Here is a 53,284-nt window from a genome sequence, read left to right as displayed (position 1 = left end):
GTTTCATCAGCCAAATCAATACTACGAACTTGTCCTTCTGTTCCATCAACTCTTTGGAATTCCCTTATATCATTCATTGCAAGAATTCTACCTATTACATCAACTTCTCGTCCTTCATCCAAATCAACATCAAGAACATCTTTGATTTTGGTAATTTCCAAATTATCAATTTCGGATAATTTTTCCTTTAATTCTTCATCCATTTCCGGGTTTAATACTATTGCTGCATTCCATCCTGTGTTATATCTATAACTATCTCCAGAATAGTCATCAAATTCTATATTTCCACCTTCAATTTTTATGAAGTCACCCTTGTTCATTGCAATTTCTGTTTCTTTATTCCATAAAGTTACTCGTATAGAACCTGTATCATCCGTTACTTCTATACTTCTTACTTTTCCTTCGGAACCATCATTTTTTTGGAATACTATTGTATCATAAATCTTTGTTAGAACACCCATAATTGTAACATTTTCTTTTTCTGTTGCATTGCCGATTTTAAAGATTTCCTGTTTAAATTCAGGTAAATCATAGTCATCCTTAACTATTCTTCCATTCCAGCTATTGGATAATGAGAATACCCCATTTCTTTCTTGTGCCCTTGCTTTGATAATTTTTATGGTGTCATTTTCCTTAAGTTCCAATGTTTCAACCAAATCAGTGTCATTGTTCCATAATGTAAATTCCATGTCACCAGTTGCATCCATCACATTTATTGTGATAATTTTCAAGGTTCTGTCTTCTTTTTGAATTTCACGTAATGTTGCAACTTTTGTTATCCTAACTATTACGTTGTATTCTCCTTCTTCTACAATATCTTCAAGGTTGGTGATTGTTTCCTCATATTTAGGTAGATCTTCACCTAACTCTTCAGGCATTACCTGTATTGAAGAATTGTTTCTCATCTGAACTTCCAGATCTCCAGTATAACCTTTTCTTACTTCCAAATTGTTTATTTTGACTATGTCTCCTTCTTTAATACGGGACATGTATTTCATATTATCTGTCCACATTACAACCCTTATTTTTCCTGTACTATCTTCTACAGTAAGGTTTGCAACTTTTCCTTCACGACCTTTTTTAGTGGTAAATGTTTTGATATTAGAGATAGATAATAATCTTCCTTGAATACTAATATTTCCATTACCTTCTACAAGTGATGAAATGTCTTGTACCTGGTTTGTATGTGTTTGTTGAACATTTTTTCTATCAGAATATTTTTCAACTGCCATGTTAACTATTTGTTCTGTTGTTATGAATGGTGAATCACTATTTTCTAAAGTAATTTCTTCAATATCATTTAAAAAGTCTTTGTATTCTACTTTATCTTTTACTTCTTGATATCTATCTTTATAATATTCTTCATTTTCTGAAGTCATATCTTCTCGTCTCCTACGTGGGTTTTTATTATTATTACTAATAATCGTGAATTTTGATTATGTTTTTATTATTTATTAAAAAATATTTATTCTATATATATTTCTTACTTTATGTTTAGATTTTTGTAAGGCATATATAAAGGTTTTTAGGTTAATGTATGATAAGTACTCATTTATGAATAATTATAACAATAATTAATATATTATTAGGACTATGTTCATTAAATTATATTATAAATAAACAAGTACATACAATAATATAAAAATTATTAATAAAAGTTATGTATTAAATAATATATATTTTTGTAATACTTAAATGTTTGTATTCCATCTTATATTATATGAAATTGTAGTTAATTTGTATATAATTTATAGTTAAATTATAATAGTTCTGCAATAAATATTGAAAAAAACCTTTATATACTTAATATCATAGAAGATATTAAGGAATGGATTATTACCATACTTAAAATAATAACAATTCTAAATAGAAAATACCAATTAAGACAATTGACAATGAGTAAACATATTTATTAGCCTCCATGTTATCGATTTTTCAATTTTTAGTCTTAATTACAAAAATAGATTTATAGAAAAAAAATATTAAAAACTAAAAATAATGATATTGTCCCTACAATATAAATCCATTCCTTTTTTTAGTTTTTATTTTATTTATAAAACTATTTAACATAATTAAAACTTTATTATCCTTATTTTTATTTTTAAAGTGATTTTTACTATAATATTCATTAAATAATTTAATCCAATTTAACAAAACATTTATATAACAATGTTAACTATATTATAATTGTGAAAATAAAAAAATAACGGCTGTTATATAATATTAAATAAAACTTAAAATTACGAAAAAAATTAAGGAGGCATTTATAAAAAAGGAAAAAAAAAACATTAATCATTAAATAATTTTAATCCTGATTTTAGATCCCTAAAAGACTAAAATAAAGATAAATAAACTCCAATAAAAACATGAAAATTTAACATAATATTAACCTCCCAATATCCTAATAACCACCCTGAAATGGTACTACTCATACCATTATCTCTTTCTGAAAATTTTTTTACTAATAATAATTTTTAACATAAGATTATTTACACACGATAATTATTTCAACAAAACAACCTCCACATACAATAAAAATAATAATCAAGATAACCAAACATATATATAAAGTGAAATTATCTTTCAAAAAGATTGAAAAAATATCATATATCTATTCTATAAAGAATTCAAAACATCACTTTAAATAAAATATTTACCGATTAGGGAGGTAACAATAAACATGTCAATGACAATAGCTGAAAAAATATTAGCAAAAGCTTCAGGAAAAGATAAAGTAGAAGCTGGAGAAATAGTAATGGCAGACATAGACATAGCTATGGTACACGATTTAACAGGTCCATTAACACTCCAGGCATTAGAACAAATTAATACTGACAAAGTATGGGATCCAGAAAAAATAGTTATCCCATTTGACCACCAAGTACCGGCAGACACATTAGATGCTGCAAAAAACCATCAAATGTTAAGAGAATTTGTTAAAGAACAAGGAATAACTAATTTTTATGATGTATACGAAGGAGTATGTCATCAAGTAGTACCTGAAAAAGGTCATGCATTACCTGGAACAGTCATAGTAGGAAGTGACTCACACACATGTACCAATGGTGCATTAGGAGCATTCGCAACAGGTATTGGATCAACAGATATGGCAATGGTATTTGCAACAGGTCAATTATGGTTTAAAGTACCGGAAACCAACAGATTCAACATTACAGGTAAATTACAGGAAAACGTAACCAGTAAAGATGTAATCTTAAACATAATCGGTCAGGTAGGTCAAGACGGTTCAACATACAAATCTTGTGAATACGCAGGTGAAACCATTCAGGAAATGGAAATGTCAGACCGTATGGTATTAAGTAACATGGCAATAGAAATGGGTGGAAAAACTGGTATTGTAGAACCTGATAAAGTTACTGACGAATACCTTAAAAACAGAACAAACAAATCATACACCAAATTCACTACTGACTTAGATGCACCTAGCTTAAACACAATTGACATCGATGTCAGTGATCTTGAACCACAGGTAGCATGTCCAAATTACGTGGACAATGTAAAACCTGCCAGTGAAGTAGAAGATGTTGAAATCGACCAAGTATTCATAGGTTCATGTACCAATGGAAGACTTAAAGATTTAGAACAAGCAGCACGTGTACTCAAAGGTAACAAAATCAAAGACGGAGTAAGAACATTAGTTATTCCTGCTTCAAGAACCATTTACCAACAAGCATTAAAAGAAGGTTTAATGGACATCTTTGTAGAAGCTGGTGCTCTCGTATGTAACCCATGCTGTGGACCATGTCTTGGAGGACACATCGGATTAATTGGTGACGGTGAAGTAAGTCTTTCAACATCAAACCGTAACTTCAAAGGAAGACAAGGAAGTCCGGAAGGAAAAGTATACCTAAGCTCACCAATAGTTGCAGCTGAAAGTGCATTAACAGGACACATAACAGCACCTGAAAAAAAATAAAAGTTAGGAGGTAAAAAATATGGAAAAAATAATCGAAGGAAGAGCTCTAAAATTAGGAGACGACATAGATACAGACAGTATACTTCCAGGAAGATACCTAACATTAAGTAAACCAGAAGATTTAGGTAAACACGTAATGGAAGGATATGATTTACACTACAAGGACAAAATCCAGGAAGGAGATGTAATAGTTGCAGGTTCAAACTTCGGATGCGGATCCAGCCGTGAACATGCACCAATAGCTCTTAAAGCTGCTGGAATAAAAGCAGTAGTTGCAAAATCATTCGCAAGAATCTTCTATCGTAACGCAACAAACATTGGATTACCATTAGTGGAAGCTCCTAACGGACCGGATGACATTGAAGAGGAAGATATTCTCAAAATAGATCTTGAAAAAGGAACCCTTACAAATACCACACAAGATAAAGATTATGACTTCACAAAATTACCTGAATTCATGTTTGAAATTGTAGAAAACGGTGGATTAATAGAATACTTAAACAAAACAAGATTTTAGAGGCAAAAATATGTATAATATAGCAGTAATCCCTGGAGACGGAATTGGAGAAGAAGTAGTTAAAGCAACAACAACTGTTTTAGATAAATTAGATGTTGAATTTAATTACACCCATGCAATAGCAGGAGACAAATGTAAAGAAGAAACAGGTGTTCCATTACCTGAAGAAACCATACAAATCGCAAAAGAATCTGATGCAGTGTTATTCGGAGCTGCAGGTGAAACAGCAGCAGATGTTATTGTAAGACTCAGACACGAACTAAACACATTTGTTAACTTACGACCTGTAAAATCATTACAACCAGAAAAATATGGAAACATAGACTTCATGATTGTACGTGAAAACACAGAAGATTTATATATTGGAGACGAAGAAGAAACTCCTGAAGGAGCAATAGCAAGAAAAAAAATTACCAAAGCAGCATCCGATAAGATTTCAGAATATGCATTCCAATATGCAAAAGATACTGGTCGTAAAAAAGTTACTGCAGTTCATAAAGCTAACGTACTTAAGATTTCAGATGGACTTTTCAAAAAATGCTTCTATGAAGTAGCAGAAAAATATCCTGAAATTGAATCCAATGATTTCTATGTTGATGCTACAGCAATGTATCTTATCACAAACCCGTTAGACTTTGAAGTAATTGTAACATCAAACCTTTACGGAGACATCTTATCAGATGAAGGAGCAGGTTTAGTGGGTGGTCTCGGAATGATACCATCAGCAAACATTGGTGATGAAAATGGATTATTTGAACCGGTACATGGTTCTGCACCAGACATTGCAGGACAAGGAATAGCTAATCCAGTAGCAACAATTTTATCAGCATGCATGATGTTAGACTATCTTGGAGAATCCGATTCCGCAAGAAAAATAGAAAACATAATTGTAGAAGTAATTCAAGAAGGAAAAGTTGTGACCCCAGACCTTGGAGGAACAGCTTCAACACAAGAAATGGCAGAATATATTGCAAGCAAAATATAATTAATTATATAAGTAAAACAATAAAATAACAATAATTATAATACATACGGAGAAATTAAAATGGAAGCAGCAAAAGCAGCAGCAATCTTTATTATATTCATTATGGTAGTAAGTTCAGTATCAGCATTTGTATTATACTTAGTATAACTGCCTAAATATTATAAAATTAGGAGAATAGATATTATGATAAAAATAGGAGCAGTAGTAGCAGAATTTAATTTTGATATTACTAGTATGATGTTAGAATTAGCAAAAGAACATGCAAAATTTTTAGATGCAGAAATCACCGAAATCATCGCAGTACCTGGCGTATACGATATGCCTATAGCAATTAAAAAATTATTGGATGATGGAAATGTTGATGCAGTAATCACATTAGGAGCTGTAATTGAAGGTGACACAGAACATGATGAAATTGTTGTACAACATGCAGCAAGAAAAATCACGGATTTATCCTTGGAATACAACAAACCAGTCACTTTAGGAATATCAGGTCCTGGTATGACCAGACTTGAAGCTCATCAACGTGTAGAATACGGAAAACGTGCAGTGGAAGCTGCTGTAAAACTTGTTAAAAGATTAGCATAACTAATATAACCTCCTTTCTATATTCTTTTATAACTAAAAAAAATTATAGGAAACATAAAATGGAAATTTTAACACCGGACGAATTAAAAGAAAAATACACAGATCCATGGATAACCCCATACCATGAAATTCTTACAGTAACCGACACTGATGAAGAAAAGATTGAATTAATAGAATATCATCCATGCCCAATAGGTTCCGATTGGATGATAACACAATATAAACAGACCAGTCCTTTAATAACAGATGCAAAACGTGACGGAAACAAACATACGTACTATGTTAATAAAGGAAAAACAGAACTAAATCTTAAACCTAGTTATCAGGCTGCAGGAATTCAAGAAGCAAGTATTGAAGAAGATGAAATCAGAATAGTACATGCAGGTCTTGCAGGTGCTGGAGTTGGAGCTGCATTTTGTCGTGGAAAGGCAGATGGAGTTATAAGAATTGAATTATTGGATAAAGGTGGAGGATCCAAAGTTGGACGTGCAGCAATTATAACCCCTAAACTTAAAAAAGTTATAATTGGATTGGATGACACGGACATTCCAACAGAAGGGGCAACCTGGACATTAGCAAACAACATTGCAAATGAAATACAGGAAGAAAAAGGATACCACTACCTGGAACATATTACATGTCAGTTATACCCTAACAATCCAAATAAAACAAAAAACTGTGTATCTATTATATTAGTATTTGCAGTTAAAGAGGAAGAAAAAGAAGATTTAATATCAAGCGTTAAATCTAAACTTAAAGAAAAAACTCTTTCGGAAAACACGGCATTTGTTGTATATGAAAAATTAGAAATACCTGAAGCCGTACAACAATATGGTTTGGAAGCCAAAAAATCAATGAAATATCTTGATGAAGCAAAACGTATTGCTGAAGAAAATAACATTCGTGTAGAATATGTTACAGGCGAAGGTGGATTAATAGGAGCACTAGCCGCTATTGGTTTATACAACAAGCCCGAAGAATATGCTAAAGTTTATTATGAAGAATAATATTTCTTTAGTAACTTTTTTTAATAATAGAATCATTAAAAGGATGATTTTATTATAAAACTTTAATTAATCTTATTTTAATAAATTATTTGTTTTTCATTAATAATTATCCGATTATACCTAATTCAAGGTATAAATAAAAAAACAGATATTTTCATAACTTTAAAATCAATAAAAAAAGAGTAATAATGAAACTCCCTTTTACTGATTTAAATTCTTTTGCCATCCGACAATTGCACATTGTCCCATGGATACGCTTCCATCTCCGGCACAAGTTTGTTCATGCTGTACAAAGGTATATCCTTCCAATGTTACCAAATTTTTTACTACACTGGAAATGAATTCATTATAAAATACCCCTCCAGTTACTCCTATTACATCAGTATTATATGAATTTGCAACAGATATTGCCAATTCAGCTAATTTTTCAGCCAATGCTCTTTGAGATGCAACCGCAATTTCTTCCCTTAAAACTCCCGCTTCTATTAAGTCAAGAACATCCAATACCAGATCACTGGTATCAATTATAATCCTACCGTCAGTTTTTTTAGAAGGCAGTATCATGTCCAGCATGTCAAATCCTTCTCTGGCAGCGGATTCCAGTTTCATTGAACATTCCCCTTCATATCCTCGATTTTTACTAATTCCCAACAGCACACTTATACTATCAAGTACTCTTCCCATACTACTTGTATAAGCTGTATTGAAGTTATTTTCAAGTTGTTTTAAAGTCATGTCAACTTCTTTTTCACCATATTTGAAATAGGATGAATACTTGTTTTTCATTAAACTTCTAAGTTCTTCAGTATCCATTGCATCATAGAGTATACCCATTGCCATTCTTATAGGATATTTTGTACTTAAATCTCCACCAGGCATTGGTTGTAATTCAAGTCCTCCATGGTTAACATACTGGCCTGTGTTATTCAAGTATAATACTTCTCCTCCCCATATGTTTCCATCTTCACCATATCCAACACCATCTGCTGCTATTACAACCATTTCATCCAGATTATGTTCTGCCATTAAACTTGCAGCATGTGCATGGTGATGTTGAACCTGTATCAATTCGGCATCGTGTTCGACGCTTAACTCTTTTGCTAATTTTGTAGTATTGAATTCCGGATGCATATCAGCCGCTATATAATCCAATGAATCACATCTTGTTAGCTTAAGCAGATGTTTAATTGCATCTTCCATAAATTCCAGTGTCTGAAACTTGGATGTGTTTCCGATGTGCTGTGATGGATAACATTTTCCTTCCTTAAGAACTGAAAATGTAACGTCCAATTCAGGTCCTACAGCCAGGATATTGTCTTTGGTGTTTATTTTGGAAAAATCAAATGGTTTTGGAACATAACCACGGGACCTTCTGATAAAACCAGGCAATCCATTCCTATATCTGATTACACTGTCATCACACCTATTAAGTATTGTTCTATCATGCAACAGGTAATAATCGGCAATTCCATCCAACTTTGTGACTATTTCTTCATTATCTATTAACATAGGATTGCCGGGCATATTGGCCGATGTCATAACATATGCGGGTTCAATAGTATATTTGAACAATAGATGATGTAATCCAGTATATGGTAACATTACCCCCTGATTATGTAAACCAGGTGAAAGATTATCGGACAGACAATAGTCCTCTGATTTGTTCAATACAACAATTGGTCTTGCAACGGATTCCATTGTCTTTCTTTCATCCTCACTAAAATCAACAAATAAATTTGCTGTTTCAACATCAGGTGTCATGCATGCAAAGGGCTGTGTTTTTCTTCCCAGTCTTTCACGTAATTTATCTATTGCATCATCAGTTGATGTTTTACATACAAGGTGTGTTCCACCGATACCCTTTATTGCAAGAATATTCCCTTCATCTATCAGTCTGCTAGCATCCCTTATGGGATCCCTGGAAGGAATTTCTCCACCGTCATACAGGTATACTCTAGGTCCACAGTCTGGACAACATGTGGCTTCTGCATGATATCTTCTGTTTAATGGGTCATTGTATTCATTTTCACAGTAAGAACATAATGGAAAATCATCCATGGTGGTGTTTTTTCTATCATAGGGCACTTCATCGATTAAGGTAAATCTTGGTCCACAGTTGGTACATGCTGTAAATGGATAATAGTAATGCTGATCTTCGGTATTTAATATTTCATCCAGACATTCATCACAAATACTCATATCAGGAGGTATTACTGCCGAACCGGATATTTTATTACTGCTGTCTATTATAGTAAAATCAGAGTATCTGTTTTCATCTGTTACCTCTGACTGAATTTCTACTTTAATATTATTGATTTCTGAACGGACCGGTTTATGTTCCTGTAATTCATCAACAAAGAGGTTTATGTCATCCAAACTTCCCTGTAAAACTATTTCAACAATATTCCCCATATTCCGTACATAACCATTCAATTGCATTACCTTTGCTAAACGGTATACTGTTGGCCTAAAACCTACTCCCTGTACTATTCCATCCACTAATAAGTATGCATTATATTCTTTCATGTTTTTCCCATTATCATTTAATATGATAGTTTATATCTTTTAAAATATTAAAATAGATAGGTTTAAATAGAATTACATACTATGAAAAAATAGAATAAATTTTATTCTTTTAAAAGAAGGAATTGTATGAGAGATATTTTAAAAAAATTAATTGAGGGCGAAATTTCTATTGATGAAGCGGAAAATCAAATTAAGCTTAGCCACGTTCAGGAACTTGGTGAAAATGTTAAATTTGATAGTTCCAGGGAAAATAGAATAGGAATTCCCGAAGCTGTTTATGCACGAGGAAAAACTGATGATGACCTGCTAAACATTATCAATAATATTGATTCTGTCAATAATTTAATGATAACAAAACTTAATGAAGATAGATTTAATGACATCAAACAATACATTAACAATGATGTACTCAAAAATTCAAACTATTCCAAAATAGCATCCATATTAACTATCAATAATAGAGAAATAAAAAAATCCAAAGGAAAAGTGGGAATTATAACTGCAGGAACAGCTGATGTCCCCATAGCAGAAGAATCCAGAATAACATTAGAACAGGCAGGTTATAATGTTGTAAAAACATATGATGTGGGTGTAGCGGGAATTCACAGACTGATAGATAAAATATCATATTTGTTAGATGAAAAAGTGGATGTAATTATCACCCTTGCAGGTATGGAAGGAGCACTGCCATCAGTCGTTGCAGGTATTGTTGACATGCCTGTAATAGCAGTGCCTACTTCAACCGGTTATGGAGTGGGAGAAAAAGGTTTCATAGCACTTTTTTCAATGCTTCAATCATGTGCACCGGGTATTGCAACAATGAACATTGATAACGGTTACGGTGCAGGAGTATATGCTATAACCATACTCAAACAAATAGAAAAACGAGTAAATGAAGGATTTTAAGGGGAGGTGAAAATATGATCATGGAAATAATATTCTTAATAGTACTGATTGCTATCGGAGTACTTGCTTTCAGATTCATTTTAGATATAAGCAGTACACTAGTTAAAATTGCCGTACACTTTTTATTCGGATGGATTTTACTTACAATAGCAAACATTTTACCTGGAATAAATGTCCCAATAAACATTATTACACTTGCAATCTCAGGATTTGGAGGAGTGATGGGTACAATATTATTAGCAATATTCTACCTTATATTCTAATCCCCTACAACTTTTTTAAAATATCTTTTATTCTATAATTAAATCCCTTTTCTTCAAGAACCTTATCTGCAGTCTGTCCTAAAATAAATGAAGACAAGTAAGCTGCCTCAAATAAAGTATTTTTTGTAGCTAAGGCCACGGCTATTCCGGCAAGCAAGTCACCCGTACCACCAATAGTCATTCCCTGATTACCTGTTCTGTTTAACTTATAATCATCACGGGAAGTGATTACATCAATAACTCCTTTTAGTAAAATCTGACAGTTATACTCCTCTGACAGCTTCCTCAACAATTCTATTTTATCTTCAAGTTTATCCGGAACCTCTTCATCAAAGAGCTGTTTAAATTCGTATGCATGAGGAGTCACCAGAACATTTTCCGTTAACATGTCCGGAGATATTAATTTTAATGCATCGGCATCAATTACCAATGGTTTTTTGGTTGTGGAAATTATTTCATTAAACAGGTCAGATGTTTCTTCCATCAATCCGGAACCGGAACCTATCAAAATTGCATCCACCCTTTTTTCCAGATCCAAAAATGCATCATATGCATCCATAGACAACACTTTACCCGGAACGCTTCTAACAATGAATTCAGGATTATACTCTTTAATAATATCTGCCGAAGATTCAGGAGCTATAATAAACACAAGATCTATTCCCTGTGACAATGCAGCTTCTGCAGCAAATATAACCGCCCCTATATAATCCGGATTTGATCCGATTATTAAAACAGAACCGTTATCTCCCTTATGGGAACATTTATCCGGAAGTCCTATTTTTAACAGATCTCCCTGCCCCACATATTCCTCAGATACTCTTGGTATTCCTATATCCAATACGGTAATTTTTCCGACATAACTCTGTTGTGCCTTTTCCAATCCCGTTTTCATCTTATGCAAAGTCAGGGTTTCATGGGCAACTACGCTTTTATCCATTACCGCACCGTTTTCCGGATTCATACCTGAAGGCACGTCCACTGATATAACTATTGCCGGCGAATAATTTATCGTATCTATGGCACTTGATATTGGTTCTCTGAGTTTACCATTTACTCCCGTTCCAAGTATTGCATCGACAATTATATCCGAATTATCCGGAGCCACCTGGGATGAATCCGTTATTACTGACAATCGAAGATTTTTATCTGTCTGATCAATAACACTGATTGATTCAAAGTTTAAACGGGAATCCCCGTTTTTAATATTTTCAGGTTTTGACAGTAGGAATAAACGTACTTTATAGCCGTGATTTAGTAAATGTCTTGCTATTACAAATCCATCACCACCATTTCCACCAGTTCCTGAGTATATTGACACTTTTTTCTTTTCAGGGTAGTTGCTGACAATATAATCCGAAATTTTTGAACCCGCATTTTCCATCAGTACAATGGTTGGAATGTGATTGTATTCCGTGTTTTTGTCTGTTGCCCTCATTTCAATTGGTGTAAGTACGTCTTTCATGTTTTCACCCTTATTCTATTAAATTTATCTTATATTTTCCCAAGTTTCCACCATAATTTCCTGCAGATATCCTGATTACTCCAGGAATTGTTTTGATTGCTTTGATAGCCTCCTGTGTAGCTTTTTTGACGGCGCTTTCAGTTAATCCATCAAAAACAATTTCATATACACCTTCAGCATCTTCAGGTAATTTGGAGTCTACGACATCCTTTAATGTTGGACAATATTCCTCATTTGTGGTAGCGTGCATAAATTTGTATTTTTTTGATCCCACTTTTGAACCGGATGCAACTATTCCTCCCGGAAATGGCATGATAACTCCTTCCACTTCACGGATAGCATTGACTGCTGCTTCTGCTGCAACCAGTGCAGATGCTTGTGTTTTAGCCATTATAAACAGGTTTCCTCCAGCTACTGCATCCACAATTCCAAAGTTTTCTTCAATAAGAAAATCTCCACTCATTACCGGAATTTTATACATATCCCTATCATATAATTCCACTTTTTCCTGATAACCGTCTGCAAAAAATGCCAGTTTGAATCCTAAATTATCCTGAACCTCACTATCCGGCAGTAAATTAAATACTGATGTGGTTGCTGCCGTTAGTACACACTGCCCTATTCTTTCCAGGAGCTGTTGTTTAACCTTCTCCGTTTTATTCTGACATATTATTATGGAATATCCCGGCCTTCCGTCAGGTGTCTTTTCCGGCGGAACGTAAGAGTTTATACCGGCTTCTGCAGGACAGCCTATGAAAGATGTTGCAAATCCCGTTGCTTCTGTTGCTGCTATAAGCGCTAACTTTTTTGTTGCTGCGGTAATTAATAAATATGCAGCTTTTGTGCTGAATGCTTCCGCATAAGTATCTTCAATAATTGGTGAATTCATAATCAATAATCTCCCATTAACTAAAAAAAATAACGATTTTAAATCTTCGTTTTAACTATAATAATTATCTATAGTCAAATAGTGATTTAAATTTAACTTAAATAAGTTTTAAATCTTAATTTCTTAAAAATAAAAAAAAATAGTTGAAGAGCATCAACCACTATCAATATAGTCCAATACTCCGGCTCCAAAGAACGGCAGCAATATTAATCCTATGATAATTACCATCCATAATGATATCATACGTTCTATCAGTGTAGCTGCTGTACTGATTGATGTAGTTATTCCTGCAAGTGAATATAATAGAATCATTCCTCCGTCAATGGAACCCAGTCCTCCAGGAAGTATAGGTATTATTCCAATTAAAGTTGAAACCAGGAATACCGCTGCTATCATACCGAGAGATACTTGGACCCCAAATGCCAGGAAAACAACATATACCCTTGTCAGTTCCAAAAACCATACAAGGAATGAAATTACGGTAGCTATTACCAATAATTTATGATCATCCATAAGGTACAATAAACTACTTTGGAAACCTACCAAAGAAGTTGTTGCAGTGTCTTCATACTTATCCAGATTTCTTGAAGTAAGTTTTCTTAATTGTCTAAAGACCCATTGAATAGTATTAATACCGAATGATTCATTTATACAGACAAATACTATGAATACCAATGCAACTATAAATATAACCAGTGAAATCATCAGTAATGAAAACAGTGCCGTGCTCAAATGCATATATAGCATCAGATAGGATATTGCAAATATTGCCAGTACAATAAACGGAAATGTATCACATAACTTGTCTGCCATAACTGTTGCAAATGTTTTTTTAAAATCCGCCGATGAACTTTTACTTAATAAATAAGCTCTTACCGGTTCTCCTCCACTACGACCGCTAGGTGTCAAATCGTTTATGGCCAGACCTACAATTGTCATGGCAAATAAGGACAATTTATTATGGGGAATATCCAATGAATCACAGATAATACTCCACCTAATATTCCATAACCAAATAATGACAAACTGAATAATTATTGCCAGAATTACATAGTAAATATTGGCTGTTTTTAATGCTTCAAATATCTGACCGGGACCTACAAACATGATCATAGCCAGCAAAACAATAATACCAACCGCCAGTAATACTACAACTTTTTTATAATCCATGTTCTTCACAAACCAAATTTTATTAGATAATTAATATACAATGTGTTAATATTTGATTTTATTATTTTATATTTATTTTTAAAAATTATATATATTAAATTACATAATATCAGTATTAGAAGTTTTAGGATAAAATTACCATGTTTAATAAGAGCGATAATAAGTTGATTGATGATATTGTAACAAATCTGGAGGACGGCAGCATACCTGAAGATGAAGTTGAAAAAAAGCCGTCCGATGTAATTATTGTTGGTGGAGGAAGAGTTGGCGTTCATCTTATTGAAAAACTTAACTGTCCCCGTTACAATATTACTCTTATTGACGACAATAGTGAAAATCTGGAGGCTCTTGAGGAAAAATATGATGATATCAGATTCATCATAGGTAATGCTACAGAAAAAAAGACTCTTGAAAAAGCGGGCATTGACACGGCAGACATTATTGTTGCAGCAACCAGTGTTGACGAAATTAACCTGTTAATAGGAATTACTGCCCAAAAATATAATTTAAAAAAGATTATTGCCCGAACAACCGATCCATCCCATATTAAAATGTTCCGTAAACTGGGAGTATCCGAAGTGGTTAGTCCCGAACTTGCAGCATGTAGTGACATTGAAAAGATGATTATTCCACAGAACATTTCCGAAATAACCGTTACCGGCAAGGGAGATTTTGAACTTATTGACATCAGCGTAAAAGCCAACAGGGTTGTCGGAAAATGCGTGTGTGATATCAGTCCGAATAAAAACTTCATCATAGTTCTCTGTCATAAGAAAAATGAAACGTATATTGCACAGAACAACATTATTTTAGAAAAGGATGATATTGTTAGCGTATTGGTAAGAACAAAATATATCAAGAAGACAAGAAAGTTTTTCACCAAAAACAACCTGCTTCCTATTTAAAAAAAGGGTTTGGGAGTTTATAATCTGGATGCTATCATTACGGCCAATGCTATCTGTTCAGGAACCTGTGAAATTGCATATGGTCCGTGACCTGAGAATAGCTGTACCGCATCCAATTCTGATATTTTAAGAATGGATTCCCTCATCTGTTCAGTATTTCCGGTGGGTAAATCAGTTCTTCCAAAGTTACCTCCGGAAAATACCGTGTCCCCACTTATTAAACTTTTTCCGTTAAACAAACAGATTCCTCCGCGTGTATGTCCCGGCGTATGTACCACTTCATAACCTTCGACCGTATCCCCCTCATTGAGTTCCTTAATGTCCAGGTCGGGTACTTCCATTCCGAATGATGCTGCTACCGTTGCATCGGCATCCTTTTCCTTTACTGTCTGTAAATCCAGAGGATGCATATATATTTCATAGCCGTATTCATCCTGTAACTGTTTATCGGCGCCCATATGATCAAAATGACAGTGAGTGTTAACTATTTTTTTAATGTCTGTCATCTCCAATCCTGCGGCCTTAATTTCATCTTTCAGGTAATCAATATTTTCTCCGCTTCCAGGGTCTATTAAGGTTTCTCCAATAATGTAAGAATTTGAATCCCTGCCTTTTCCCATTATAATTATAATATCATCTACTTTATCCATATTATCACCTTTCCAGTTTGTATTCTAATCTGTAATATCCGGGTACATTTCCCATAAATCTTTTAAAGATTTTGTTCTGTTTTTTAAATCCCAGTTTATTGAAAAAATTTAAAAGATAATCCTTTCCATATTCAACATCCAAAACAACGCTGTCTGCATTGTACTGGCGTGCCTTCTGTATGGATTTTTTTATCAGCCTTGTGCCATGACCCTTATTTCTATATTCTTCTAAAACATACAACTCATTTATAATATAATCATCCTTCATCAGATTAAATTTAAATCTGTTAAATAATCTATTCGCAAGCATTAACGGTATTGAAAAATCTTCAGTATCCTTAAGTGCCATAAATGTTGAATTGTGAGGTATCTGATCCGGTTTATAGGAAATTACAAATCCCTCTATCTTCCGGGGATCTTCATCATAGATTACCGTAATAAAAAATCCATGATATTCGTTAACATATTCGCTGTTAATTAATTTTATAATGGCATCCGTTGCCTTGTTTTTATCATCGAATAACGCGTCAAATACTTTTTTATTATTGGAGTAAATTCCTTCGGCAATTACATCCATATTGTCGTTTTTATATAATTTTCTAAAAGAGGTCATTTAATCACGTTTAGAAGTAATTAAATAATATTTTATTTTTAAAGATATAAAATTTTTAATATTTTGTTTTACAAATTTAATCCTATGCAGACAAAGACAATTCTTCTAAACGATATTGATTATATTACCCGTAATGACAAACCTGTAATCAGACTATTTGGAACCGATCCTGAAAGCAACCAGAACATCATAGCATATGACAATTCATTTGTTCCTTACATGTATGTTCTTGCCTATGATCTTGATGAATGTTTGAACCAGCTTCGCGAATTGGGTTTGGATAATCTTGAACTTGAAAATAAAATTGACATAGGCGTTGAAAAGGAATTTATTAAAATAATTCTCAAACATCCCCAGGAAGTTCCAAAAATCAGGGACAGCATCCGTGACCTGAGTGAAGTAAAGGAAATCAGGGAATACGATATTCCATTCTATAGAAGATACCTTATTGACAAGCAGATTACGCCCAGAAATATCATTAAATTGAATGGTCACATAATTGAAAGGGACATCTATGGCGACATAAATATTGATGAAAACGTTCTCCTGTTTAAGATGGAAGAAGAACCAGTCGATACGGGCAAGACAATCACCAGAAACAAAATATTAAGCTTTGACATTGAGGTGTACAATGCGGAGGGTATGCCCGATGCAGAAAGTGATCCGATTATAATGATGAGCCTAAGCGGAAATTATGGGTTTAACAGGGTTCTGTCTACTAAAAAATCAGAAAAGGAATTTGTTGAAACTTTAGATTCGGAAGAAGAAATGTTAAAGCGCTTTGTTGAAATCATTAAAGAGGAAAATCCTGATTTGCTTGTGGGCTACAATTCCGATAACTTTGACCTGCCATACATTAAAAAACGGGCCGACGTTCTTAAGGTCAAATTAAATCTGGGAATAGACAACTCCTCAATAAAGTTTATGAAAAGAGGATTTAACAATGCGGGAATCATAAAGGGAAGAGTTCACGTTGATTTATACCTGCTTATCAGACAGTATATGCGTCTGGAACGTTATACCCTGGAGAGAGTTTATGAGGAAATGTTTGATGAAGAAAAGATAGACGTTCCCGGAGATAAAATATACCAGTACTGGGATTCGGATGATGAAAGGCTGGAGGAACTCTTTGATTATTCCATGGACGATGCTGTGAGCACGACCAAAATCGGTGACAAGATTACTCCCCTGACCATTGCCCAAAGCAGACTTGTAGGCCAGCCCCTATTTGATATTGCCCGTATGACAACGGGACAGATGATTGAATGGTATCTTATGCTGAAGGCCTATGAAAAAAACAACATAGTTCCAAACAAGCCGTCGGCAAACGAATACAATGAAAGGAGAATGTCCAAGAAAAATGAGGGAGGATACGTCAAGGAACCTGAAAAGGGATTGTTTGAACATATTGCATACCTTGACTTCAAAAGCCTGTATCCTACTATAATCATCGCCCAGAACATATCCCCGGATACCTTTACAACGGGTGAAGGACTTGACGAGGACGATTATTACGTCTGTCCGGAAAACGGTTACAAATTCCTTAAGCAACCCAAGGGATTTATTCCATCCATTATTGGAAACATTCTGGATGAACGTCAGAAAATCAAAAAATTAATGAAGGAAGAAAAAGTTCCCGAACAGAAAAAAGCGTATGACTTTGAACAGCAGGGACTTAAAAGATTGGCAAATTCCATGTACGGTGTATACGGATATTCAAGGTTCAGATGGTATAAAAAAGAATGTGGAGCTGCAATTACCGCATGGGGAAGGGAATATATTCAAAATGCCATGAAAAAATCTGAAAAATATGGTTTTAAACCTATTTATGCCGATACCGATGGTTTCTATGCAACATATATCGGTGAGCTGAAATAAACTAAAATAATAATATAGAATATCAACATATAATTATATAATCAAGACAAACAGGAAAAATAAATATGAAACTTACTCCTTTACAGATGGTGGTTATACTTGTTATCTTAGCAGGAATAGCTTACGGAACCTATTGGGCTACGGTAGATCAAATGCCCGACATAACGGGTGTTGTCGTGGGAAACACAACAAGTAGTTCCAATATAACAAACAACAGCATCGGTACTGTTTATGTACAAGACGAAACAAACACTACAAACACTTCAGTGATAATTACAAAAAACACCAAGATTTACAGGGAAAGCAGTGACAACAAGCAGCTGGAAAGTAACATGCGTGACTTGAAGAAGGGCAGTAAAATTGAAGTCCATACGATTGGAGATGCTACAAACACCATTCCTCCGCAGATTGTCGCAGAAAGGATTCTTATTAAAAAAACAAAATAACCCCCCAAAATTATTATTATTTTTAAAAAAAAGTTAAAAAAAGTTTTTAAATGGATTTGAAATTTGGATCTTCAGGATATCTGAATTGTTTGGAAACTATTCCGTTTTTAATTGTTATTCCCTCTTTTTCCAATATGAACTGCTTATAATATCCCTCGGCATTTCCGGCATATCCTCCAACAGTCCAATCCGAACGTACAGTTCTGTGACATGGAATAACCAGGGGAAAGAGATTATTTGATAAAACGTTTGCAACGGGTCTGGCACTTTTAGGTTTACCTATCATTTCTGCCAATTTTTTATATGATGTTACCTTACCGAAGGGTACTTCGCTTTGTTTGATAAGAACCTTTTTTTGAAAATCTGTTAAATCAGAAAAATCGAATTTGCTGATATCAAAACTGACTTCTTTTCCAAGAATCACGTTCTTTATATCGGACATCAGCTGAAATATTTCCTTATCGGGATGTTTTTCTTCAACCACGCCATGAAATGCTATTTTACCATAATTTTGTTTCTTTGTAACTATGTCCGGCAATACAACCTGTTTTAATATTTTTGTATTATCGTCCCATATAATACCTATTTCCCCTATTAAAGAGTAGAAACTTAGAAATTTAAGTGAACCTAAATTTAAAACCCCCTATTTTATCATTAAATAAATAAAAGATATTAAATAATATATTTGAAGTAAAATATAAAAGTTCCTTAACAAATAATACAAAAAATAAAAAAAGTATTAAAAAACATTGATAAAAAAAGTGAAAAATTCCTATTAATAAAATGGGGTCACTGGGATTTGAACCCAGATCCTAGGATTTCTCTTGTCTCAGCACTCCAATTGATCATCATCGTTATGCCTCAGTGTGCGCACTTTCTTCAAAGACAACTGGAGTCCCAGATGATGCCTGGTTACACTATAACCCCAATCATGTAAAAAATGCTAAGACCAACCTTAGGATATAATACTATATATTAAAACAGGTTATATATAAATTTTTTTATAAAAAAAACAGATGAAAAAATCATCTAAATTTTTTCATCCTCATCAAGAGCAACCCTCATGGTATCGGAATCCTGAGGCATGTATCTTAAGAAATCATCTGCAGCCCTTCTTACATCGGAAGAACCTATGATGTAACGACCTGCAATAATAATATCGGCACCGTTACCTAATGCAGTGTTAACTTTTTCAGGAGTAACTCCACCGGCAACAGCAATTAAACCTCTTTCTCCTAACTTGGACTTAATGTCCATAATGTTACCCCATTCTGATTGCTGTTCATTATCATTGTCACTCATGGTTTCAGAGTCAATGTTTCTGTGTAACAATACAATATTAGGTTTTAATTTAAGTTGTTCAAGTTTAGCAGGAATATCCTTAACATTCATCATGTCAAGAATGGAATAAACACCCTGTTTTGTACATTCATGAATAGCTTTCTCAATAGATTCATTAGTACCTAAACCGGAAATAGCAACGGCATCAGCAGTTTCATCTGCTGCCATTTTAACTTCTACCCTTCCAACATCTAATGTTTTTAAATCAGCGATAATAAAAGCACCAGGTCTTTCCTCCCTGATTTTACTAATAATTTCTACACCAAATTTTTTCACAAGAGGAGTACCTGCTTCAATCAATATTCTTTCACGTTTAGGTAAATCTCTTATAATACTACGCATCTTATCTTCATTATCAAGATCCAATGCAACCTGTAAATAAGGTGGGTTCCATAATTTCATAGCCTTGAATCCCATAATTGGGTGTGTTCCCCTGTCTTTTTCAGCTAAAACTTTGTCAACTGAAGGATACTTATCAAATGCACGTTTAATTGCAAGTTTTGTAGCCCCATAATTATACTGATAAATTTTACGGAAATCCTCAGCAGAAGGATCAATAAAGACATTAACCATTAAAACAATGTCTTCAACCATATCTCTAGGTATAATTTCTTCTTCAACCGCATCAGCAACAGCTCTAGCAACAGCAGTTTGAGCAGGACCGAAAATTTTACTGGCATCTCCCAAATTCTGAACAGTTACTTTAGGTATAATAAGTGTTGCAGGTTTTGTAGGTAAGTTAGGTCTAACAACAGACAACAAAGGAGTGTGTCCAACAGACATATTACCCATATTAGTTGCAAATGCTGTTCCTACAGGACCATTCTTATCCCCAATAATTAAATCAATATGAGCGAGTTCTGGCCCATTACCAATTAAAGCTTCTCCTATTTCATACATAAGTTAATCTCCATTATATTTTTAAAAATGACCCATTGTAGATCATTAGATATTGGATTTATAAATATTAATATTATAATATAATATATGTAATTTTTAAATAATATAATTGACTATTGAAAAGGAAGACTAAAAAAAATATAATAACAAAAACTACAAAGATAATAATAATTCATAATATAAGAGGGCAAAAAATGATAATAGACACCCACATCCACAGCCAATATTCAAAGGACTCAATAACTCCTTTAAAAGATATAATAAAATACAGCCAAAAAATCGGACTAAACGCAATAGCAATAACAGACCATGACGAAATAGAAGGAACATGGGCAATAAGAAAAATGGAACATGAAGGGCTGATACTCATACCCGGCGAAGAAGTAAGCAGCACACAGGGACACATCGTAGCACTGGGAATAACAGACTACATAAAACCGCTCCAGACACCGGCAGAAACAATAGACCAGATACACGACAATGCAGGAATAGCCATCGCAGCACACCCCTACTGCTACTACAGAAGCGGACTGGGAGACATAGTAAGACAGCTGGACGTGGATGCAATGGAAACAAAAAATTCACGATTCATACTCGGAATATCAAACTACCTTGCAAAACAGGTATCGGAAAAAAACAGAATCCCGGAAATAGGAGCAAGTGACGCACACTTCGTAAAAGGAATAGGACGCTGCTACACCGAAGTGCCGGACTGCGACAACGTGGACGACATACTAAAAAACATAAAAAAAGGAAACACAAAAGCCCACGGAGAACGCACCCCAATGAACCTGATAATAAAGGAAGTCATAAGAAAAAAAGGAAGAAAAACAAAAGCAAAAACAGACTAAACATATAAAGTCAGTTCATACTCATGACCGCCAACTATTTTTCTAGCAGAAAAGGCGTTAACATAACCCCCCGACTTCCCATTAACCAAAACATTACCCGAAGTCAAATCCCTGAGCACAAAGGACTCCCCAGACAAGACATCACGGACAACATCACGGGCCGCCGAATCATCACCAAGAGCGGATAAAAGATTTTCACCATGAAAATCAATAGAACTCAGCAATAAAAGCCTCTCCAGAGCAGGATTAGACTCCATAGAAGAATCATCCTCCCCTTCAAGAACAAAAACCACGCCAAGCAATACAACAAAAAGAATTAAAAAAGCCAGAATGGCATCATACAACAAAAACTGTCCACCACTATTCATACCTATTCCTAATCCACCTCACAATCTCATCCTTTTTAGAAATAATTTCACGTGTAACCCTGTCAATTTCAGCGGCACCCTCATCAAAATCAACCGAATCCAACGAATCAACAACCTTCTTAACCGGAGTGTAAGCTGCCTCCCTAAACTTGGGAACCAGAACGTTAACCTCGCCATCGGCAGACTCAATGGTAGTCACGCCGCTATCATTAACAACACCGATAACATCAACCCTAATATTGGACTCCGTCAGCGAATCAACAATGACATCCACAAGATTAGCGGGAGCAATAACCATCAAAGAATCAATGGAAACACCCAATGGATCAATGTCCAGCTTTTTAAACATATCATAAACCCTCGGATTAATAAGATCAACAATCCTCTTTTCATACAAATGAATACCCAAACCCGTAGTCTTATTAATCTCATTGGCATCCCCATTGATTCCGCCATTGGTAATATCGGTCATTGCATGAATGCCATCAATAGAATTTAAAATACGGGACGCCTTAATAAACTGAACATTCAATGTCTCGTCAATAACCTCCGGAAAATTATTATAAATTGCAGTAGTAGTAACCGTACCGCCACCGGAACCCTCAGTCATCAGAATAACATCCCCCGCAACAGCCTCGCTTCTGGCAGTTGGAACAACGGATGAAGTACCGACGGCACCAACTGCACCCACCAGCCTATCACCCAAAACCATGTCACCGCCGACACGAAGAGTACTGCCCGAAACCAGAGGAACACCCGTCAACTCACTGACGGCACAGATACCTGCAGTAAAATCCAGAATCTTGGCAACATCACCATCATCGGCCAAATGAATATCACTAATAAGACTAACAGGTGTGGCACCCATCACACAAACATCACGAAGAGTAGCCCTGGCAGTATGAAAACCGGCCAGAAAAGGATAATCACCCAGACGGGAATGAATACCGTCAATGGCAGTGGTGACATAACGTGAATCCTCATCAATCTCAACAACACCACCATCATCCTGGGCAGTAGGATTAACAACAGAATTAACATCCGAATTCCTGATTATTTCAGCAATCTTACTGTGAACAAAAAAGTCACCCTTCCCCCTGGAACCAACACCAAACTCGCCCATATGAATGTTGGATTTGGGATAAGATAAAAACCTGCTCTCATCAAGAGAAGAAACAACACTAACCTCATCAAATACGGCCCTGGAAAGTTTAACAGAATCAGAAACACTGATATCCTTATAAAATCTGATAATGGAACTAAGCTTCTCAACAATTTCATCCTCGGACTCAGACTCACCAATACACTTTTTCACATAACTTTCAATATCCATAACAACCACCAGTAATACAAATAATTAAAAAAGTATGAATAAATATATATCATACACAATTAATAAAAATATCCCCAAAAAAAACAATCAGATCAAATCAACAAAATTACTTAAAATACCAAGACCGACCTTACCGCTCTTCTCAGGATGAAACTGAAGCGCAAACAAATTATCCCTACCCACAGCAACCGGAACATCCATCCCATAATCACAATAAGCAGTCACAAAATCCCTACAGACAGGATCCACATAATAAGAATGAACAAAATACATGTACTTATTATCAGCACCCTCAAGAATACTGACATTATTCAGGGAAGTATCATTAACCCTAATCTGATTCCATCCCATATGAGGAATCTTAAAAGAACTATCCAAATCAAAACGCTTACAGGAACCCTCAAAAAAGCCCAAACCATTAACGCCCGGAGTCTCCTCACTGGACTCAAACAACAACTGCAAACCCAGACAAATACCGAGCAAAGGCTTACCGCAATCAACATGACCTGCAATAACATCAACAAAACCGGACAAATTACTCATGGCAACCCCAAAAGCACCGACACCAGGAATAACAAGAGCATCAGCATCAGCCAAAACAGCAGTATCCGAAGACACAACTACATCCTCACCAATACGCTTAAACGCATTATAAATACTGCGTAAATTACCACTACCATAATCAACAATAACAATATCACTAATAATAACACAACCTAAAAAAAATAGAAAAAAAAAGAATTATCTGTTACCAGACGGAGTTTGAGAATCATAATAATCCTTAATACGGACAGTATCATCTAAATCAGGAGTAGAAACCTCATGTAAAACAGTATTCTCAATAGCAACAATAGTATGAGGAGTATTAGGCTCAATCCTGACAGTATCCTTAGCACCAAAATATTCCTTGGAATCCTCAAATTCTATGTAACCCTTACCGCTGACAATATACATAGTCTCATCCTTATTAGGATGATAATGGAAACTGGTCTGATAACCCTCCTTAATAAACAACTCCTTAGTCAAATACTTCTCAGTATAAATAAGAACCTTCTCATAACCCCAAGGCTTATCTTCCCTATTCTCATACTCTTCCTGAACCTGCTGCAACTCCTTACTAGTATCAACAGCCATCCAGAAAAGACCATTTTCCTTATAATAACCTAACTTCTTATCCTTAGCAAGTTCAGGGAAAATAGTTTTCTCAATATCGCCCGTCTTATAATTACCAAAATCGAGCTTACCCTTAGAAAAGTAAATACCACCATTAATATAATAGTCAAGCAAAGGTTTTTCCTTAAAGGAAACTATCTTGTCACCACTAAGCTCAACAATACCATAAGGAGACATCATCTGAGTAACGAAAATAGAAAAATCAAACGGAGACTTTTCACCATCCTCAACCATCTTCTTAATACTCAAATCAGCGACAACATCACCATTACGGATAACACACTGAACACCATCATCCATAGCTTCCATACCTAAACGAATAGCATTAAGAGTACCAAGAGGCTGTTCTTCACGAACATACTCAATTTCAACGCCCATATAACAATTACCATAGCGTTCTTCAATCTTTTCTCCTAAAAATCCAGTTAAAAGAATTACTTTTGAAATACCTGCACTTTTAAAGTCAAATAACTGCTTATCCAAAATAGTATAATCTTCCTTAAGTTCAACTAATGGTTTAGGAACAGTTTCAGTAACAGGTCTAAGTCTCTTACCAAAACCACCACATAAAATCATACCTACTGTTTCATTCATTCGAATCACGTTAATCCTTTTTATATATATAAAATAACAATTTCAACTTAATTAAATCTATAAACTTTATAATAAATAAAGATTCTTAAAAAATAAAAATTATAAAGTTGTAACCTTACAACCATCCTTTTCAACAATAATAGTATGTTCAGTTTGAGCAACCATACCATCCGTCTTCTCCTTCAAAGCATTATACGGATAAATAGAACGGGAAGTAATTAAAGGACGCATAGCCCTATTTAAAGAATGTTCATCATAACCTTCCAACAAATGTCTCTGAGCAAAAGGGAAATAAGTAAAATCCTCACGAATTCTCTTCAACAACTTAGTAGCATCAGGCTGCCTCAAAGGACGAGTCCTCAAATAGGAATAAATATAATGACTAGGAATATCATTCACCATACCAACACCATTAGTAGCAAACGGTTCAATAGCAACATGGTCCCCCTCCTTAAGTACAACAGAACTTTTCTCAGGATAATTAGGAATAGACAAACCAGCATGCAAATTATATTGCTCCAAACTATGACCACTTAAATTAACAATAGGATTATAACCCTTACTATTCATAGTCTCCTGAACAACACGGCCAATCTCCTCTAAACTAACGCCATCCTTAATAATACTTATAACATTTTCCAAAGCACTGCTTGAAGCATCAATAATAGCACGTCTTTCCTCTATTTCATCTTCAGAAACAATAGGATTACCATCATCAAGACGTCCAGGCATTTTCAAAGGATTACCATCATCATCAACAAGATCAGCATTATCCCCTTCAATAATCACAGTAACAGCAGTATCTGATACATAACCATCAACTTCCGCACCCAAATCAATTTTAACAATATCCCCTTCACAAAATACTGTATCATCACCAGGTGGAGAAGTATAATGAGCTGCAATTTGATTTATTGAAACATTACACGGAAAAGAGAGGCCTGCACCAGTACTCTTAATCTCTGATTCAATCCAATCAATCAAATCAATAACTTTCATACCTGCAGTAGCTTTTTTAGCTGCTTGTTTACGAACTTTAGCTGCTATTTTCCCAGCTTTCTCATATTTTTCCAACATATTATATCACTAATTAATTATATTAATTTAACAAACTTATATAATTAAACAAATTATAATAGATAACTTTATATATAAGTTATGACTTAAATAATTATAGCTCTACAACAGAGTTAATTATTTTTACATATAGCGGGGTGGGGTAGTCTGGTGATCCCGCGGGGCTCATAACCCCGAGAGCCCTAGTTCAAATCTAGGCCCCGCTATTAATTTATTTAATCATTATTAATTTTGGTAAGCTAAAGCACAGTTTACGGTATATTTTTTACTGAGGAAATTCCACACACCATATTGAAGCATGATGCTCTTCATTGGCATACACCGAGAGGTGTGACCCTGTCATAGAAACGATACGATAGGCTATAACAAAGCGATAATAGATGATACAATTAGGTTGATTAGCTTGACTTTAGTAATCGATGAAACGAACAATCCATGTGGTGCAAAAGTAAACATGTCTTAGACAAAGGTGACTTGCATAGATAAATACTGTGATAAAACATGAAGTGGATTACTCTTAGCATACCATATTAAAAATATAATTTTTTTGAATATTCTCATAATATCTATTTTTATTATTACTTAAATTACAATCCCTAAAAATCATTTTCTAAGTTGATTTTATGACTATATTATATTAATCTCTTTTTGAGTAAAATAATCAATAAAATGATGAAAATAAAATTATTTATATATTACTTTATATAAACAAAATCATTCATTTATGAATATTTTTGTAATAAAAATTGAAAGGGAGGTAAAAATGAGATTTAATAAAAAACATGCTTTCATTTTAATTGCTTTGTTTTTAATCGGTACTTCAATTACATGTACTTTTGCTACAGATATTAATTCTAATGGTACAGATATTGGTATTCCTAGTTCAGAACAAAGTATTAGTGATACTTCAAATTTTAATATTAATATAGATACTATTGAAGATACTTCTGTTATGGAAGATGTAAGTATTTCTGGTGCTTTAACTGATGAAAATAGTGTTCCCATTAGAAATTCCGAAGTAAATATTGTTGCAGAGGGAATAGCATATGGTGACAATGAAAGTACAAATTATATTAATACCAATGTAAAAACAAACCATGAAGGTCGTTACAGTTTTAATTATAAACCCAACACAGGTGGTTCATTAAATATTACTGTTAGTTATCATAATGATTCTGCATCAACTTCAACATATATCATACCAAAATCTACTAATGTTAATATGAATTGTTCAAAAACTATAACTGTTGGAGAAAGTTTTAACCTTACAGGTAGATTAACTGATTGTGAAGGCAATATCCTCAGATATACCAGCGTAGGCGTTTTATTAAGAGGAACCGCTTATGGTGATAAGAATTATGAAAATTTCAGTAAGACATACTGTCGTACTGATAATGATGGTTTCTATTCTTATATGTTAACTCCAGAATTTGCGGGCAGATATGATATTTGTGTTTATTATCCGGGTTATCATTATTATAGGTTTAATCGTACTGATAAGTCTGTTTTAGTTTATCCTCATAAAACTATAGTAAATGTTGATGATAATAATCTCGACATATATTATGGAGAAAATATTAGCTTTACCGGTACTCTTACCGATGGTAATGGTAATCCATTAAGATATACGGGAGTTGGAGTTTTAACTGATAATAAAACTTACATTAGAACTGATGTTAATGGGCATTTCAATTATACTTATGTTCCTTCTGAAGTAGGAATTAAAGATTTGTTATTCTATTATCCGGGTTATCATAATTATGCTTACTCTGATTCATCTTATATTTCTGTTAATGTTCATTCTAAAGATCCAGTTGTAACTATCGATCCAATTTTTAGTTGTCATGAAGGCGCTAATGTTACTGTTAGTGGTTCTTTCATATCAGATACTGGTAAACCTTTAGGTAGCAGGAATGTTGAGATAGTTATGGAATATTATGATGAGAATGAGGATGGTTTAAGATATAATAAAACTATTGAAACCAGCACTGATTCTGATGGATTATTTTCAACTGATGATAACGAGATTTTCCATAATTTAGCTGTCGGAGCATATACTATTAATGTTATTTGTTATGAAAATGATTTTAATAATCCCTGCCAGGAAAGCACATTCTTTTATGTCAATCCAACTGAGGATGATATTATTATAACTGACATTTTCCAACAGGACAGTTTTTATAAAAAAGATGGTTTGATTACCCTTAAAGGATATGTTTCTGTTAGTGATGAAAGTAGAAAGTATATTAATTCAAAGGATTATTCACTCAAATTAGTTGTGATTCCTGAAGTAAAAAAGTTTCCTGATGAGAAAATTACCTTTTCACCTTTATCATATACTCCGCCAGAAGAGTTCACTTTTGTTATAGCTCATGAAGATCTTTATACATTTAAAACTAACAACGTTCATTTACTTCACTTATCTTACGAATTATCTAATGGTATGACTATCAACAGCAGTGAGATTAAGTTAAAAACCATTACTACTGATAATAATACTGTTATTGATGAGTACTCATTATTTGAACATGAATTAATTTTAGATGTGTATAATGTAAATGAAGATGAATATGGTTATGCTAACTCTGTAGATATTTCTGGTTCAATTTTATCCAGTTATGATTTAACTGATAAATTTGTTAAATTAGACATTTATAATGAAAAACCAGATAAATCAACAAATACTCCTATAAAAACTATTTATCCACAGTTAGCTGAGGATGGTAGTTTTGTTTATAACTTCGATAAAGTAGAACTTCTTAAATATTCTAAAAAGAATGTTGAACAAGAAAGTCTTTACATAGTTGGGGAGTATAAGCAGAATAATCTAAAGTATGATGACAACTTAGTAATTAACTATGGAATAGTTGACAATAATATTAAAATACTTAGTAGTCAGTCTTATTGACCAGAGTAATTAATGTAAAAAAAATTTATTTAGAAGTATTAGTTTACTTCCTTGTTTTTTATTTTTAATAATTGTTTAAAATATTAATTAAAAAAAGTTATAATGAAAAACTATTTTTTAATACTTTTAAGTTCTTCATCAATTCTATTTACACGTTCTTCTAAATCAGAAACCCGTGTATCATTTGTTTCTTTGTATGAATTCAATTCTAGTTCAAGATTTTCATATTTTTCTAATACGCTGTCCAAATCTTTGTGAGTAGCAAGATCCCAATCTTCAATTACCTGTTCACTTTGTTCATCAATAAATTGGGTTATTTTTTTAGACATTATGTCCGTTTTGGAGACATGTTCCTCTTCATCATCCTGAACTCTGTCTTTGAATTTGTCACTAAAGTTGTTTACTCTTCCTGTTATGTTAGTTATATATTCTTCTTGGCTTACTCGACTAGAAAAACCTGAAGCATGTTCATGAATATTTTGATAAACTGGATTATTTGTAGATTCTAAATAGTAGTATAATAAGATCAATATAGCTACAACTAATATAATTATTGCTAAAGTGGTAGCAGGTTCCATTTAATCAACTCCTATTTATTCAATATATCATTGAGTTCTTTTTCTTTTTTATCTAGTTCATTAGATAATTTTAATAATTTTACCAATTCGTTTTTTGCTTCTAATTGTTCAACTCTTTCATTGACTTGAGTACTTAACAAACCTACTTTTGCTGTGATTTCAGATGTGTTTGTTCTAATTTCTTTTAGTTTGTTTTGATCTTCTTCTGATAAGTCTGCTAAGTTTTCTTTTCTTTGTTTACTTTCTAAATCTTTTTCTACTAATTCAATTTTTTTAAGTTCTGCTTGTTTTTCTAGTAGTATTATGTCATTTTTAGATACTGTGCTTTTACGCCATTCAATTGCTATTGTTATTACTGCTATTAAAAATATTACTGCTAGTATTAGTAAGAATATTTGATCTCCAGTAAAAATCATGTCCATGATTATCATCTCTATAAATTTCTTATAAAAGTACTATGTTTATTATAAATAATATCTTTTATTATTTTATTGCTTTAATTATAATTTTAAGTATTGTTTTGAAAATATTATTTATTTACAATTAATTAAATAGGAATAAAAACACAATATTATATAATAATTAATCTTACACAATATAGAAAGGGGGCATAATCATAAGTCAAACTAAAGTAATGATTTTATTGGGTAGTGCATCTGATTATAAAGTTGCACAAAAAGCTGTAAATGTCTTTGAAGAAATGAATATTAACTATGATTTACGTGTTGCTTCAGCTCATAGAACTTCTGAACGTTTAAAGGAAATTATTAAGAATGAAACTGAAGGTGTTGAAGTAATTATCACTATTGCTGGATTAGCTGCACATTTACCAGGTGTAACTGCTTCACTTACTACTAAACCTGTTATAGCAGTTCCTGTTGATGTTAAATTAGGTGGTATTGATTCTTTGTTATCTTCTACCGAAATGCAATTAGGAACTCCTGTTGCCACTATGGGTATTGATAGGGGAGATAATGCTGCTTGGTTAGCTTGTCAGATTATTGCATGTAATGATGAGAATTTGAAGAATGTTCTTAAAGAGAAACGTTTTGCTTATAATGCTAAGATTCAAAAATCTGAAGAGGAACTTATTGAGAAAATTGCTGGAAAGAATTATAGAAGAACTGAACGTTCTGTTGTAGAAGCTGAGGAGGTTAATTCTTCTTTAAAATTGAATCCGGATACTAAGGTTTTGATTATTTCTGGTAATTATTCCAACATGGAGGTTGTCAGGAGAATTATTCAAACTTTGGATACTTTAAAAATTAAAAGTGAGTATAAAGTTATTTCTGCTACCAGAAGTCCTGAGAAATTAGAAAGTTTTATCAAGGATATTGATGATGATGTTGACATGTATGTTGCAGTTTCCAGTTTATCCACTATTTTAACTGGTGTTATTGTTTCTCATACGACTAAGCCGGTGATTGGTGTTCCTTGTACTACCAGATTGTTCGGTATTGATTCTCTTCTTAGTATGATTGAGATGCCGCCGGGTGTACCGACTGCTACCATGGGATTGGACGCTGGTGAAAATGCTGCTTTGTTTGTTGGTAGAATTTTTGCTATTTATGATGAGAATATTAGAAATGAACTTGTTAAATTTATGAAGACATTGCATAGAAATGTTTATTATGATTAAAGGTGAATATTATGTCCCGTTTAATTGAGGAAATTGATGATGATATTATTGAAATCACTGAGGAAGTATCTACTGAATATGAAATTACTTCAATTTTAAAAAAGCATCCTCATGATACTTTGATTTTTACTAATGTTAAAGATTCTGAAATGAATATTATTTCAGGTATCTGCAATACCCGAGACAAAATTGCTAAGTCAATAGGTACCAGTGTGGATAAGATTACTGAAAATATTATTAATGCTACCAACAATCCTACCAGCATTGAAAATATTAAAAATTTTGATGAAGTCTATCCTAATAATGAATATGCTGATTTAAGTAAACTCCCTATTTTAAAGCATTATCCAAAGGATAAGGGCAAATACATTACAGCAGGTATTGTTATTGCTAAAGATCCGGATACCGGTTTAACTAATGCTTCCATTCATAGAATGTTAGTTCATTCTGATGATGAATTAGGTATTAGGATTGTTCCTAGACATTTATATACTTATTATAAGAGGGCTGAAGAGTTGAATCAGGAACTGGAGGTTGCAATTGCTATCGGTTTAAGTCCTTCCACTTTACTTGCAAGTACCACAAGCATATCCATAAGTGAAAATGAATTGGAGGTTGCTAATACTTTCAAAGATGGTGATTTGACTTTAGTTAAATGTGAAACTGTGGATATTGAAGCTCCCGAATGTGAAATATTACTTGAAGGTAAGATTTTACCTAATAAAAGAAAAAGTGAAGGTCCGTTTGTTGATTTGACTGATACTTATGATAAGATTAGGGATGAACCGGTTATTTCCTTAACCAGAATGCATTATAAGGATAATCCGTATTATCATGCTATCCTTCCTGCAGGTAATGAGCATAAACTGTTACAGGGTTTACCTCAGGAACCTCGTATTTATAACAGCGTAAAAAATACTTTGCCTACTGTCCAAAATGTTGTCTTGACGGAAGGAGGTTGTTGTTGGTTACATGCTGTAGTATCTATTAAAAAACAAACCGAAGGTGATGCCAAGAATGTTATGATGGCTGCTTTATCTGCGCATCCTTCTTTGAAACATTGTGTCATTGTTGATGAGGATATTAATATTTTTGATCCTGTTGATGTTGAGTATGCTGTTGCTACTCGTGTAAAAGGTGATGATGATATTTTCATTATTCCTAAAGCCAGAGGTTCTTCTTTAGATCCTGTTGCTGAAATTGATGGTACTACCACCAAGGTTGGTGTGGATGCTACAAAATCTTTCCATAATATTGATGATTATGAAAGGGTAAGTTTTACTCTTGATGATTAAAAATAGTTAAAAAAATCTAGTGTATTTGCAAATTTTTACACTTGCAATATACGTCTAGATTTTATTATAAATTATTTTTCTTGAAAAAAATTTATGAAAAAACATCTCTATAAAGATAGAGCGTAATGGACTAATATTTCTATTTTCTATGTTAATATCCAGGGCTATTAACAAAGCTAGCCCCCATGTCCCATAGGTTATGGAGAACTCTCCCCCTGACCCGCGAGATCTTGAACTTCTTTTGCAAGATTCTATGCCTTTCGACAAAGCTATCCCCCAGGTTCCCCAGGTTCATTTGTTTTAATAATAAATGTTATAAATACGATTTTTAATTAATTTTTTAACAATGCTTTTCGTAATATATTTTTTGCTGCATTAACATCCCTATCATGTATTTCTCCACATTTTGGGCATTCCCATGTTCTAACATCAATAGTGATATCATCGTATTTATATCCACATTTACTACAGAGTTTCGTTGAAGGAAATCTCGTATTTACTTGAATAAATATTTTACCATAGAGTTCACATTTGTATTTTATCATATACACTAGTTTATGCCAGTTTGCTTGGAATATGTTTTTACTGTAACGCTTGTCCTTTAGCATATCCTGGATATCTAAACTTTCCATTGCGATTACATCATTTTCCTTGACAATTTTTGTACTGAGTTTATGGAAATAATCATTTATTATGTTTTTTCTATGAAACTGTTCTGAATTTTGTTTTGAAATTATGTCTTCATATTTTCGACTACCTTTAGATTTTGATGATAACTTTCGATTAAATTTGCTAAGCTTTTTATTAGAATATAAAATGTTTGGAGGGTCATATTTTTGTCCATTTGACAAGACTACTAAATTTTTTAACCCTAGATCTATACCGATTTTTTTACCCGTTTTTGGAAAGGGTTTTATGTTGTCAGACCTGATAGTGATTAAGATGAACCATTTCTTATTCTGATATAAAACTTTATATGATATTACTCTGTTGTATTCAATAGTTTTTCCATAGTGTAACTTGAATTTTCCATATTTATCTAAATGTAAAATATTTCCTATTAACTCTATGTTTTTTGTATTATTCAGTAGAAATGAATGAACTCTTATCTTTTCATCTTTAGCTTTTAATTTGTAGGGATCTTTACTAAGTCTTATTGCACGAATTACGTTATTCAATACATCATCTATAGTTGAATCATTAAGCTTAGATATTGAACTATAATTGTTTTTTGCCTGTCCAATAACCATTTTAAAATAATTAATTAAATTGTAGGGTATATTATTATTTTTGTAATCGACTTTGTATTGATTTAATAGTTCGTTGTATAAGAATTGACAAGCGTCCAATGTCATTTCAAACTGTTTAATCTGTTTATCTTTTGGATAAATTCTGCATTTATGGGTTAATGGATGATAATTCATTTTAAATATTGTTTCCTCCACACTGAACATTATTCATTAATATTCAGTTAATTATAACATGATAGTATTTATTAAAACTTTTTCAGAGAGGTATATATTTTTATGAATATTGTTTAATACTTTTCATGTTACAATCAATATTATATATTGCATAGTATTTAAATGTTTTGTATGAAATATGAAAATATTATAAAAAAAGCAGAATATAATGTAAATTGTATAATAAAATGTTAAAAAAAATTAAAAAAAATAAAAAATGTTTAGAAATTTATATTCAGGAAGTGATTTAAAGATGGATCCCTAACAAATAAATTTGTTGAGTTAACACCTGTTTCTTCCAATATAACTTTCACACTTGTGGATTGATAACTTGAATTGTATACTAATCCTATACTTGAATCATTTAACCTTAAATTTTTCACTGTTTCATTGTTAATAGCAATTATATAAGTGCCGTTTTCAATAATACCCACAGATTGTGCCACTTTTGTATCGTTAACGTATACATTTAAATTTTTGGATGGGTGTGAATCTGTTAATATTTGTGAAAAAATATTTACTGTTGTTTTATTAATAACCCCAAGTTTAGTCTCATTTCCGTCAGCTTCTATATTGGCAATCTCATCTTTATGAATATTATGAGTAATATAACATTTTTCAAATACACTTCTTAAGTCACTATCACGGATAACTTGATCTAATTTAAGATTCAACTCTGTTCTGGCAGACTCCGGAATACGTATTATATCATTCTCGTTATTAACTACCTGTTCTAATTGATAACGTGAATCACCTATATAAATATAATCACCGTACTGAGCATTCAATGTATTCAATGCCGAATTCGACAATCTTAACAGATGAGGTTCATTTTCCAATGCACTTTCAACTGTATAAGGTCCTCTGACATCCACGGTACTTCTTGGTTGAGAGACTGTGGAAATTACTAGATTTTTTGTTGTAGGTTCTAAGGAAATTTCATTGGATGAAATAGAAACTGAACCCAGTAATGAAGCCACGATTGCCAATATAATTATTATGGATATTACCACTGGAAAATGCATGTGAATAAACGATTTGATAATTTGTTTAGTTGGAATTTTAGTTTGATTATAAACCTTCACCGACATTTTGATTATTTTATATAGATAATAAATCGAAATAACCAAACCTATTAATATGGTTATAGCAGATACAAGAGGACCCATATATTTTATGAAAAATAATCCAAATATTCCAAAAGTAATTATGGACAATCCCATTATTTCCATTCGTATTGCATTACCCAAATCATCAACCATCGTTAATCTACCATAACTAATTGCACGATCAACAATTGTTCTAACAACTTCATTAGCCATGATATTAAGTTCTTTCAATGTAGACATTTCATGAACAATGTTTCCTATATCAACTTCCTGAATTCTCATACCCCTGGCATCAGCATCCAATACTATACCAATATCTACACCATAATCATGTTCTAAATCAATATGATCTAAAAAACTTTTAATGGAAGCGAATTGTCCACTTAACGGTTGATCAAAATTTAATTCAGGGAAGAAAAACTGAAGTAAAGGTTTTGCCGTTAATTCCGTTACTCTACCTGCTTCACGTTTAAATTTTGTTTTAGTAATATCTGCTTCGCCATCCAGAATAGGTTGAATAATGGATTCTATTTGATATTGATTAATTTCAGAAAGATCAGCATCCAAAAATAATACTATATCATTTGTAACCTTTTTTAGTCCTGTTTTCATTGCAGAACCTTTACCTTTATTGGTTAAATGTTTTAGTAATATTACATCATCACAATCAGATACCAGATTATATGTATTATCAGTTGAGCCATCATCAACAACTATAATCTCTGTAATAGATTTTACTTTTTTTACTGTATTAATAACATGGATAATTGATTTTTCTTCATTAAAAGCGGGAATTACAACACTCACTTTTTTATCCAAGCTAATATTCTTGTTATTAAAAAAAAGTAAAGACAAAACAAAAAGCAATATTAGTGGTAACGTTTGTAACATGAAATCTCCTATAATAATTTTATAAAATTCTTTATTAATAATAAGTTATATTTATCATAATATAAATTATTTATTTATAAATATAATTAAAAATAAAACAAATAAGAGAGAACTGAATTTATATTTGTAAAATAAAGTATTTCATTAGATATTTAAATCAATAAATATTTAATTCTTATTTATTAATTAAATACAGAAATATAAGAATTAAAATTAGTGTATAAAATATAAATATAACATTTTAAAAAATGGTTAAAACCATAAAGTATAAAAGTAATAAGATATAAAACATTATAATAGTAACATATGTTATGGGCCTGTAGCCTAGCCTGGATAGGGCGCTGGACTTCTAATCCAGAGACCGTGGGTTCAATTCCCACCAGGTCCGTATATTTTACTAATGACTATTTTTCGAGATTTTTATACAATAATTATTCATAATAGATTTATTAATATGGGTTTGTAGCCTAGCCAGGATAGGGCATCAGACTCCTAATCTGAAGATCGGGGGTTCGAATCCCCCCAAATCCGTATATAAAATATTAAAAAAAAACTAGTTTTAAAAAGAAATAATCTGTTTCAAAATAAGAATAAATAATTTTAAAATAAGAAATAGTCTGTTTCAAAATAAGAATAAATATTTTTTAAAAAAAGAAATTTGTATTAGAACATAATTATTCAATTGAACGTCCTAATATTTGACCGACTAAAGTTACTATAATCATTCCGACTATAATAATTGCTATTATTGGTACAAAATCCATAATATTACCTCAATACTTATTGTAATCCTAATTTATTTTATAGTATAATATATAATCAAAATAGTATATATTTCTTTTTAAAGTTTAAACGATTATATTTACAATGAAAAAAAGGTTTGTGAGAATAATATCTCATACCATTTAATCAAAAATAGACCTTTATGTCTTAACTGTCTTATATTTATCTTAGCTACCCAAATAAAATAACTATTCACTAGTATCTGCTTCACCAAGATTTGGAGAATCAGGTAGTGGTGTTTCTTGACCGTAAACTGTTAAGTCTGCAGCAACATATTTCCATCCGGAGAAATCATTTTTAGGAATATAGAATTTTCCTGCATAATTATTATTATCCCTGTAATATGCTGGAATAACATAATAATCATCTTGAACTTCAGTACTGTCCCAATCTAACATTAACACACTTGAATCATAATGTGGACTAATAACTGATTCTATTTGTTGTCTAATATTATCAGTTAAAGTTGAAGCTACATTTGACTCATCAGGGGTGTTGCTAGGATTATTATTAGATGGTCCATTAGAGTCTGGATTTGAATCTCCAGTTGAAGGATTATTTCCGGATCCATCGTTTGAAGATGAACCACCATTGGAAGCATCACCAGAAGATGAACCGCCGTTGGAACCATCACCAGAAGATGTTGTTGGAACAGTTATTCCATTATTTGCATCAACTAATGAATCCCTTTTACTTGTTTGACCTGCCTGTACAGACTGTGCTTGTGCATCTGCCTGTGCTTGCGCATCGGCTTGAGCCTTGGCATCGGCTTCAGCTTGAGCTTGTGCAGCTTTTTGAGCATCTGCCTGTGCCTGAGCGTCAGCTTGAGCTTGAGCGTCTTCTGCAGTTTCAGGTGCTGTTAAAACATCCGTAACCGGAGATTCTTCAGTTTCAACACTTGCAAGAGGATTTAATATATCTTCCCCGTTATTTATTTGGTAGGTAGCTGCTACGATTCCTATAAGAGCTACTATTAAGACGGACAAGATTATCTTTTTATCCATCATTTCACCTTATTATTTTTTCGTTAGCATACCACTATCAATATCAAGTATTTTTTTAATACTCAACATTTTATATATAATACTATTTGTTTATCTGTAGTATATAAGATTTTTTAATCATCTAAATTATATTCAGGAATTGCTTTAGTTTTAGTGATATCTGTGATTATTGTTCTAGTTTTACGTTTTTCTGGATTTTCTACTTGATTAAGTAACTCTTCAGCATATGTAAGAGCATTTTTATATTTGGTTATTGCAGTTTTTAAATCATCAATTGCCTTTGAATCTCCCATGTATAATCTTTCTTCTATATTAAATAATTCCGTGAATTCTTCACCCATCATATGCATATTAATTGAGTCAGGTTTTATGAATATTTTTATTTCTATATCCTGAGCTATTTCATAATATTTTCTAGGTCTTCCACGTTCAATTTTTTGGAATGACGGATATATTAAACCTAAATCCTCCATAGCTTTCAAATGTCCAATAATTGCTTTTTGTCCCACATTTAATTCTTGTGAAATTTGACTTACAAAACATGGTTCTTCCGTTAATAAACCTAATATATCTCGCCTAGTTTTACATCCAATTACATCTAGTATAGCCTCTAAGTCCATGTTATCACCTTTTGCATTTTATTGATATTGTCCTATATAATATTATATTACTACCTATTATATAAATATAACCTTAGGTTACTAAAAGACCGTTAACTATATATACTTTAATAATTAATCTATAATTAACAAAAAAACTTTTATAACTTAGGGTTACTATAATAGTTAAAGCCCTTAAAATAAGTAAAATATGTAAAAAAATAAGGGTGAATAAATGAAAGATGAAAAAAAAATAGAAAAGGAAGATATGGAAGAACAAGAAATCAACGAAGAAGAAATCAATGAAAAAGAAGAAGAAATCATTGAAGAAGAAGCAGAAGAACCTGAAGAAGATTCATGTGAAGACACAATTAAACAACTAGCGGAAACACTTACACAATACAAAGACAAAATGCAAAGAATGCAAGCAGATTTCGAAAATTATAAAAAACGATCTGAAAAAGAAAAGTCAGAATTCGTCAAGTATGCCAATGAAGGTTTAATACTTAAAGTGCTGGAGGCATATGAAGATTTAGAAAGAGCATTGGAAGTCAAAGAAGATAAAAATCTAAGAGAAGGAGTAGAATTAATATACAAAAAAATGACAAAAATCTTAGAAGATGAAGGTGTAGAAGAAATAGAAACAGAACACCAAAAATTTGACCCATATAAACATGAAGCTCTAATGACCGAAAACAATGAAGATTATGAAAACAATGAAATAATACAAGATCTTCAAAAAGGTTATACATTAAATTCCAAAGTTATTAGATACTCTAAAGTTAAAGTATGTAAAAAATAATTACGATAATATAATAATTAAAAAAAAAACGAATAAAAGGTGATATTTATGGCAGAAGAAAAAGTAATCGGAATAGACTTAGGTACAAGTAACTCAGCAGCAGCTGCATTAATTGGTGGAAAACCAACAATTATCCCTAGTGCAGAAGGAGCAACACAATACGGAAAATCATTCCCAAGTTATGTAGCTTTCACAGATGAAGGAGAAGTATTAGTAGGAGAACCTGCAAGAAGACAAGCTGTAACAAACCCTGAAAACACAATAAGTGCAATCAAAAGACACATGGGATCTGACTACAAAGTTAACATTAAAGGAAAAGATTACACTCCTCAAGAAATTTCAGCATTAATCTTACAAAAAATTAAAAAAGATGCAGAAGCATTCCTCGGAGAACCTGTACAAAAAGCAGTAATTACCGTACCGGCATACTTTGATGACAACCAAAGGACAGCAACCAAAGATGCAGGTAAAATTGCAGGTTTAGAAGTATTAAGATTAGTAAACGAACCTACAGCTGCAAGTTTAGCATACGGATTAGATAAAAGTGATGAAGAAGACGTAAACATTTTAGTATTCGACCTTGGTGGAGGAACGTTAGACGTAACCATAATGGAATTCGGAGACGGAATCTTCGAAGTAAAATCAACCAGTGGTGACACAAACCTCGGTGGAACAGACATGGATACAGCTTTAATGAAATATTTAGCTGAAGAATTCAAAAAAGAAAATGGTGTTGATTTATTAAATGATGACCAAGCAGCACAAAGATTAAGAGAAGCAGCTGAAAAAGCAAAAATCGAATTATCAACAACATTAACAACAGACATTAACTTACCTTTCATTACAGCAACACAGGCAGGACCTTTACACTTAAACATGACATTATCCAGAGCTAAACTCGAAGAACTTGTAGACCCTATTGTACAAAAATGTGGAGCACCTATCAAACAGGCAATCAGCGATGCAAAAATGTCAAACGGTGACATTGATAAAATCATCTTAGTAGGTGGACCTACAAGAATGCCAGTAATACAAAAATATGTGGAAGACTATGTCGGTCAAAAAGTAGAACGTGGAATTGACCCAATGGAATGTGTAGCAAGTGGAGCATCCATCCAAGGTGGAGTATTAGCTGGAGAAATCGATGACTTAGTATTATTAGACGTTACCCCATTATCATTAGGAATTGAAACTATGGGTGGAGTAGCAACAAAACTTATCGAAAGAAACACTACAATCCCAACCAAGAAAAGCCAAATATTCACAACTGCAGCAGATGGTCAGACCAGTGTAGACATTCACGTTGTACAGGGTGAAAGACCAATGGCAAATGATAACACAACCCTCGGTAGATTCCAATTAGTAGGTATCCCATCAGCACCTAGAGGAACTCCACAGATTGAAGTTACATTTGACATAGATGCAAACGGTATTATTAACGTATCTGCAAAAGATAAAGGTACTGGTAAAGAACAACAAATTACAATCACTTCAAGTAACAAATTATCCGATGAAGAAATTGAACAAAAAGTCAAAGAAGCAGAAGCTCATGCAGAAGAAGATAAAAAACGTCAACAAGAAATTGAAATCAGAAACAATGCTGACAGTTTAGTATACACCACTGATAAAACTTTAGAAGAACTTAAAGATCAATTATCTGAAGACAAACAACAATTACTTAAAGATCAACAAGCTGAACTTAAAGATGCTATAGAAAAAGATGACATTGATTTAATTAAAGAAAAATCCGAACAATTAGATAAAACCATCCAAGAAATCGGGGCTGAAATTTATCAGCAAGCAGCACAGGCAGCACAAGCTCAACAAGAAGCTGAACAAGCTGCAGGCAATGCTGGTCAACAACCAACTGATGATGATGACACCATCGATGTTGACTTTGAAAAAAAATAAGTAAATACTAATTAGCTACAAAACAATATACAAGTATATTACTTAATTATAAATTGTTAAGTTAAACCCTATGACTTGATACGGGACAGATTAGTTAAGGAAATTAACCTTAGCTAATTTTTTTTTATCGAATATTAAATTAAAAGGGGAAATGAAATGGCAGATAAACGAGACTATTATGAAGTTTTAGGCGTTGACAAAAACGCTGACAAAAAAACTATTAAAAAAGCTTACAGAAAGCTTGCAATGAAATATCATCCAGATGTAAACAAAGATGATCCAGATGCCGAAGAAAAATTCAAAGAGTTAAGTGAAGCTTACGGTGTTTTATCAGATGATGATAAAAGACAAAGATACGATCAATTTGGACATGCCGGTATGGAAGGATTTAGTCAAGAAGACATATTCAACAACATAAACTTTGAAGATATATTTAGAGGTTTCTCCTTTGGTGGAAGTCAAGGTGGATTTGGAAGTATTTTTGAAGACTTGTTCGGCGGTGGATTTGGAGGCTCTCCTAGAAATGCCTATGCAGGTAGAGACCTTATGCAAACCATCGAAGTAACCCTAGAAGAAGTTGCCAGTGGTGTTACCAAAGATTTAGACATCAGACATCAAAAATCTTGTCCTCATTGTCATGGAAGTAGAGCAGAACCTGGTAGTGACGTAAAAACCTGTACTAACTGTAACGGTTCAGGACAGGTTCGTCAGGTCCAAAATACTCCTCTCGGACAATTTTCTACAGTGTCTGCATGTCCACAGTGTAATGGGGAAGGTAAAATTATTGAAACTCCATGTTCAGAATGTAAGGGCAGAGGTCTAACACCTACAACCAATAAAATTTCAATCCCGATTCCTGCAGGTGTAGAAACAGGCAGTAAACTCAGAGTTTCAGGAGAAGGTGACGATGGTATAAATGGTGCTCCTCCTGGTGATTTATATATTACTATAAAAGTGTTACCTCATGATTTATTCATGCGTGACGGCCAACATTTATACTATGATTTACCGATTAGTTATGTACAGGCCTGTTTAGGTTCAGAGGTAGAAGTTCCTACTATTGATGGAAGTAGTGCAACTGTAAAAATACCTGCCGGTACTCAAAGTGGAACAACATTTAAACTTCGAGGAGAAGGTATTAAACATGTGAATTGGTCAGGTAAAGGTAATTTATATGTTAAAACCCACGTAGTTGTTCCTAAAAAATTATCCGATAAACAGAAAGAAATACTGGAAGAATTTGCCAGTGTTAGTGGTGAAGAAATTTCACACGTAAAACAAGGCTTCTTTGATAAAGTTAAGGAATCTTTAAAATAATTAAGCCTTCATTCCCTTTTTTTAATTTTATTTTTATGTGATTTTATGATTATTAAAGATGAAAATATCTTTATTGACATTTTGATTAATGGAAAAAAATTTTATAAACTTAATCTCAGAGAGGTTGAAGAACTATTATCAGAATATAAAAATATTGATTTAAAGAGTAAAGAAATAGTTGATATACCTAATTGTTTTGCTTATTTTTGTAGTGATATTGAAAATAATGAATTCATTTGTAAAATTTACAAAACTTCGTTCGGATTAGATAGATGGATCATGTTAATGAAAGATGATTATGAAGGTTATGCATTGTATGAAAATCCGGAAAATCATGAATATGAATTAGCATGGTATCATTCCAGCCTTGAAGAACCTTTAGATGAAAATGAAGAGAAAAAAAGGATTACTTGTTACATACCAAGTACAAATAATTAAAAATGATGAACAACTTAAATTAATATATTAATAAATAATGGTGATAATAAATGGCATATGATGCAGAAGTATTAGTAATAGGATGTGGAAACGTTCTTTTTAAAGATGATGGATTTGGACCGGCAGCAATAAACAAACTTGAAGAACAATTAGAAGAAAGACCTTTACCACCAAATACAATGACTATTGATGCTGGTACAAGTGCTCCTCATTACATATTCTCCCTACCAAATCCAATGTGGAAAAAAATAATTATCCTGGATATAGCTGACTTTGGTGGAAAACCTGGAGATATTAAAATATTAAGTAAAGAAGATGTACCTCAAGGAAAATATCAAGACCCACATTCAGTATCTGTAGCAGATCCTTTAGATGAATTAGGAGAAGTAGAAATAGTTATTATTGCATGTCAACCAGAAAAAGTATCTTCACCATTTGTTGAATACGGAGTATCTGATAGTGTTGCTGAAGCAATTCCAAAAGCACTAGACATAGTATATGAAGAAGTTATTATATAACTTCATTAACACTTTCTTTATAGTTTACAGTACCGTACTGTCCTCCCCGCCCAGGAATAACATCCAGATTATTTGTTCTGTAAGCCTGAATGATACTGGCTAATTTTTTATCAATAATTGCAATTTTTTCTACAGGTATGTTAATCAATACATCGATTTCGTTTGAAAACTCTTCTATCAACTGATTATACCTTGTCTGGACATATTTTGTTGTTACACCTTTGTCATGAACAGTACTTAACAGTTCTGCCAGAGGAAGAACATATTGATAGTGTGGTCTATTTTTTGGATGTTTACCTTCTGCAAGTGTAGATAATTCATCTATTCGAGATTTTACACCTTTTTTTATTTGTCCTCCACAACTGCATTTCATATTATTATTCTGAGCATCTTTTATATCATACAACTTATAACACTTTATGCAGCCAGTTTCATGATATTTTCCCATGCGGGGGTTAATACCATAATTTTCTAATATTTTGTCAGATCCAATAGCTTTCTTTATTGCCTTAAAAGATAACTCGCTTAAGTCTATTTTATTAAATTCCCTTCCAATTCTATGTGGCCATGGAGAATGTGAATCTGAATTTGTTAGAAATGGATAATCATGCAACTCTTCAATTGTATCTGCAAGAATTGTATCACTTGATAATCCCAATTCTACAAAGTCAACTTTTTGACCGTAACATTCCTCAATTGAATCGTAAGTTTTGAATATTCCTGTCCATGGTGTAAATATATGTGCAGGTCCTACAATACAATCATAATCCTTTGCTATATCAATAATTTCTGAAGCATGCATTCTAATTTTAGGCCTGCCGTCTGCATCCATATTTTTAACAATGAATTCATCCCGCATCTGCCATGCCACTTCCAATGATGGTATAATAAGCAAATGATGTATTCTTTCGTTATCTTCTACTTCTGTTGTAGTAATAAAATTAGTTGATACTCCTTCAATATTGGTTTTATAGATTCCCGTATCATCCATAGGGGTTAGTTGATCTTCTAATTCCTCAAGCCATTTGGAATGTAAAGCATCACCGGTGGCTATGAGATTTAATCCTTTTTTCATTGACTCAACAGCCATTGTTTCAGGATTCATATTTTTAGATGTTGCCATAGAATATTTACTATGTACATGTAAATCTGCATTAATTATCATATAATCACAAAAATAGTAAAAAAAGGGAGAAGAATAATTATCCTATGTATTGTAAATCGTCTTGATTTTGAACTTGCTGTTCCATTACATGAGGTGGTATTTTTTGAGATGCTTCAATTCTTTGATTGATTAAATCTATTTGTTCTTCAATTTCATCAAGTGGAATTGTGAATTTTAATAATTCAAACAGTACTAATAAAACTGCTTTAGCTGCACTGGCATCGACAAAAAATCCGGGTGTTTCTCCCATTAAACAAGTGGCAGGTATGTCTCTTTCTTCTGCATAATATAATAATAATCCTGATGCTCCTATAATTGCTCCACCTTCATCTTTTCTGATGGAAGTGCTGTTCAATTGAATTACTTCATCAAGTGATTCTTGATTATTTGCTGCAACAAATACTCTGTTATCTTTTACTAATTCACCAGTACCTAAACCACCAAGTGTAAATATTTTTTTAGCACCTAAATCTTCAAAATAATCAATTAATACTTTACAAATTTCTGTTTGTCCTTCAAAATCAGAACCTTGAGTATTTCCGGTGAGTAATATTAAATCATGTTTATCTTCGCCAAAATCTTTTAAATAGTAAAATTCATTTTTCATGTGTTCAATTAAACCATTTTCTTTCATAGTTACTTGTGGTGGGAAATAATCTGATTTTAATTCAGCGAATTTTATTGCTTCTGCCTGTTTAATTATCTGATCTACTACAAATTTACCTACAAAACCTATACCAGGTAATCCTTCTAATACTATTGGATCTTTTATGTCAAAATCTTTAATTTCTTTAATTATATTTTCTCTTACCATATTATTTCTCACCTTGTTCTTGTTGTTTTTTCAAGATTCTCCTATATTTTCCATATTTGTCTTGTGGAGAATATCTTGCTGGAAATATTACTCCAGTTTTTTCATTACAATCAGGACATATTTCTTGTAATGTGTACTCTTTACACTTGTTGCAACGTTTCATCTGAAATTTCATATTATTATATTTAACTACTATTAACTTAAATTTGTACTATTTTAACTAAAGTTACACTTGCAATATATGTCTAAAACAATAAATATCATTAAAACTGTGACATGAATTCTGCAAGTTCATCTTGAATTTTATTTAACTGACTTGAACCAATATGTCCAATATATGAATTATAAATAATCAGTTTTGAATCATTAATTAATCCATTCATTGGAATTGCATCCAACTCCGGAGGGAAATATTGATCTTCGTATATTGCAATTATCAATGTACGGGCAGTTATATTAGAAACTTCATTTGATAAATCATAATTAATGGATGCTTTATTTCTATAATAAGCATCATAAACATTTTCCTCAGAATCTTCAACTGCAAATTCATCCATAAAGTTATTTATCTCTTCTTTAGACAAATCCATATAATACTGTCTGGATAATCCAAAAGAGTACATTGCTTTACTTGATAATTTAAGAGAACGTTTAAGTTCTTTATCCGGATTGTTAAAATTAGGATCAGATTCAATGATATCGTTCATTACTTTACCTAAAATGTAATTTTGACCCCCAACCTTATAACTACTGACCAAGGATATTAAAAACTCAATATCATCAGGATATTTTGATGCCCATGTTAATGCTTCAAAACCTCCCATCGAATTACCTATAAGACCTAAAGGTTTTTTAATTTTAAGTGCCTGTTTTAAAAACTTTTTATTAAAATTTACCATATCCAATACTGTATACTCAGGATATTTATTAAATAGTTTTGAGGTACTTGGACTATTGGTTCCAGGAGTTCCAAGAGTAGACAATGAAACAAAGAAAAACTTATCTGTATCAAATGGCAATCCTTTTCCAACTGCCTCTGAAATTCTCTTAATTGAAGCATAATTTCCACTTGTTCCATGGAAATATATTATTGCATTGTTAATATTACCTTCCTCATCATAAGATGGAGTTCCAAATGTTAAATATTCAACTGTTAAATTTTCCAAGGTTGTTCCATTTATAAAAGTAAAATCATCTAAAGTATAATATTCTGGATTAATAGATTCAATTTCCATAAAATTCCTCAAAATTAGTTAATTGATAAATAAAATATTTAAAAAAAAGTAATTATAGAAATGAAATTAATCATCTAATTCACGATGGAAACTACCTTCTCCATCATTTTCTTCAATCATTTCTATACATTTTTCAGCTGATTCTCTTAATATTTTTTCAGCTGTTGGGTAATCTTGTGCTGTTACCATCACTCTGTATTTAGGTGCTCCCACACATTGAACTTCAACGTTCTCTGATTCTATAGATTCTAAAGCTTCAATGATTATCTCTACACCATTTGGTTTATATGAGGTTATATCTACATAACCAGTGATTTGCACTTCTGGAGTTGAAATATTTTTCTTAGCTACATCAGTTATAGTTTTTGCCCATAGTTCATCGACATCTATTGCTAATAAAACTTCTTCACCCTCATCAGAAGCTAACTCAAATCCTTCATATAAGTCTCCGAATTCATCCATTATTAGATATCCAACTTCTTCGTATGCTTCATCTAAAGTCTTATTTATAGATTTAGCGGATATTTCTAATAATTTTTCAGCTTTTTGTTCTATTTTCCATTGTTGAATTCTTCTAGTCCTTTGATCTTCACGAATACGTTTTAATGAAGCATCAACATGACCTTTTTTAGGATTTACTCTAAGTACACGTGCTACTATTTTTTGGTTTTCTCTTACATAATCTCTTATATTTTTTACCCAACCAGAAGAAACTTCAGAAATGTGAATAAAAGCTTCTTTTCCTTCATATTCTTCTAATTTTGCAAATGCACCGTAACCTAATACTTTATGAACTGTTCCAACAATTAGATCACCTTCTTCAGGCCATTCTTTGTTCATTCTAACCATATAATCACCTGGAATAGTAATCTTGTTGTATTTAATCTAGTAGTTTAATACTTCTACAATTTGTGCATAAATTTTAGAACGTCCACCTTTTGGTTCAACTAATGTTTTACCACAGATGACACATTTTACAGTGGATGCTGCGTGGTCAAATATTACTTGATGATTTTCACAATCCCCACATTTGACTTTTAAAAAATTACTTTGTTGTTTAGCCATTGAAAGTTCCTCCATAAATTATTTTAAGATTAGTTTGATACGAATTCAACTTTTCCTGCACGGAAACCTGTACCTTTAATGTGTGCTTTTCCACATTCTTTACATTTGTATCTTAAGTCTAATTTTTTAACAGGTTTACTTCCTGATGGTAATGGCCTTGGGTAACCTCTGTAACCAGCAGTTACACGTCTGAACTGACGTTGACCCCATTTTAATTCGCTTGCTTTTCTTCTTTTTGATGTGTGTACTTCGTGTACTGTGTGTTTTTTACATTTTGGACAGTAAGTCCTTCTTTCTCGTGGTATTTTCATCTTTTCACCTCGTTATTTATAAAATTAAATTGTACAATTTAATTGATGTTTAAAGTAATAATACTTTAAAATTCGATAAAATATTTGAATAAATTATTTCCTTTAAATTTATTCTTTAAAAATATTAATACAAATAATTGTATTATTTACACTAAAAAGCTTATATAAAGCCACATAACTGATTCTATGACTTTAGCTTTATGTATAACTAGTTAATCCTAATTGTTCGTTAAATGTAGAACAATCAATAATTTATCTATATTATATTATGTTAATCATCTATATTTATAATTTAGTATTAAAAAAAAAGTAATGTGAAATATTATTCTATGATATTAATAACATCATTTTTACACAATATTTCAACAATAGATTTTGGTAGTAAAACAATATCATCTACCAAAAATGGACCATAAGTTTTTTCATTTTCATCAAGAATATCTGTGATAATTTCTTGCTTGAATTCAACTAATTCAACATCTTTTAACACAACTGCTTCATTATCTGTCTCAATTGTTGTTTCATTAATGTCTTTTTGAACTTCCAACTCATTCTCATTTTTAGTTTCGGACTCTTTTTCAGGTATATTCTGTAATACTACAGAATCCTCTTTAGGAGGTTTAGGACCCTTAAAAGGTGTAGATATATCTCTTTTTACTGGTTGTACTGGGTTATTGTTTTCATCCAATAAAACATCATCAGGTGCTTGACCAAACATCATCGCAATTTGACTTTCATCAAGAAGTGGAGGTTTAGGTTTTGATGATTTTTTAGGACTTGCAATTTCTGTTTCATTCTCTTTAGTTTCGGGAGTTTTTTCATCAACAGAAGAAACATCATCTTCAACTTTTGTTTCTTCATCAATTTTCTTTTCAATCTTTTCTTCTTTAATTTCCTTTTTAGGCTTAAAACCGATTTTAGTTTCATTAGATTGATTATTTATTATGATTTTTTCCATTAAATGTTCACGATGACTTACCATCATGTCAACAATTTTTCTATAAAACTCTTCCTCTTCCGGAGTGGTGTTATAAGGTATTACATCATATAATTCAGAGTCATTTTTATGTCCTTTAAAAATATCATGAGATTTTTGAACATTTGTCGCAGCTGTACTGACGATTTTAAACTCACGTCTTTCACAAATTTCCGTTGTTATCCTTTGAGCATCACGTAATTGGTATGCTTCTAATGATAGAGGATTATTGTTAACCCTTTTTAGCAATTCTTGAAGATAATTAGAAGCATCATTATAGAAAGAATCATCTATTTCAGATAAAGTACCTGTAGTTCTTTCTTTCTTCTGAATATCCCTTAATTTTTGAAAAAAAGTATCCAATTATATTTCCCCTATATTAGTTAAATCTATAATTACAAAAGATAATAGAGAGAGCATTATTCTTCTTCTATTCTAGGAGCTAATAAAAATGATAATTCTCCTTCATCATTTAATAATTCTAAAACTAAAGTTAATGGCATGTCATCCCCTAATTGAACATAGGTTTTATCAGCGAATTTTTCTGCTTTTAACATTTCTTTAATATTTTCAATAGCATAAATTGCTTTTGCAGTTTCAGAAATTTTTTCACCGTGTAAATATTCAACTTTTGCATCAGCAAAATCTCCAACTGCTTCTAATGTAAGATTATCTTCATCCACATTGAATGATACTCTGTCTGCAACTATTTCAATATCTTGAATAGCTTCTTTTAATGTTGAGATAGGTATTGAAATATTTACAGGATATTCTATTTGTGGTTGTGCTGGTGTATCATATTCCAAATCAATGAGTTTTACTTTGAATGTTTTCTTAATTGCACCTTCAAATGTTATTATGAGACTTCCTGCATCAACAGTCAATTCCATAACATCATCGGATTTGGATCTTTTAAGTACTTTCATTAATTCTTCAGTATCTAAATTTAATTTAATTGGTTTATCACATTCATAAATATCAAATAAAGATTCTTTTAATTCTAAATGAACATATGTGATATGACTTCTATCAATTGCATTCAATCTAAGTCCATCTGAATCTACTTCTATTTGTACTTCGTCAACGATTGATGATATTGCATCAAAACTTGTTTTAAAAATGCTTGGGTCACTTAATACTAGTTTGAACACTATGCCATACTCTCCTTAAAAATGAATTTTTTGATTATAATTAATGTTTTAGTAAAAGTTGGTAATAAATTTTATTAACTTTAGATATTGATATAAAAAAAAGTTCTATAAAACCAGTTAAATTTAAAATTAGTTTGTAGTTGAAGTTTAATTATTAATCTAAGAAATATATTACTCACATAATCTCTATTTCTTATTATTATGTTCTTTTTCTGAATCAGAATCGTCTATATCATCCATTACATTAGATAAATTATTTAAACCAACCATATTCATAAGTTCTTTGTAGAAAGCTAAGATAATTATTATTATACCTAAAAATATTAAACCAAATGCTATAGATTCATGTTCCCCATACATAACATGATCGGAAACCCTAACAACATCATTCATTGCTTGGAAAATACCTATAAGAGCAACAATCAAACCTAAAACAATCATAATAATTTTAGACACGGATATTTTACTAATTCTAATTTTTGGGAATAAATTAGATTCCTTAATTTTTTCCGTATCAAATTGATTAAGTAATGGAACACCATCGCTATCAACTTTAACGTTGTCAATTATTTTAGTATCATCATCAATTGTTTTCTTAGATTTTGATTTTTTAACTGGTTTATTTATTTTAGATTTTGATGGTTTTGAAGGCTTTGAAGGCTTTGAAGATTCTGATTTAGATGGTTTTAATTTAGATAGAAAACCTAATTTATTTTCATCCTTTTTAGTTTTAATTTTTGTATCTTCTACAGAATTTTTAATATTGTTAACATCAACTTCATCAATAGTTTCCATTAATGAGTTCTTTTCATTAATAATATTACCTGTATTAGAATTAGATTGAGATGCCAAATCTGAACCTTCTATGATTTTACCACTTGTACTATCATATTCAGGAACAGTTTCTAAATCAGATTGTTCAATTTCATCAAAAAAGTCTTTTTCGGTCTCTATACTTGTAAAATCTTCATCAAACACATTTAGTTCATCGAAAGGATCTACCTCATTTTGATCAAAAGTATTAGATTTTTTATTTTTTTCTGCCATGACAAGTCACTTAACCGAAATTATTAAAATAAAATTTATTAATGATATTATTTTAATTTTTTAATAATAAATAATTTACTATTATAGAATAAATTTAAAAATAAATTAATAAAAAAAGTTCATACGATTAGAAATTAATCGTATTCACGCCAAGTATAATCACATTCCGTGCATCTGAAAAATCGAGTTTCAGATTCATCAGCACTTCGTGTTTGTTGTAACCACCAAAATGCTAATTTATTGGAACATTTTGGACAAATAACTTTTATTGTCGGTAAAGTTTTCACGTTACCATCTGTAACAATTATAGTATCTTCTTTATCAACTTTTTCTGACACTTCATATTGTTTTTTAGATTCTTCAGTTACTAATTTTTCATATCCACATGCATCACATGAGAACTTACCATCTTTTGGAAATAGTACTTTTCCACAGTCTGGACAAAATTCCATTTATAATCATTATCTCCTTAATATTTGTTTTGTTCTTACATAACTATTTGTTAATAATATAAAATATATTTAATCATAATATTCCCGAATCTTTCAAAATTTCATTATGATCAAATGCTAACTTCATATTTTTTAATTCACTGATGTCAATAAATTTTGCATCTTTTGCATCGGAATCACTTTTAAGTGTTCCACCTATTATTTTAGATAAAAAAGCCACCGTAACAGTATGTCCTCTAGGATCCCTATCAGGATCAGAGTATACTCCTACCAATTTAGTTAATTCAATATCCAATCCTGTTTCTTCTTTTGCTTCTCTAACTGCTGCATCTTCAACTTTTTCACCATATTCCACAAACCCCCCAGGTATTGCCCAATGGTCTTTAAATGGGTTGTTAAGACGTTTAATTAGAATGACTTTATTATCCTCTATAATTATAGTATCTACTGTTAATGCAGGATTTTTATATTTTGTCATAGAATCAGTCTTATTAATAATAATTTATGTAATTTTAAAAAAATTTTAAAAAATAGTTAATAGAATAAATCATTATGTTTATTCGTTGAAAGCATCAGTTAATGCTTCTTTAAATTCATTTGCTTCTGATTTAACTGTTTCTGCAGCAGTGGTTAATGATTGTTGAGGATTTGAACTAACTACTTCAAATTCTGGTTGTCCAATTAAAGGATGAGTAATATCATATGCAGCTGCACTTACTTCCTCTTGTGACATTAATCTTTTTCTTAATATGTTACAAATTGTGTGACTTTCACCAGTAATTTCCAATACTACATGTTCTTCATCATTTCTTAAATATTTCATTGTTTAAATACCTCCATAATTACTTGATATGTTACGTGAATCTATTTTTCCACATTCACATATTAATTTATGAGTCTTTTCATCCATTTTCATAAATTTACGACAATTTACACACATTGCCTTTATTACACCAGTTTCTTCTTCAGATGTACTTAAGTCAATATATTCGGAGCCATATATGTTTACTACTTTAGCTTCTACAATATCGCCTATTTTAAATAATTCATGAAGTGAAGAAACAAAATCTTCATTAGTCTTTGATATATGAATAAAACCTTTATAACCTGTTACTATTTCACGAGGATTATCTTTTATCATCTTAATCGTGACTAGTGCTTTATTCTGTTTTACTTCCGTAATATGACCAATAACATAATCTCCTACTTTAAGAGAACTTGGAGGATTAATAGAGGATATTGAAATTGTTTTTTCATCATCATCAATTTTTATTCTCCCAGTAATACTTGCTTTTATATTTCCATCCTCAACATAAGTCCAACTTGATGGAATATACTCTTCATAAGTACATAAAACTTCTCCCAGTAGTACTAAGTCATTATCTTTATGATACATGATTACATTACCCGAATTTTTCAGAATTGTATAAT

General features: G+C 32.1%; 53 protein-coding genes, 4 tRNA genes and 1 other RNA gene. 23 read left to right on the top strand and 35 right to left on the bottom strand.

The features are described 5' to 3' along the window. On the bottom strand, positions 1 to 1,379 hold a 1,379-nt coding region (locus QZZ11_RS08790), incomplete at its 3' end, for an OB-fold nucleic acid binding domain-containing protein (RefSeq protein ID WP_292475403.1). A 1,301-nt stretch (positions 1,380 to 2,680) separates the two neighbouring features. Here QZZ11_RS08790 and hacA point away from each other — a divergent pair. The 5 genes from hacA to mmp11 all read left to right on the top strand — a co-directional run bounded on the left by hacA (position 2,681) and on the right by mmp11 (position 7,034). Further along, positions 2,681 to 3,937, top strand: a complete 1,257-nt coding sequence (gene hacA, locus QZZ11_RS08785) for a homoaconitase large subunit (protein WP_292475401.1) — start codon at positions 2,681 to 2,683, stop codon at positions 3,935 to 3,937. Positions 3,938 to 3,968: 31 nt separating this feature from the next. Then, on the top strand, positions 3,969 to 4,454 hold the full coding sequence (locus tag QZZ11_RS08780; protein WP_292475410.1) for a 3-isopropylmalate dehydratase small subunit: 486 nt from the start codon (positions 3,969 to 3,971) through the stop codon (positions 4,452 to 4,454). A gap of 10 nt (positions 4,455 to 4,464) precedes the next feature. After that, positions 4,465 to 5,439, top strand: a complete 975-nt coding sequence (locus QZZ11_RS08775; RefSeq protein ID WP_292475398.1) for an isocitrate/isopropylmalate family dehydrogenase — start codon at positions 4,465 to 4,467, stop codon at positions 5,437 to 5,439. 183 nt (positions 5,440 to 5,622) lie between these two features. Further along, on the top strand, positions 5,623 to 6,027 hold the full coding sequence (ribH, locus tag QZZ11_RS08770; protein WP_292475396.1) for a 6,7-dimethyl-8-ribityllumazine synthase: 405 nt from the start codon (positions 5,623 to 5,625) through the stop codon (positions 6,025 to 6,027). Positions 6,028 to 6,086: 59 nt separating this feature from the next. Continuing rightward, positions 6,087 to 7,034, top strand: a complete 948-nt coding sequence (gene mmp11 / locus QZZ11_RS08765) for a methanogenesis marker protein 11 (protein WP_292475394.1) — start codon at positions 6,087 to 6,089, stop codon at positions 7,032 to 7,034. 201 nt (positions 7,035 to 7,235) lie between these two features. Here mmp11 and hypF read toward each other — a convergent pair whose 3' ends face one another. Continuing rightward, positions 7,236 to 9,560 carry a carbamoyltransferase HypF gene (gene hypF / locus QZZ11_RS08760; protein WP_292475392.1) on the bottom strand — a complete coding sequence of 775 codons (2,325 nt, stop codon included), beginning with the start codon at positions 9,558 to 9,560 and terminating at the stop codon, positions 7,236 to 7,238. 126 nt (positions 9,561 to 9,686) lie between these two features. Between hypF and larB the strand changes: the two genes are divergently transcribed. Then, positions 9,687 to 10,466 (top strand): nickel pincer cofactor biosynthesis protein LarB, encoded by a 780-nt coding sequence (larB, locus tag QZZ11_RS08755; protein ID WP_292475389.1) that lies wholly within the window; start codon positions 9,687 to 9,689, stop codon positions 10,464 to 10,466. Positions 10,467 to 10,480: 14 nt separating this feature from the next. Then, positions 10,481 to 10,729 (top strand): pro-sigmaK processing inhibitor BofA family protein, encoded by a 249-nt coding sequence (locus QZZ11_RS08750; protein WP_292475387.1) that lies wholly within the window; start codon positions 10,481 to 10,483, stop codon positions 10,727 to 10,729. A gap of 4 nt (positions 10,730 to 10,733) precedes the next feature. Here the strand turns inward: QZZ11_RS08750 and QZZ11_RS08745 are convergent, their stop codons facing one another. The 3 genes from QZZ11_RS08745 to QZZ11_RS08735 form a co-directional block, all read right to left on the bottom strand. Further along, positions 10,734 to 12,194 (bottom strand): NAD(P)H-hydrate dehydratase, encoded by a 1,461-nt coding sequence (locus QZZ11_RS08745; protein ID WP_292475385.1) that lies wholly within the window; start codon positions 12,192 to 12,194, stop codon positions 10,734 to 10,736. Positions 12,195 to 12,204: 10 nt separating this feature from the next. Next, entirely contained in the window at positions 12,205 to 13,083 is an 879-nt protein-coding gene (fhcD, locus tag QZZ11_RS08740; RefSeq protein ID WP_292475383.1) for a formylmethanofuran--tetrahydromethanopterin N-formyltransferase, read from the bottom strand. Between the two features lie 153 nt (positions 13,084 to 13,236). Further along, positions 13,237 to 14,253 (bottom strand): UPF0104 family protein, encoded by a 1,017-nt coding sequence (locus tag QZZ11_RS08735; protein ID WP_292475380.1) that lies wholly within the window; start codon positions 14,251 to 14,253, stop codon positions 13,237 to 13,239. Between the two features lie 140 nt (positions 14,254 to 14,393). On the opposite strand from QZZ11_RS08735, the gene QZZ11_RS08730 reads away from it, so the two are divergent. After that, complete coding sequence (locus QZZ11_RS08730) at positions 14,394 to 15,158, top strand: TrkA family potassium uptake protein (protein ID WP_292475379.1); 765 nt, start codon at positions 14,394 to 14,396, stop codon at positions 15,156 to 15,158. A 17-nt stretch (positions 15,159 to 15,175) separates the two neighbouring features. Here the strand turns inward: QZZ11_RS08730 and QZZ11_RS08725 are convergent, their stop codons facing one another. Both QZZ11_RS08725 and QZZ11_RS08720 read right to left on the bottom strand, forming a co-directional pair. Beyond that, positions 15,176 to 15,808, bottom strand: a complete 633-nt coding sequence (locus tag QZZ11_RS08725; protein ID WP_292475376.1) for an MBL fold metallo-hydrolase — start codon at positions 15,806 to 15,808, stop codon at positions 15,176 to 15,178. A gap of 4 nt (positions 15,809 to 15,812) precedes the next feature. Continuing rightward, positions 15,813 to 16,385, bottom strand: coding sequence for a GNAT family N-acetyltransferase (locus QZZ11_RS08720; protein ID WP_292475375.1), 573 nt, complete (start codon positions 16,383 to 16,385; stop codon positions 15,813 to 15,815). Between the two features lie 120 nt (positions 16,386 to 16,505). Between QZZ11_RS08720 and QZZ11_RS08715 the strand changes: the two genes are divergently transcribed. Next, a complete protein-coding gene (locus QZZ11_RS08715; protein WP_292475373.1) occupies positions 16,506 to 18,299 on the top strand; it encodes a DNA-directed DNA polymerase in 1,794 nt (597 codons plus the stop codon). A 65-nt stretch (positions 18,300 to 18,364) separates the two neighbouring features. After that, positions 18,365 to 18,745 carry a hypothetical protein gene (locus QZZ11_RS08710; RefSeq protein WP_292475371.1) on the top strand — a complete coding sequence of 127 codons (381 nt, stop codon included), beginning with the start codon at positions 18,365 to 18,367 and terminating at the stop codon, positions 18,743 to 18,745. 46 nt (positions 18,746 to 18,791) lie between these two features. Here the strand turns inward: QZZ11_RS08710 and QZZ11_RS08705 are convergent, their stop codons facing one another. From QZZ11_RS08705 to QZZ11_RS08695, 3 genes are all read right to left on the bottom strand, one after another. Further along, positions 18,792 to 19,283, bottom strand: coding sequence for an MGMT family protein (locus tag QZZ11_RS08705; protein ID WP_292475369.1), 492 nt, complete (start codon positions 19,281 to 19,283; stop codon positions 18,792 to 18,794). A gap of 246 nt (positions 19,284 to 19,529) precedes the next feature. Continuing rightward, a tRNA-Trp gene (locus tag QZZ11_RS08700) sits at positions 19,530 to 19,672 on the bottom strand. 102 nt (positions 19,673 to 19,774) lie between these two features. Further along, positions 19,775 to 20,986, bottom strand: a complete 1,212-nt coding sequence (locus QZZ11_RS08695; RefSeq protein WP_292475368.1) for a bifunctional 5,6,7,8-tetrahydromethanopterin hydro-lyase/3-hexulose-6-phosphate synthase — start codon at positions 20,984 to 20,986, stop codon at positions 19,775 to 19,777. A 194-nt stretch (positions 20,987 to 21,180) separates the two neighbouring features. Here QZZ11_RS08695 and QZZ11_RS08690 point away from each other — a divergent pair, with 194 nt between their 5' ends. Continuing rightward, entirely contained in the window at positions 21,181 to 21,837 is a 657-nt protein-coding gene (locus tag QZZ11_RS08690) for a PHP domain-containing protein (RefSeq protein ID WP_292475366.1), read from the top strand. Here the strand turns inward: QZZ11_RS08690 and QZZ11_RS08685 are convergent. From QZZ11_RS08685 to QZZ11_RS08665, 5 genes are all read right to left on the bottom strand, one after another. Further along, entirely contained in the window at positions 21,834 to 22,205 is a 372-nt protein-coding gene (locus tag QZZ11_RS08685) for a hypothetical protein (RefSeq protein ID WP_292475364.1), read from the bottom strand. The two genes, QZZ11_RS08690 and QZZ11_RS08685, sit on opposite strands and share 4 nt — an antisense overlap. Next, positions 22,198 to 23,538, bottom strand: a complete 1,341-nt coding sequence (locus QZZ11_RS08680) for an AIR synthase-related protein (protein WP_292475362.1) — start codon at positions 23,536 to 23,538, stop codon at positions 22,198 to 22,200. The genes QZZ11_RS08685 and QZZ11_RS08680 overlap by 8 nt, the downstream gene beginning before the upstream one ends. 87 nt (positions 23,539 to 23,625) lie before the next feature. Beyond that, positions 23,626 to 24,234 carry an imidazole glycerol phosphate synthase subunit HisH gene (gene hisH, locus QZZ11_RS08675; protein ID WP_292475408.1) on the bottom strand — a complete coding sequence of 203 codons (609 nt, stop codon included), beginning with the start codon at positions 24,232 to 24,234 and terminating at the stop codon, positions 23,626 to 23,628. Between the two features lie 45 nt (positions 24,235 to 24,279). Further along, positions 24,280 to 25,305 (bottom strand): sugar phosphate nucleotidyltransferase, encoded by a 1,026-nt coding sequence (locus QZZ11_RS08670; protein WP_292475360.1) that lies wholly within the window; start codon positions 25,303 to 25,305, stop codon positions 24,280 to 24,282. A gap of 99 nt (positions 25,306 to 25,404) precedes the next feature. Continuing rightward, entirely contained in the window at positions 25,405 to 26,382 is a 978-nt protein-coding gene (locus QZZ11_RS08665; RefSeq protein ID WP_292475359.1) for a M24 family metallopeptidase, read from the bottom strand. 131 nt (positions 26,383 to 26,513) lie between these two features. Here QZZ11_RS08665 and QZZ11_RS08660 point away from each other — a divergent pair. The 3 genes from QZZ11_RS08660 to QZZ11_RS08650 all read left to right on the top strand — a co-directional run bounded on the left by QZZ11_RS08660 (position 26,514) and on the right by QZZ11_RS08650 (position 29,290). Then, positions 26,514 to 26,588, top strand: a tRNA-Met gene (locus tag QZZ11_RS08660). 28 nt (positions 26,589 to 26,616) lie between these two features. Next, positions 26,617 to 26,908: RNase P RNA component (gene rnpB, locus QZZ11_RS08655), an RNA gene on the top strand. Positions 26,909 to 27,145: 237 nt separating this feature from the next. Continuing rightward, complete coding sequence (locus tag QZZ11_RS08650) at positions 27,146 to 29,290, top strand: hypothetical protein (RefSeq protein ID WP_292475357.1); 2,145 nt, start codon at positions 27,146 to 27,148, stop codon at positions 29,288 to 29,290. 110 nt (positions 29,291 to 29,400) lie between these two features. Here the strand turns inward: QZZ11_RS08650 and QZZ11_RS08645 are convergent, their stop codons facing one another. Next, positions 29,401 to 29,868 carry a hypothetical protein gene (locus QZZ11_RS08645; RefSeq protein ID WP_292475356.1) on the bottom strand — a complete coding sequence of 156 codons (468 nt, stop codon included), beginning with the start codon at positions 29,866 to 29,868 and terminating at the stop codon, positions 29,401 to 29,403. Positions 29,869 to 29,879: 11 nt separating this feature from the next. Continuing rightward, complete coding sequence (locus tag QZZ11_RS08640; protein ID WP_292475354.1) at positions 29,880 to 30,290, bottom strand: hypothetical protein; 411 nt, start codon at positions 30,288 to 30,290, stop codon at positions 29,880 to 29,882. Positions 30,291 to 30,502: 212 nt separating this feature from the next. On the opposite strand from QZZ11_RS08640, the gene purE reads away from it, so the two are divergent. Beyond that, positions 30,503 to 31,507 (top strand): 5-(carboxyamino)imidazole ribonucleotide mutase, encoded by a 1,005-nt coding sequence (purE, locus tag QZZ11_RS08635; RefSeq protein WP_292475353.1) that lies wholly within the window; start codon positions 30,503 to 30,505, stop codon positions 31,505 to 31,507. A gap of 23 nt (positions 31,508 to 31,530) precedes the next feature. Continuing rightward, complete coding sequence (locus QZZ11_RS08630) at positions 31,531 to 32,802, top strand: UbiD family decarboxylase (protein ID WP_292475406.1); 1,272 nt, start codon at positions 31,531 to 31,533, stop codon at positions 32,800 to 32,802. A gap of 332 nt (positions 32,803 to 33,134) precedes the next feature. Here the strand turns inward: QZZ11_RS08630 and QZZ11_RS08625 are convergent, their stop codons facing one another. After that, on the bottom strand, positions 33,135 to 34,226 hold the full coding sequence (locus QZZ11_RS08625; protein ID WP_292475350.1) for an RNA-guided endonuclease TnpB family protein: 1,092 nt from the start codon (positions 34,224 to 34,226) through the stop codon (positions 33,135 to 33,137). A 260-nt stretch (positions 34,227 to 34,486) separates the two neighbouring features. Continuing rightward, positions 34,487 to 36,265: a glycosyltransferase gene (locus QZZ11_RS08620; protein WP_292475348.1), complete on the bottom strand. Its 1,779-nt coding sequence runs from the start codon at positions 36,263 to 36,265 to the stop codon at positions 34,487 to 34,489. 313 nt (positions 36,266 to 36,578) lie between these two features. Here QZZ11_RS08620 and QZZ11_RS08615 point away from each other — a divergent pair. Continuing rightward, positions 36,579 to 36,653: transfer RNA gene (locus QZZ11_RS08615), tRNA-Arg, on the top strand. A gap of 68 nt (positions 36,654 to 36,721) precedes the next feature. Then, positions 36,722 to 36,796 (top strand) — tRNA-Arg (locus QZZ11_RS08610). A 440-nt stretch (positions 36,797 to 37,236) separates the two neighbouring features. On the opposite strand, the gene QZZ11_RS08605 is transcribed toward QZZ11_RS08610, so the two are convergent. Next, a complete protein-coding gene (locus QZZ11_RS08605) occupies positions 37,237 to 38,052 on the bottom strand; it encodes a hypothetical protein (RefSeq protein WP_292475346.1) in 816 nt (271 codons plus the stop codon). A gap of 113 nt (positions 38,053 to 38,165) precedes the next feature. Beyond that, positions 38,166 to 38,672, bottom strand: a complete 507-nt coding sequence (locus QZZ11_RS08600; RefSeq protein ID WP_292475344.1) for an ArsR family transcriptional regulator — start codon at positions 38,670 to 38,672, stop codon at positions 38,166 to 38,168. A 214-nt stretch (positions 38,673 to 38,886) separates the two neighbouring features. On the opposite strand from QZZ11_RS08600, the gene grpE reads away from it, so the two are divergent. From grpE to frhD, 5 genes are all read left to right on the top strand, one after another. Continuing rightward, positions 38,887 to 39,453: a nucleotide exchange factor GrpE gene (grpE, locus tag QZZ11_RS08595; protein ID WP_292475342.1), complete on the top strand. Its 567-nt coding sequence runs from the start codon at positions 38,887 to 38,889 to the stop codon at positions 39,451 to 39,453. A 48-nt stretch (positions 39,454 to 39,501) separates the two neighbouring features. Further along, a complete protein-coding gene (dnaK, locus tag QZZ11_RS08590; protein WP_292475339.1) occupies positions 39,502 to 41,364 on the top strand; it encodes a molecular chaperone DnaK in 1,863 nt (620 codons plus the stop codon). Between the two features lie 156 nt (positions 41,365 to 41,520). Beyond that, positions 41,521 to 42,681: a molecular chaperone DnaJ gene (gene dnaJ, locus QZZ11_RS08585; protein ID WP_292475337.1), complete on the top strand. Its 1,161-nt coding sequence runs from the start codon at positions 41,521 to 41,523 to the stop codon at positions 42,679 to 42,681. A gap of 45 nt (positions 42,682 to 42,726) precedes the next feature. Then, positions 42,727 to 43,119 (top strand): hypothetical protein, encoded by a 393-nt coding sequence (locus QZZ11_RS08580; RefSeq protein ID WP_292475335.1) that lies wholly within the window; start codon positions 42,727 to 42,729, stop codon positions 43,117 to 43,119. A 50-nt stretch (positions 43,120 to 43,169) separates the two neighbouring features. Further along, complete coding sequence (gene frhD, locus QZZ11_RS08575; protein ID WP_292475334.1) at positions 43,170 to 43,637, top strand: coenzyme F420-reducing hydrogenase, FrhD protein; 468 nt, start codon at positions 43,170 to 43,172, stop codon at positions 43,635 to 43,637. Here the strand turns inward: frhD and QZZ11_RS08570 are convergent. The 14 genes from QZZ11_RS08570 to QZZ11_RS08505 all read right to left on the bottom strand — a co-directional run. Beyond that, on the bottom strand, positions 43,630 to 44,802 hold the full coding sequence (locus QZZ11_RS08570) for a TIGR00375 family protein (protein WP_292475332.1): 1,173 nt from the start codon (positions 44,800 to 44,802) through the stop codon (positions 43,630 to 43,632). The two genes, frhD and QZZ11_RS08570, sit on opposite strands and share 8 nt — an antisense overlap. Positions 44,803 to 44,839: 37 nt before the next feature. Then, the gene (locus tag QZZ11_RS08565) at positions 44,840 to 45,616 is read right to left on the bottom strand and encodes a proteasome assembly chaperone family protein (protein ID WP_292475330.1); all 777 of its coding nucleotides are present in this window, start codon (positions 45,614 to 45,616) and stop codon (positions 44,840 to 44,842) included. 1 nt (position 45,617) lies between these two features. After that, positions 45,618 to 45,791 (bottom strand): RNA-protein complex protein Nop10, encoded by a 174-nt coding sequence (locus tag QZZ11_RS08560; protein ID WP_292475327.1) that lies wholly within the window; start codon positions 45,789 to 45,791, stop codon positions 45,618 to 45,620. 88 nt (positions 45,792 to 45,879) lie between these two features. Beyond that, a complete protein-coding gene (locus QZZ11_RS08555) occupies positions 45,880 to 46,851 on the bottom strand; it encodes an alpha/beta fold hydrolase (protein ID WP_292475326.1) in 972 nt (323 codons plus the stop codon). 66 nt (positions 46,852 to 46,917) lie between these two features. Continuing rightward, positions 46,918 to 47,700: a translation initiation factor IF-2 subunit alpha gene (locus QZZ11_RS08550; protein ID WP_292475324.1), complete on the bottom strand. Its 783-nt coding sequence runs from the start codon at positions 47,698 to 47,700 to the stop codon at positions 46,918 to 46,920. A gap of 36 nt (positions 47,701 to 47,736) precedes the next feature. Then, complete coding sequence (locus QZZ11_RS08545) at positions 47,737 to 47,916, bottom strand: 30S ribosomal protein S27e (protein ID WP_292475323.1); 180 nt, start codon at positions 47,914 to 47,916, stop codon at positions 47,737 to 47,739. A 29-nt stretch (positions 47,917 to 47,945) separates the two neighbouring features. Then, positions 47,946 to 48,227, bottom strand: a complete 282-nt coding sequence (locus QZZ11_RS08540) for a 50S ribosomal protein L44e (protein WP_292475321.1) — start codon at positions 48,225 to 48,227, stop codon at positions 47,946 to 47,948. Positions 48,228 to 48,549: 322 nt separating this feature from the next. Next, positions 48,550 to 49,566: a hypothetical protein gene (locus QZZ11_RS08535; RefSeq protein WP_292475320.1), complete on the bottom strand. Its 1,017-nt coding sequence runs from the start codon at positions 49,564 to 49,566 to the stop codon at positions 48,550 to 48,552. 56 nt (positions 49,567 to 49,622) lie between these two features. Next, entirely contained in the window at positions 49,623 to 50,354 is a 732-nt protein-coding gene (pcn, locus tag QZZ11_RS08530; protein WP_292475318.1) for a proliferating cell nuclear antigen (pcna), read from the bottom strand. Positions 50,355 to 50,540: 186 nt separating this feature from the next. Beyond that, entirely contained in the window at positions 50,541 to 51,401 is an 861-nt protein-coding gene (locus QZZ11_RS08525) for a hypothetical protein (protein ID WP_292475317.1), read from the bottom strand. A 134-nt stretch (positions 51,402 to 51,535) separates the two neighbouring features. Further along, entirely contained in the window at positions 51,536 to 51,853 is a 318-nt protein-coding gene (locus QZZ11_RS08520; protein ID WP_292475315.1) for a transcription factor S, read from the bottom strand. A gap of 73 nt (positions 51,854 to 51,926) precedes the next feature. Then, the gene (locus QZZ11_RS08515) at positions 51,927 to 52,331 is read right to left on the bottom strand and encodes an NUDIX hydrolase (RefSeq protein WP_292475314.1); all 405 of its coding nucleotides are present in this window, start codon (positions 52,329 to 52,331) and stop codon (positions 51,927 to 51,929) included. A 78-nt stretch (positions 52,332 to 52,409) separates the two neighbouring features. Further along, the gene (locus tag QZZ11_RS08510; protein WP_292475313.1) at positions 52,410 to 52,676 is read right to left on the bottom strand and encodes a DNA-directed RNA polymerase subunit L; all 267 of its coding nucleotides are present in this window, start codon (positions 52,674 to 52,676) and stop codon (positions 52,410 to 52,412) included. A 3-nt stretch (positions 52,677 to 52,679) separates the two neighbouring features. Next, on the bottom strand, positions 52,680 to 53,284 hold a 605-nt coding region (locus QZZ11_RS08505), incomplete at its 5' end, for an exosome complex RNA-binding protein Csl4 (RefSeq protein WP_292475312.1).

The organism is Methanosphaera sp. (assembly GCF_016282985.1).
GTDB lineage: Archaea > Methanobacteriota > Methanobacteria > Methanobacteriales > Methanobacteriaceae > Methanosphaera.
The sequence above is the reverse complement of the archived record's forward strand: the minus strand, read 5'-3'. Positions and strand labels throughout refer to the sequence as shown.

Bases quoted from the DNA above. Each gene is read 5' to 3' on its own strand.
- mmp11 (WP_292475394.1), top strand. From the start codon at position 6,087: ATGGAAATTTTAACACCGGACGAATTAAAAGAAAAATACACAGATCCA.
- QZZ11_RS08520 (WP_292475315.1), bottom strand. From the start codon at position 51,853: ATGGAATTTTGTCCAGACTGTGGAAAAGTACTATTTCCAAAAGATGGT.
- ribH (WP_292475396.1), top strand. From the start codon at position 5,623: ATGATAAAAATAGGAGCAGTAGTAGCAGAATTTAATTTTGATATTACT.
- QZZ11_RS08525 (WP_292475317.1), bottom strand. From the start codon at position 51,401: ATGGCAGAAAAAAATAAAAAATCTAATACTTTTGATCAAAATGAGGTA.
- QZZ11_RS08725 (WP_292475376.1), bottom strand. From the start codon at position 15,808: ATGGATAAAGTAGATGATATTATAATTATAATGGGAAAAGGCAGGGAT.
- QZZ11_RS08560 (WP_292475327.1), bottom strand. From the start codon at position 45,791: ATGAAATTTCAGATGAAACGTTGCAACAAGTGTAAAGAGTACACATTA.
- QZZ11_RS08600 (WP_292475344.1), bottom strand. From the start codon at position 38,672: ATGGACTTAGAGGCTATACTAGATGTAATTGGATGTAAAACTAGGCGA.
- QZZ11_RS08515 (WP_292475314.1), bottom strand. From the start codon at position 52,331: ATGACAAAATATAAAAATCCTGCATTAACAGTAGATACTATAATTATA.
- QZZ11_RS08775 (WP_292475398.1), top strand. From the start codon at position 4,465: ATGTATAATATAGCAGTAATCCCTGGAGACGGAATTGGAGAAGAAGTA.
- QZZ11_RS08735 (WP_292475380.1), bottom strand. From the start codon at position 14,253: ATGGATTATAAAAAAGTTGTAGTATTACTGGCGGTTGGTATTATTGTT.
- QZZ11_RS08620 (WP_292475348.1), bottom strand. From the start codon at position 36,265: ATGTTACAAACGTTACCACTAATATTGCTTTTTGTTTTGTCTTTACTT.
- QZZ11_RS08710 (WP_292475371.1), top strand. From the start codon at position 18,365: ATGAAACTTACTCCTTTACAGATGGTGGTTATACTTGTTATCTTAGCA.
- QZZ11_RS08685 (WP_292475364.1), bottom strand. From the start codon at position 22,205: ATGAATAGTGGTGGACAGTTTTTGTTGTATGATGCCATTCTGGCTTTT.
- QZZ11_RS08580 (WP_292475335.1), top strand. From the start codon at position 42,727: ATGATTATTAAAGATGAAAATATCTTTATTGACATTTTGATTAATGGA.
- dnaJ (WP_292475337.1), top strand. From the start codon at position 41,521: ATGGCAGATAAACGAGACTATTATGAAGTTTTAGGCGTTGACAAAAAC.
- QZZ11_RS08695 (WP_292475368.1), bottom strand. From the start codon at position 20,986: ATGTATGAAATAGGAGAAGCTTTAATTGGTAATGGGCCAGAACTCGCT.
- grpE (WP_292475342.1), top strand. From the start codon at position 38,887: ATGAAAGATGAAAAAAAAATAGAAAAGGAAGATATGGAAGAACAAGAA.
- QZZ11_RS08650 (WP_292475357.1), top strand. From the start codon at position 27,146: ATGAGATTTAATAAAAAACATGCTTTCATTTTAATTGCTTTGTTTTTA.
- QZZ11_RS08670 (WP_292475360.1), bottom strand. From the start codon at position 25,305: ATGAATGAAACAGTAGGTATGATTTTATGTGGTGGTTTTGGTAAGAGA.
- QZZ11_RS08545 (WP_292475323.1), bottom strand. From the start codon at position 47,916: ATGGCTAAACAACAAAGTAATTTTTTAAAAGTCAAATGTGGGGATTGT.
- QZZ11_RS08745 (WP_292475385.1), bottom strand. From the start codon at position 12,194: ATGAAAGACGTACTTACACCAATTGAAATGAGGGCAACAGACAAAAAC.
- hacA (WP_292475401.1), top strand. From the start codon at position 2,681: ATGTCAATGACAATAGCTGAAAAAATATTAGCAAAAGCTTCAGGAAAA.
- QZZ11_RS08540 (WP_292475321.1), bottom strand. From the start codon at position 48,227: ATGAAAATACCACGAGAAAGAAGGACTTACTGTCCAAAATGTAAAAAA.
- QZZ11_RS08550 (WP_292475324.1), bottom strand. From the start codon at position 47,700: ATGGTTAGAATGAACAAAGAATGGCCTGAAGAAGGTGATCTAATTGTT.
- fhcD (WP_292475383.1), bottom strand. From the start codon at position 13,083: ATGAATTCACCAATTATTGAAGATACTTATGCGGAAGCATTCAGCACA.
- QZZ11_RS08730 (WP_292475379.1), top strand. From the start codon at position 14,394: ATGTTTAATAAGAGCGATAATAAGTTGATTGATGATATTGTAACAAAT.
- purE (WP_292475353.1), top strand. From the start codon at position 30,503: ATGATTTTATTGGGTAGTGCATCTGATTATAAAGTTGCACAAAAAGCT.
- QZZ11_RS08680 (WP_292475362.1), bottom strand. From the start codon at position 23,538: ATGGATATTGAAAGTTATGTGAAAAAGTGTATTGGTGAGTCTGAGTCC.
- larB (WP_292475389.1), top strand. From the start codon at position 9,687: ATGAGAGATATTTTAAAAAAATTAATTGAGGGCGAAATTTCTATTGAT.
- QZZ11_RS08565 (WP_292475330.1), bottom strand. From the start codon at position 45,616: ATGGTAAGAGAAAATATAATTAAAGAAATTAAAGATTTTGACATAAAA.
- QZZ11_RS08750 (WP_292475387.1), top strand. From the start codon at position 10,481: ATGATCATGGAAATAATATTCTTAATAGTACTGATTGCTATCGGAGTA.
- QZZ11_RS08715 (WP_292475373.1), top strand. From the start codon at position 16,506: ATGCAGACAAAGACAATTCTTCTAAACGATATTGATTATATTACCCGT.
- QZZ11_RS08605 (WP_292475346.1), bottom strand. From the start codon at position 38,052: ATGGATAAAAAGATAATCTTGTCCGTCTTAATAGTAGCTCTTATAGGA.
- QZZ11_RS08690 (WP_292475366.1), top strand. From the start codon at position 21,181: ATGATAATAGACACCCACATCCACAGCCAATATTCAAAGGACTCAATA.
- QZZ11_RS08720 (WP_292475375.1), bottom strand. From the start codon at position 16,385: ATGGATGTAATTGCCGAAGGAATTTACTCCAATAATAAAAAAGTATTT.
- frhD (WP_292475334.1), top strand. From the start codon at position 43,170: ATGGCATATGATGCAGAAGTATTAGTAATAGGATGTGGAAACGTTCTT.
- dnaK (WP_292475339.1), top strand. From the start codon at position 39,502: ATGGCAGAAGAAAAAGTAATCGGAATAGACTTAGGTACAAGTAACTCA.
- QZZ11_RS08555 (WP_292475326.1), bottom strand. From the start codon at position 46,851: ATGGAAATTGAATCTATTAATCCAGAATATTATACTTTAGATGATTTT.
- QZZ11_RS08625 (WP_292475350.1), bottom strand. From the start codon at position 34,226: ATGAATTATCATCCATTAACCCATAAATGCAGAATTTATCCAAAAGAT.
- hypF (WP_292475392.1), bottom strand. From the start codon at position 9,560: ATGAAAGAATATAATGCATACTTATTAGTGGATGGAATAGTACAGGGA.
- QZZ11_RS08640 (WP_292475354.1), bottom strand. From the start codon at position 30,290: ATGGACATGATTTTTACTGGAGATCAAATATTCTTACTAATACTAGCA.
- QZZ11_RS08665 (WP_292475359.1), bottom strand. From the start codon at position 26,382: ATGTTGGAAAAATATGAGAAAGCTGGGAAAATAGCAGCTAAAGTTCGT.
- QZZ11_RS08510 (WP_292475313.1), bottom strand. From the start codon at position 52,676: ATGAAATATTTAAGAAATGATGAAGAACATGTAGTATTGGAAATTACT.
- QZZ11_RS08645 (WP_292475356.1), bottom strand. From the start codon at position 29,868: ATGGAACCTGCTACCACTTTAGCAATAATTATATTAGTTGTAGCTATA.
- QZZ11_RS08570 (WP_292475332.1), bottom strand. From the start codon at position 44,802: ATGATAATTAATGCAGATTTACATGTACATAGTAAATATTCTATGGCA.